Raw genomic sequence first — 54,814 nt, 5'->3', positions numbered from 1 at the left:
GCCCATGGCCAAAATCACCTTGGGCTTGGCCAGTGCCACTTGGCGTGACAAATAGTCGGCACACACGGCCAATTCGGTGGCTTCGGGGTTGCGCCCGGCAGGCGGGCGACATTTGACAGCGCAAGTCAGGTAAGCCTCGGCCGAAGGCGCTTGGCCTTCCACGGACGGCAGACCTTGGCGTCGCACGCCCACGGCTTTGAGCATGTTGTCGAGCAACACCCCTTCTGGGCCGGTGAAAGGCACACCCTGTTGGTCGTCTTCTGGCGAGGGCAAATCGCCCACCACCATCCAGTCGGCCGGAGCTGCAGCAGGGCCCCACACCGGTTTCTGGCGAGCACCGCTCAAAGCACAAGACTGACAAGATTGGACCGCAGCCCGCAAGCTGTCCCAGTCCATCTGTGGCACACCGTCTGGCAAAGGCTTGGATGCCACGCCAGGCGGTGTCGGAGCTGCGGCCATCTGCCCGCGTGGTGTGGCGCTGGCCACAGGCGGCTGGGGCCGGGGTGCTGAGGGCGTCTGAGTCATTGACGGGGTCTGGGCAAGCTCGGCTTGAACCGACTCACTGGCGGTTGGCGGCCACCACACGCGCACGCCCATTTCGGCCAGCATGGCGCGTTGGCGGTCGTCCAGGTCGAATCGGGTGGGGTCGCTCATGTGGGGCTCACAGTTTCAAACTCATCACCACAGCGTGTTCACGCTGCAGTCGGCCTGCGGGATAGTAATCCTTGCGGATGCTGATCTGCTTGAAGCCATAACGCTCATACACCTGCAAAGCACGCAGGTTGCTTTGACGTACCTCCAGCCAAAGCCACTGAGCTCCTTCGTGGCGGGACATGAGGGACAGGGCGTCCAGCATCATGTGTCCCCAGCCCTGCCCTTGGTGCGCAGGCGCCACGGTGATGTTGAGCAAATGCATTTCTTCCACACCGCGCATGGCCAAAAAATACCCCAACAACTCGCCGTCCAGCCACAGGCATTGGGCTTCAAACAGCGGGTTGAGCGAGTCGCGGAAATTGCCCAGTGTCCAAGGGTGGCTGTAAGCGCTTTGCTCGATGGCGATGACCGTGTCCAGATCGCTCTGCGTCATGGGGGCCAAAGTGACGCGGTTGCGCGTTTCTTCGGTCGGCTGATGGCGACTCAAAGCTTTGCCGAGATTCATGCCTGGACTCATGGCTGCGCTGTGGCTGGGCCCTGATGGGATTGCAAGGCCAACGCTTTCATGGCTTCACGCTCGGCGGTGGTGTTGGCAACCTTGTCGCGGATGTACAGCGGCATGGCCTGCTCTGCTGGAACGGCCAGTCCCTGCGCCCACAATGCAGGCGCCAGGCGCAGCAAAGCCGAAGCGGTGGGCAGTGCCTCGCACCGCGGGGCATGGGCCAATGCCAAGGGCAAGCGCTCGCCATAAGCCGCAAAGGCGTTGCCCGCCAAGCACAGCACTGGGTCCATTGGCGGCACTTGAATTTTTTCGGGGGCCGACACTTGCAATGGCGAGGCTTCGCGCCATTGGCCTAGGTGCTGCTCAGGCAGCCGCTGCCAGGTGTAAGCGGCGCTGTACACCTCGTCCATGCGCGCATCCAATAAGGACAACACCGTCAATTCGTTAAATTCGGCCATGTCGGTTGGCGATTGAGGTTCAGTGTCACTGAGGCCTGCCTGGAGCCGCGCCCATCGCGCCTCTTCGGCCACCGCCATCAAGGTATCGACGGGCAAAACCGGCACATTGACGCCAAAAGCCAAACCCTGGGCCACGGCACAGGCGGTGCGAAGACCGGTGAACGAGCCTGGCCCACGGCCAAAAACGATGGCATCCAGCGAGGCCAGCGGCATCTCGGCCTCGGTCAGCATGGCCAAAACCGCGGGGATCAAGTTGCTCGAGGCCTGTGCGCCGCCAGGCAAGGTTTGCGTCCAAACGAGGTCTCCACGGGCCACGCCCAAAGACAACACATCGGTGCTGGTGTCAAAAGCCAGCCATCGGCGCTCGGATGCTGCACTCATGGCTGACCTCCGGCCTTCGGCGCAGGGACAACAGGGGAAAGACGGGTGTCGGATTTTTTGGACTGCTTCACACCAAACAAGATTCCGCCGGTCACCAGCGCCAGCCCGGCCAGCAAATTCCAGTGCATGGGCTCACCCAAAAACCACACCGCCCCCAGCGCCGACAAGCCCGGCACCAGCGCCGTGATCATGGTCGAGCGCACTGGGCCATAGTGGCGGACCATTTGCGTGAAAGTGATGCCCGAAATGACGACCGAGCCTACGCCTTGAAACACCGCCTGAAACAAAATTTCTGACCCAGGCGCTTGGTGCAACTGAGTAGGCAAGATGGACAAACCCACCAGCACGGCAAACAAGGGCACAAAACACACAAATGCAAAAGCGGTGATGGCCATGGTGGCGCGCACCGCGTCAAAACCATGGCGGCGCACCAGCACGCTGTAGCTGGCCCAGCACATGGCAGCCGTCATGAACAACAAGTCGCCCTTCCAGACCTCGCCGCCATCAAAGGCCATGAGCAAACTCGCACCGCCCACCAGCACATCGCCCAGCACGATGAAGCCCAAGCCCAGGGCACGTGTAGCGGCCACTTTTTCACGCAAAAACAGCCAGGCCAACAAGGTGGTCCACAAAGGCAAACTGCCGGGCATGAGCACCGACGCGTGCGAGGCTGGTGCGTAAAAGAAACCGGTGTAGGCCAGGATGGCGTACAAAAAACCGCCCAGAAAACCGGTTTGTACCGTCTGGCGCAAAGGCAGTGGCGACAGGCCCCACAAAGAACCCACCTGTTCACCCGCCCGTCGAGCCGGACGCATCAGCCACCAGGCCCAGGGCAGCAGCACCGCACTGGCCCCCAAGATACGGGCCAGCGCAATGTCCAAAGGCAGCAAACCCCGTGATGCAGACGCGCGCGCAATGACAATGAAACCGGTCCAGATGAGCACCGTGATGACCGCAGAAGCCAGCCCCACGGTTTTTGAAGAAAATCGCATGGTTCGAATCATAGTGCCCCGAGGGCAACACCCCGGTCCACGGATGGGGGCGGGTTAGACTCACCCGATGACCTTGACCCGTCCCCTTCACACTTGGACAACGCTCAAGCCATGGGGCCTTGGGGCTTTGCTGATGGCCGCTTTGGGCTTATCCCAGGCCGCGCCTGCCACACTGGCCGCCACAACCACAGCGTCAGAAGAAAGCGCAGCCCCAACGGGGCGTACACCCCAAGCCGATCTGCCGCCCGGTATTTTGAAAATCTTGCGCCAAGCGCAGGTGCCCCCATCGGCTTTGAGTGTCTTGATCGCCCCTTTGCCTGTCGACGCCAAAGTCTCGCAAGCCGCCGCACCACGTTTGTCGCACCATGCCCAAAGCAGTGTCAATCCGGCATCGGTCATGAAGCTGTTCACCACCTACGCAGGCCTGAGCCTGCTCGGGCCTGCGCACACTTGGCGCAACCGCATCTATGCCGATGGCCCCGTCCGGGACGGTGTGCTGCAAGGCAACCTGATCATCCGAGGCAGCGGCGACCCCAAATTGGTGGTCGAGCGTCTGCAAGATTTGCTCAAGCAAGTGCAAGCGGCAGGTGTGCGGGAGGTGCGAGGCGACATCGTGCTCGACCGCAGCGTGTTTGATGTGCGCGAGCGAAACGAACCCTTTGACGACGAACCCCTGCGCCCCTACAACGTGGGGCCCGATGGCTTGCTGCTCAACTTCAAAGCCGTGATTTACACCTTCACGCCTGACCCAGCGAACGGCCAGGCGCAGGTGCGCTTTGAGCCCCCAATGGCGGGGCTATCGGTCACCAGCAAACTGCCTTTGACCTCGGCCCCTTGCACCGACTGGCGACGCCAGTTGCAGGCCGACTTCAGCCAGCCGCTGCAGGTTCGGTTTGCCGGAGGCTATTCCGCCAACTGTGGCGAGCGAGAATGGCCAGTGGCTTTTCCGGACCCCGCCCAATACGCCCCGCGCGTATTGCAGGCCCTGTGGGCTGGCGCGGGCGGGCAACTGAGCGGACAGGTGCGCTACGGCGCGCGCCCAGCCCAAGCCCGTTTGCTGGTGGATGCACCATCCTTGCCGCTGTCGGAAGTGATCAAGGACATCAACAAGTTTTCAAACAATGTGATGGCCCAGCAGCTGTACCTGTCGCTGTCCAGCGAGTTGGGGGCACCCGGGCGCTTTGAAGCTTCGCGCCTGCGCATGTCGCAGTGGTGGCGGCATGGCTTTCCCACTCAAAGCGAACCGGTTCTGGACAACGGCTCTGGCCTGTCGCGCACCGAACGCAGCACGGCGCAAGCCTTGACCGCCTTGTTGCAGGCAGCCCACGCGGGGCCACATGCCCAAGCGTTCACCGACTCCTTGGCCGTGGCAGGCGTGGACGGCACAGCCGCTCGCCTGAAAGACCGCAGCCCCCAATCGCCTGTGATCGGGAATGCCTGGCTAAAAACCGGCTCGCTGCGCGATGTGGCCTCGGTGGCAGGGTATGTGCAAGGGCAAAGCGGCCAACGCTACACCCTGGTCGCAGTGCTACACCACCCCAACGCCCACCAAGCGCGGGTCGCACTCGACCAGTTGCTGGAATGGACGGTGCGCGACATGGACTCAACCACGGCCAGCCGCCGCACCCGCGCAAGCCTTGACCGAAACACCGCACAACACGGCGCAACGCGCTAAGACCCCAAAGGCAGATCTCTCCGAAGGACTTGGACCATGAATTTGATCGACTGGGTGGGCTCTGTGGCCGCCTTTCTCACCACGGCCAGCTTCATACCGCAAGCCTGGCAAACTTTTCGCACCCGCGACGTGAGCGGGATCTCGCTGGGCATGTACAGCCTGTTCACCTCGGGGGTGGCGCTGTGGCTGGTCTACGGCATCTTGATGGTGGCCTGGCCCATCATCATCGCCAACGTCATCACCACCAGCCTGGCGCTGATGATCTTGGTGATGAAGCTGCGGTACCGCTGAACGACTGCTTAAGCCGCCGCCCGCTGCAGCCGATCGCGCACGCCTTCCCACTCGGGCGTGTCGGGCGGCAGTTGGACCCATATTTGCGTCACACCTCTGGCGTCCAGATCGCGCAGTACGCCAAACAAATCGTGCGCTGCCTGATCGGCGCTGTGCGGCTGGGCACGCCACAGCACACCGGCACCTGCGCTGCCATCCGGTCGTTCGTTTGACCACAAGCCCAAGTTGTTGGCGTGAGGGCCCAAGGCCTGCAGTTTGGCAGCGATGTCTTGCGCCGACATCAGGCGCACCTTGGCTCGGGGCGCGTAATGGGATTCGAGCGTGCCCGATGCGCGCGGCGCGGCTTGGCCGCTGACCTCCTCTGGGTCATCCTTGCCCCGAACAGCGCGACCACAAGCGGCCTCGATCTGCGCCCGCGTGATCTGCCCCGGGCGCAACAAAACGGGCTCGCCCCGCGTGCAATCGATGATGGTGGACTCGATGCCCACATCGCAGTCACCGCCATCCAGGATCAACAAGTCAGGGCCCAGCTCGGACTGAACATGCGCTGCGGTGGTCGGGCTGACGCGGCCAAAGCGGTTGGCGCTAGGTGCCGAAACACCCAGCACACCCAGCGGCAAACAGGCTTGCAGCAAAGCCTGCGCCACTGGATGCGAAGGGCACCGCAGGCCAATGGAGTCTTGCCCCCCAGCCGATGCACTGGCCACACCGGGCTGACGCGGCAAGATCAAAGTGAGCGGACCAGGCCAAAACGCAGCCATGAGCTTTTGTGCAAAGTCGGGCACTTGCGCGGCAAACAGCGGCACCTGCGTCACACTGGCCACATGCACGATCAGCGGGTGGTCGGCGGGGCGGCCCTTGGCCACAAAGATTTTCACCACCGCCGCATCGTCACAAGCATTGGCGGCCAATCCATAAACCGTCTCGGTGGGCAACCCGACAAAATGGCCGTCACGCAAAGCTTGGGCAGCCTGCGCGATGGCAGCATCCGAGACACTCAGGATCATGGCGGTCTTTAAAACGCTTCCATGCCAAGCAAGGCCGCCGCCTGCAAGGCGGTGGCGCGCACGGCCTCGGGTGTGGCCCCGGTGATGTTCAGGTGCCCCATCTTGCGGCCGGGCCGAGCCGACAACTTGCCGTACAGGTGCAAGTGCGTGCCGGGCAGCGCCAGCACTTGGCCCCAGGCGGGGCTGGTCGGGCCTTTACCAGTGGGCGTGACTTCGGGCCACAGATCGCCCAGGAGGTTGAGCATGATGGCGCTCGAATGCTGGCGTGGCTGCGTGAGCGACAAGCCCGCCAGCGTGCGCACCTGCAGTTCAAACTGCGATTGGTCACAGGCGTTCATCGTGTAGTGGCCACTGTTGTGCGGGCGGGGGGCCATTTCGTTGACCACCAGCTGGCCGCCTTGGAGGATGAAAAACTCCACGCAGAGCACGCCCACGTAGTGAAGGCCTTCGGCAATGGCGCGGGTCGCAGCCACGGCTTGCGCAGCCACATCGGCCGGCACAGCACCTTCGTACACGCTGGTCACGGCCAAAATGCCGTCGCGGTGCAAATTCAGTTGCACTGGAAAATTCACCATCTGCCCGTCGGCGCCACGGGCCACGATGACCGAGCACTCGGCCTGCAGCGGGAGCATTTTTTCGAGCACGCAGGGCACGCCCTTCAACTCGGCCCAAGCCGCCGCCAATTCTTCGCGTGTCTTGACGCGGACCTGACCCTTGCCGTCGTAACCCATGCGAGAGGTCTTCAAAATACCAGGCAGCAAATCGTCGCCCACAGCTGCCAACTGCGCGGCCGTCTCGATGATGGCATGCGGCGCGACCGGCACGCCGCAGCGCACAAAATGAGCCTTCTCGGCAGCGCGGTCTTGCGCAATCGCCACCGACTCGGACGCCGGAGCCACCGGGCGGTGTGCGCCCAAGGTCAGCAGGGCCGGTGCAGGCACGTTTTCAAATTCGGTGGTGATGGCCGCGCAACGCTGCATCAGCTGGGCCAGACCCTGCTCGTCCAGATAGTCGGTCTGGATGTGGTGGTGGCTGACCAGTCCGGCAGGACTGGCCGCATCAGGGTCGAGCACCGCGGTGAAGTAGCCCATGGCCTGGGCTGCGTGCACAAACATGCGACCCAACTGGCCGCCTCCCATCACGCCCAAAGTGGCCATCTGGCCATTGACCATGGAGCCCGGCAGAATCGCGCGGCTCATGCGGCACCTTTTGGTGAAACGGGCGGCAGTGTCATGGCGCGGGCCATGGCGGTTTGTTCGGCGCGGAAAGCTTCCAGCTTTTGACGCAAAGCCGCATCGTTGTTGGCCAACATGGCCACCGCAAACAGGGCTGCATTGGCCGCACCGGCAGCGCCAATGGCAAAGGTGGCCACCGGCACGCCCTTGGGCATTTGCACAATGCTGTGCAGCGAATCCACGCCCGACAAAGCTTGGGTCTGCACCGGCACACCCAACACAGGCACCGTGGTTTTGGCAGCGATCATGCCCGGCAGGTGGGCCGCACCGCCTGCGCCCGCGATGATGGCCTGCAGGCCGCGCTCTGCCGCGCTCTGTGCATAAGCAAACATATCGTCCGGCATTCTGTGGGCCGAAACCACGCGGGCGTCGTGAGGGATGCCAAACTGTTGGAGAATCTGGACTGCGTGCTGCATGGTGTCCCAGTCGGAGCTGGAACCCATGACGACGCCGATGAGCGCTTGAGTCATTGGGTGCTTTTCGTGATCAATCTCGAATTTTAAGGTTTCGCTTCATCTGGAGCCGAAACACAACCCGGAACACTGCCTGCCATGATGGACGTCACGATACAAAACTTTGAAGCCGAGGTCATCGAAGCCTCCATGACCACGCCCGTGCTGGTGGACTTTTGGGCGCCTTGGTGCGGCCCTTGCAAATCGCTGGGTCCTGTCCTCGAAAAGGTCGAGGCCGCTTATGAAGGCCGCTTCAAATTGGTCAAAATCGACTCAGACCAAGAGCAGCAACTGGCCCAAGCCTTTGGCATCAAAAGCATCCCGACCTGCGTGTTGCTGAAAAACGGTCAGCCGGTTGATGGTTTCATGGGCGCTTTGCCCGAAGGCCAGGTCAAACAGTTCTTGGACAAACACTTGCCCGCCGCCGAAGAACTGCAGGCACAGGCCGCCGCCCAAGAAGCCCAAGAGCACCTGCAAGCTGGTGACGCAGACAGCGCCCGCGCCGCTTTGGAACAAGCCCTGGCCACCGACCCCGGCAACGACGATGCCCGCTTTGATTTGGTCAAGCTGCTGATTGGTTTGGGCGAATTGGCAGAAGCCTCCGCCTTGCTGGCGCCCGCCATGAGCCGCATCCCGGTACCACTGCGCTTTGAGGCCCAAACCCAGTGGCTCAACGCCCTGGAGTTTGTGACCACCGACCCGCGTGGTCAGTGGGAGCTGGATCAGTTTGACGCCTTGATCGCCCAGAACAAACGCGACTTTGAGGCCCGCTTTGCCAAAAGCCGATTGCTGATCGCCATTGGCCAATGGGAAGCGGCCATGGACGAGTTGCTGGAAATCATCATGCGCGACAAGAAGTGGGACGACGAAGCCCCACGCAAAACTTTTGTCGCCCTGCTGGAGCTGATGACGCCGCCCAAGCCGAAAACACAAGACGCCAGCGGCAAATCAGCGGGCGGCATCGAACTCATGGGTAAGGCTGCCATGCAAGAAGACCCGCACATGGCGATGATCTCGGGCTACCGGCGCAAGCTGAGCATGATGCTCAACTGAGCCCAGCTCAGCCCAAAACCTCAAGCCCGGGCCAGCTGCTGCGATGCATGCTGACCGGGCTTTTTCACGGGTAAGCCGCCAAGCATCTCAGCGCGTGGGTCCTGCTTGGCGCTCGATGTCCATGTGCATGCGCTGCAGCAACCCGGCCCACATGAGCACCTCACCCACCACAAACATCGGCCCCACCAACAAGCCGACGACGTCGTCGACAAAAGCCGGTTTGCGGCCCTCGAAATAGTGGCCGATGAACTGGATGAGCCAGCCAATCAAGAACAAGCCCAAACCCGCCTGCCAAACCGCCAGCCCCAGGGCTTGCGCCAGAGGTGGCACCTCATGGGCAACCGCGATCAGTATGCCATTCACCACCGATGTGGCCAAGCCCAGCAACAGATCACCGCGGCTCAGATACCACAGGCTGGTGAGTGCCCACATGGCCCAGGCCAGCGTCACAGTCTGACCCGCCACAACCCAGGCCGGGCCCAGCAGCAAGACGCCGATGGACAGAAAAATCAGCGGGATGCCCAGCAGATGGGTCACGATGTTGCGGCGATCGCGGTGGTAATGGGCGTACTGCACCATCAAGGTGGTTGCAGGGCGAAAAAGCGTCATTCCATTTCCTCGTTCTGGCGATCAAAACGCCGAATGTAATACTTGCCCTGACACACATTGACCGATTTCAAGATAAGAATCGGGTCAGGGCATTGCTTTTGCGGGTGGTTTCAACTTAAAATTTAAACAACACTTTGGAATTCATTTTGAATCATGTCACGCGCCGAGCCCCTGATCACCCCTGAAGAGTTGCAATGCCTGCTCGGTGGTGCGCCGGCGCGCTCGAACAGAACCTGGCGCAGCCAACTGGCACAACTGACTTCTGTGCATTTTGGCGCTGCCCTCTGGCTGGTCAAGGGTGTTTTCCTGTATGCCGTGTTCATGAGTTCCGGTGCCGCCCAGCTGATGGACAGCGGCGCCTACCTGTGGATGCGCGGCAGTCTGGAACTGGTTTGCCTGGCTGTATTCTGGGGCGCATACCTGCACCCGCGCGGCCGCACGCTCGCCTGCGCCAGCTTGCTGGTGGCCAGCACCACCTTGCTGCTCGACGCCATGACACTGCTGGCGTTCACCCACTGATTTCCAAATCACCCCCAAAAAGGCGCTGCCATGCAGCGCCTTTTTTGCGTCTGAAATGCGGTGAAGTCAGGCCATGAGCCTCTTCATGGCTTCTTCGTACTTGGCCGCTGTGTTCTCGATCACCTCACGCGGGAGGCGCGGTGCGGGTGGGGTCTTGTCCCAAGGCTTGCCATTGACCTGGGCGGTCTCTAACCAGTCACGCAAAAACTGTTTGTCGTAGCTTGGTGGGTTGGCCCCCTCCACATAGCTCTCAGCAGGCCAATAGCGCGATGAATCGGGCGTCAGCACCTCGTCCATCAACACCAGGGTGCCATCGGCATCCAGCCCAAACTCAAACTTGGTGTCGGCAATGATGATGCCTTTGGTGGCAGCGATGTCACGGGCCGCCACATAAAGCTGGATGCTGATGTCGCGAATGCGGGTGGCCAGGTCGGCACCGATCATGGCCACGGTTTGCTCGAAGGTGATGTTTTCGTCGTGCTCACCCACCGCCGCTTTGGCCGCCGGGGTATAGATGGGCTCAGGCAGGCGACTGGCGTTTTTCAGACCCGCGGGCAATTTCACACCGCAAACGGCCTGGCTGTCTTGGTATTCCTTCCAGCCGCTGCCGGCCAGATAGCCGCGCACCACCGCCTCGACCGGGATGGGTTTCAAACGCTTGACCAGCATAGAGCGACCCGTGACCTGCGGTGCCTCGCCAGCGCTCACCACGCTCTCGGGGGCTTCGCCTGTCAGGTGGATCGGGCAGATGTTGAGGCCTTTGGGGCCGAGTTGGTCAAACCAAAACAACGCCATTTGCGTGAGCAACACACCTTTGCCCGGAATCGGCTCGCCCATGATCACGTCGAATGCGCTGATGCGGTCTGACGCCACCATCAAGATGCGGTCATCGCCTACGGCGTAGTTGTCACGCACCTTGCCACGCGCCAGCAGAGGCAAGGAGGTCAGGGCCGAGGTGTGAAGCGCAGAGGTCATGGCAAATCAGTCAGGCAATCGATAAGGAAAAGCCTATCGGCTCAATGGACGACTTGCGCCAATTCACCACGGGCGTACTTGGCAGCAACCACTTGCAAAGTGTCGCCCTTGATCTTGCCAGCCTGGCCTTCGCAGCCGAACTCCAGATAACGCTGCTTGCAAATTTGCTTGGCGGCCTCGCGGGCAGGCTTGAGCCATTCGCGGGCGTCGAACTTGTCGGGGTTTTCAAACAAGAATTTGCGGCAAGCGGCGGTCATCGCCAAACGGATGTCGGTGTCAATGTTGATCTTGCGCACGCCGTGTTGGATGGCCTCTTGAATTTCCTCGACGGGCACGCCGTAGGTTTCCTTCATCTTGCCACCGTACTGGTTGATCATTGCCAGCAAGTCTTGCGGCACGCTGGACGAGCCGTGCATCACCAAATGGGTGTTGGGGATGCGGGCATGGATTTCTTTCACGCGGCCAATGGCCAAGATGTCGCCCGTGGGTTTGCGGCTGAATTTGTAGGCGCCATGGCTGGTGCCAATCGCAATGGCCAGCGCGTCCAAACCGGTAGCTTTGACGAATTGGGCGGCTTCTTCAGGGTCGGTCAGCATCTGGCTGTGGTCGAGCTTGCCGACTGCGCCAATGCCGTCTTCTTCACCCGCTTCACCGGTTTCGAGGTTGCCCAAACAACCCAACTCGCCTTCCACCGAAACACCCAACAGGTGGGCCATCTCGACCACGCGGCGGGTCACATCCACGTTGTAGGCAAAGTCGGCCGGGGTTTTGCCGTCTTCCAGCAAGGAGCCGTCCATCATCACCGACGAAAAACCCAAGTTGATCGCGCCCTGGCAAATCGCCGGGCTTTGCCCGTGATCCTGGTGCATGACCAAGGGAATGTGGGGCCACTGCTCTGTAGCCGCCTGGATCAGGTATTTGATGAAGGGCTCGCCAGCGTATTTGCGGGCACCTGCACTGGCCTGCAAAATGACCGGTGCGCCGACCTCGTCGGCCGCCATCATGACGGCTTGGACTTGCTCGAGGTTGTTGACGTTGAAAGCTGGAATGCCGTAGCCGTTAACGGCTGCATGGTCCAGCAGCTCGCGCATTGAAACGAGTGCCATGGTGATGATATCCCGGGAAGTTTGAAAAATTGAACGCGCCGGCAAAACATCCGGCTCAAGACTGACCCAGATTTTATAGGCTTCGGTCGGATATGGGCCTGAGCCACGCCCTGCAAGGGGACCAATCAGGCCCCTCCAAGCTCAAGCCACTTTGCAAATTTGCAGCATGTTGGTGCCACCGGGAGAACCCATGGGTTCTCCACAGGTGATGGCATACACGTCGCCAGTGCCCACAATGTTGCGGCTTTTCAGGTGGGCTTCGGCTTCGGCCAATGCCGTGTCGCGGTCAGCGCTGGTGTCCATCAACAAGGGGCGCACGTTGCGGTAAAGCGCCATCTTGCGCTGTGAATTGAGTTTGGTGGTCAGCGCGTAAATGGGAATGTGCACCCGATGGCGGCTCATCCAAAGGGCTGTTGAGCCCGACTCGGTCATGGCCACAATGGCTTTGGCCCCCAAGTGGTGGGCGGTGAACAAAGCGCCCATGGCGATCGACTGGTCGATGCGGCTGAAAGTCTGTCCTTTGAAATCGGCATCCAAGGTCGGGTCTTCGGCGTTTTCGGCAGCCTCGCAAATCTTGGCCATCTCTTCCACCGTCTCCAGCGGGTACTTGCCCGCGGCAGTCTCGGCGCTGAGCATCACGGCGTCAGTGCCGTCCAAGACCGCGTTGGCCACATCCGACACTTCAGCGCGGGTGGGCACAGGGTTGGTGATCATGCTTTCCATCATCTGGGTGGCCGTGATCACCACCTTGTCGTGCACCTTGGCCAGCTTGATCATGCGCTTTTGAAGGGCGGGAACGGCGGCATTGCCCACCTCAACGGCCAAATCGCCCCTGGCCACCATGATCCCATCGCTTGCTTTGAGAATGGCCTCAAGGTGAGGAATGGCTTCAGCACGTTCGATCTTGGCAATCAGGCCCGGCTTATGGCCATATTCGGCCCCCGCCACGTTGCACAGTTGGCGGGCCATTTCCATATCGGTGGCGTTTTTAGGAAAGCTCACCGCCACATAGTCGGCCTGGAAACTCATGGCGGTTTTGATGTCCTCCATGTCCTTGGCGGTCAAGGCCGGCGCCGTCAGGCCGCCCCCCTGCTTGTTGATGCCCTTGTTGTTGGACAACTCACCGCCCAGTTTGACGGTGGTGTGTACTTGCTCACCTTTGACGCCCACCACATTCAGCACGATCAAACCATCGTTGAGCAGCAGCACGTCACCCGCCTTCACATCGCGGGGCAGCTCCTTGTAGTCCAAGCCCACCCCGTGGATGTCGCCCAACTCGGTGCGCGAGGCGTCCAATACAAAGGGGGCACCGGGCTCCAACATGACTTTGCCTTCGGCAAACTTGCCCACACGAATCTTGGGACCTTGCAGGTCGGCCATGATGGCCACTTCACGGCCGGCACGCTGCGAGGCTTCGCGCACGAGGCTGGCGCGGTCTACGTGGTCTTGCGCTTTGCCGTGGCTGAAATTAAGGCGAACCACGTTCACCCCGGCGCGGATCATGGCTTCGAGCAGCGCTGGGTCGCTGGAAGCAGGGCCTAAAGTGGCAACAATCTTGGTGGCGCGACGGGGCATTCGGAGATCTCCTTTTAATAGTTTTGAATTCTCACACGAAAAAGTGACGTCTTTGTTTCTTTCGGGGATATGCGCGACAGCGGCCCCTTAACCCCAAGCAAAGCCCTTGAATTGATCTCTGTCAGGCCAATGAAAAGGCTTGCCGACTAAACTCATGCTTGCCCGATTTACATTTGAGCGTCATGACTGCCTTACACACCCCGTCCGTCGATCAACCCATTGCGCTGGACCAACCCCTACCGCACCGCAAAACGCTGCGCGAATGGCTGACCCCGTTATCGCAACGCAGCACCATGCGTGCATTGGTGCTGTTGGCTTTTGACTACGCCTTGTTTTTTGCACTGATTGCAGCCACTGTGGCATTTGACGCCATTTGGGTGAAACTGCTTTGCGGCGCCATGGCTGGCTTTGTGATTGGCCGCTTGTTTGTGATTGGCCACGATGCCTGCCACCAGAGCCTCACGCCCCACCGCGAACTGAACAAAGTGCTGGGCCGCATCGCGTTCTTGCCGTCTCTCACGCCCTACAGCCTTTGGGATACGGGCCACAACGTGGTGCACCACGGCTACACCAACCTCAAAGGCGTGGACTTTGTCTGGACGCCTTTGACGGCCGAGGAATTTGCCGCACTCAACCCTGTGCAGCGTTTGCTGCAACGCGCCTACCGCAGCGGTTGGGCGCCGGGCCTTTATTACATGATCGAGATTTGGTGGAAGCGCGAGTTCTTTCCCAACAAGACCCACATGCCCACTCGCCGTCCGATCTTCTTCAAGGACAGCTTGCTGGTGAGTTTGTTTGGTGCTTTTTGGTTGGGCACTGTTGCCGCTGCCGCGGTCTATACGGGGCAATCGGTCTGGTTGTCTTTGCTGATGGGCGTGTTGATCCCGTTCTTTGGCTGGAACACCATGATCGGTTTCGTGGTCTATGTGCACCACACCCACGTCAAAGTGTCTTGGCATGACAACAAAGCCGCCTGGACGAAGGCCGCGCCATTTGTGTCAACCACCGTGCACCTGACGTTCCCCTTCAACATCGGCGGCATGATGCACCACATCATGGAGCACACAGCCCACCATGTGGACATGAGCATCCCCCTTTATCGATTGAAGCAAGCCCAGTCCAAATTGGAAGAAATGCTGCCTGGCCGGATCATCGTCCAAGCCTTCAGTTGGAAGTGGTACTTCGAAACCGCCAAAAACTGCAAGATGTACGACTTCAGCCGGGAATGCTGGACCGACTTCAAAGGCAATATGACCAGCCCGGTGAGGGGCAATTTACCGCCCGCCGCCCAAGCTTAAAAGCCCGCTTTGATTCACAAAAAACCCCGCGATGCGGGGTTTTTTGTTGCGGTCAATGGTTTGACAGATCGAAGATCAATGGGCTGCGCGTTTGGCCAAAATTTCAAACGCTGGAAGCTGCTTGCCCTCGAGAATTTCGAGAAAAGCACCGCCACCGGTCGAAATGTAACCCACCTGCTTTTCAATGCCGTATTTGGCGATCGCGGCCAACGTGTCACCGCCACCCGCAATGCTGAATGCATTGGACTCTGCAATCGCTTGCGCAATCACCTTGGTGCCATTTTCAAACGCCGCAAACTCGAACACACCCACGGGCCCGTTCCATACGATGGTGCCAGCCTGTTTAAGCTGCGCGGCCAGCTTGGCAGCGGTCTCTGGGCCGATGTCCAAAATCAGGTCATCGTCAGCCACTTCGCTGGCCCGCTTGACCGTGGCCAGAGCGTCTGCCGCAAAGGTTTTGGCCGTGACCACATCGGTGGGGATCGGCACCTCGGCACCGCGCGCTTTCATGGCCTCTATGACCGCTTTGGCTTCGCTCACCAAATCGGCTTCGGCCAGGCTCTTGCCAATCTTCAAACCCGCAGCCAGCATGAACGTGTTGGCGATACCGCCGCCCACAATCAACTGGTCGACGTTCTGCGCGAGGCTCTTCAAAATGGTCAACTTGGTGCTGACCTTGGCGCCGGCCACGATGGCGACCAGCGGGCGTTTGGGCGCCTCTAGCGCCTTGCCAATCGCATCAATTTCAGCAGCCAGCAAAGGCCCCGCACAGGCAATCGGAGCGAACTGGGCAATGCCATAGGTCGTGCCTTCGGCACGGTGCGCAGTGCCAAAGGCATCGTTCACATAGATGTCGCACAGCGCGGCCATTTTGCGAGCCAGCGCTTCGTCATTTTTTTTCTCCCCCTTGTTGACGCGGCAGTTTTCAAGCAACACCACTTGACCGGGTGCCACAGTCACGCCATCCACCCAATGCGCGAGCAAGGAAACACTGCGGCCCAAAAGCTCACTCAAGCGCTGCGCCACTGGGGCCAAGGAATCTTCGGGTTTGAAAGCGCCCTCGGTCGGGCGACCCAAATGCGAGGTCACCATCACAGCCGCCCCAGCGTCCAAAGCCATCTGAATACAAGGCACGCTGGCACGGATGCGGGTGTCTTCGGTAATGCTGCCATCGCCCGCTTGGGGCACGTTCAGGTCGGCGCGAATAAAAACACGTTGCCCAGCCACTTGGCCACTTGCGCACAGATCTGAAAAACGAATGACATTCATGGGGGAACTTGTCCTGTATCTGGGAATTCGGGAGGTATTTTAAAAGCAGCGCCTGACAAGGACTGACAGCATCAAAAGTAAACAGCAACTCACATTGAGGGGAGGGTTGAGCAAGCCTTACCAACCCAGACCCAGGCGCAAAGGCAGGTACACCGCCATGCCCGCAAGGATGGTGATCAGCACATCACGCCGCCAAAAGTAAGCAACCACACCCACTACGGCAGCGTAAAGACGAGCGTCTTCCCAAGTGCTGACCAGCTCACCTTGCACCGTGATGATTTCGGGAATGACCACGGCCGACAGTGCCGCGATGGGGGCGTACTGCAAGCCGCGTTGAGCCCAATTGGGCAACTGCCAAGACTGGCTGGAAATAAAGAAGAAACTGCGCGCCACCACCGTCACCACGGCCAGACCCACGATGACGGTCAAGGTCCACAGGTCGGTCTCGTTCATGCAGCCACCTTGGGTGTTGGCCGAATTTTTTCAACTGTCAGGCACAAGATCACCGCCACCGCAATCGCCACCACGATATTGAGCTTGAGCGGCAAGTGGTATGCCACCACCGCCGCGACGCCAGCCACGGCTGCTGACAAAATGCGCATGCGCGAGCTGGCCAAAGAACACTGGATGCCCAGCAAACACAAAATACCCGCAAAACCCAAACCCCACTCTGGGGGAATCAGGTTGGCCAAGCCGATGCCCAACAGACTGGCCACGATCCAACTGCTCCAATTCAGAAAGTAATTGCCTGCCAAATAGGCCTCTTGCCCGGTGCGCTCGGCATCGGTCTCACCGGGCTTTGTAAAGCGCTGGGTGAACAACACATAGCTGATGTCGGCGGTGAAGTAGCCGTGGCACATGCGCTGCCAGCGCGGCAGATGCATGAGGTAGGGCCGCAGATGCAGGCTGAAGACCACAAAGCGCAGGTTCACACAAAAACCGGTGGCCAAAATCACCCAAGCCGGGGCGCCTGCCACCAACAACGGGATCGCCGCCAGCTGCGAACTGCCTGCAAATACCAGAATGGTCATGGCCACGGCTTCGAAGACGCTCATTCCCGACTTGACCATGGCAACGCCCGTCATCAAGCCCCAAGCCGCCACACCAGGCGCTTGTGGGGCCAAGTCGCGCAAGCCTTGCAAAAACTGGGCATCGCGGTAAATCCTTGGCCGAAAAAACATCAGGCCACCAAGCGCTGACCGGGCTGCAAGGGGCAGCCGCGCAAGAAGTCGGCCGCACTCAGGCGTTTACCGCCGGGGCGCTGCAACTGGGTCAGGCACAGCAGGCCATCGCCACAGGCCACACGCACACCTGAAGCATCGGCGCTGAGCACGGTGCCGGGTGGAGAACCGTGCCCAGAAGTCGAGTCAGCCAATTCGGCAACAGCCCGCCACAGCTTGAGGGTTTCAACACCTGTGGCCGTCGCCAGGGGAACGGTCATGCCCGGGAAAGGGTCAAACGCCCGGATGCGCCGCGCCAGCACCTCGGCGCTCAATGTCCAGTCGAGCACCGCTTCAGATTTATCGATCTTGTGCGCGTAACTCACGCCATCAAAAGGTTGCGGTTGTCGGGGCAAACCGTCTAGATCCGCCAGGGCCTGCACGATGGCCTGCCCGCCCAAAGCGGCCAACCGATCGTGCAGCACAGCAGTGGTGTCATCAGCCGCCAAGGCGCACGGCAACACCAGCAACATGTCACCCGTGTCCAAACCCGCATCCATCTGCATGATGGTGATCCCGGTTTGCGTGTCACCCGCCTCAATGGCGCGGTGAATCGGCGCAGCGCCGCGCCAACGCGGCAGCAAAGAAGCGTGGATGTTCAGACAACCCTTGGGCGGCAGGTCAAGCAGCCACTGCGGCAAGATCAAACCGTACGCAGCAACGATCATGGCATCTGCCTTTGCAGCGTGCAAAGTGTCACGGGCAGCGGCGGCGTCTTCGGGGTATTTGCCGTCCAATCGCAGGCTTCGGGGCTGGGCCACGGACACGCCATGGTCCAGCGCCCATTGCTTAACGGGCGAGGGTTGCAGTTTCATACCGCGCCCAGCAGGCCGGTCGGGCTGGGTCAGCACCAACACGATCTCGTGGCCTGCGGCGTGCAGGGCAACCATGGCCACTTGGGCAAATTCGGGCGTGCCCGCAAAAATCAAACGCATGGGGGAGAATTCAAAAGCGCTTCAGCGCTCGGCTTTTTGGGCTTTGACCAGTTTGGTCTTGATACGGCCTTGCTTGAGGGGGGACAGGTATTCCACGAACACTTTGCCCATCAGGTGGTCCATCTCATGCTGGATGCAGATGGCCAGCATGCCCTCAGCTTCAATGCTGCGGCTTTTACCGTCACGGTCAAGGGCCGTGATCTTGACTTTCGTGGCGCGTTCCACACCATCGTAAATTCCGGGCACAGACAGGCAACCTTCTTCGCCCTTGACGCGCTCATCGCCCATCCAGGTGATTTCGGGGTTGATCAGCACCATGGGCTGATTGCGCTCTTCAGAAGTATCGATCACCACCAAGCGCTCATGTACATCGATCTGCGTGGCAGCCAAGCCAATGCCACCGGCCTCATACATGGTCTCAACCATGTCATCGATCAGCGCATGAATTCGGGCGTCCACCGCTTGCACAGGTTTGGCCACCTTGTGCAGGCGTGTGTCGGGATAACAAAGGATGGGGAGCAGGGCCATGGTTCAAAAGATCAGAAGGAATGCAGGTATTTTCGGTCATTTTGGTCAAAAACAAGAGCCTCTTGAGCAGATGCGCCATGTTGAATGACAAAGTGACTGGTGCTGCAGCTCTGGCAAGTCGCTCTTGGCGGGAACTTGACTTTGCAACACAATGGGCATGTTACAAAAAAGCAAAGACAGCCCCAAGGGCTGCGCAGGGAGACCACATGAATGAAGACACCCACAATTGGGGCGCTTGGTTGCGCCTGAGCCTCACCCCTGGCGTCGGCCACGAAAGCGCCAGGCGCTTGCTGGCGGCATTCGGCGAACCCCAAGCCATCTTTGCGCAAAGCGAAGCCGTTTTGGGCCAAGTGGTCAATGCCAAACAAGCGCAGGCGCTTGTGCAAATGCCAGAGGGGTGCGCCGCCCTCACGCTAGAGACCTTGAAGTGGCTGCAAGACCATGCCTCATTGGGTGGCCGCGTCATCACTTTGGGCGACGCGCACTACCCAGCGCCCTGGCTGGACATTCCTGATCCTCCTTTGATGCTCTACGCGATGGGACAAACCGCGCATTTGGCAACCCTCAAAGCCGAGCAATGCTTGGCCATCGTGGGCAGCCGCAACCCCACACCCCAAGGCGCCGACAATGCCCGTGAATTTGCGCGCAGTTTGGCGGCCAGTGGGCTCACGATCGTCTCCGGTCTGGCGCTGGGTGTGGACGGCGCGGCACACGACGGCGCCTTGCTGGGGCACCACGGGACAGGTCTGGCCACCATCGCCATCGTGGGCACCGGTCTGGACCGGGTGTATCCACGCCAGCATCGCGACTTGGCGCACCGAATTGCCCAAAATGGCGTGATTCTGAGTGAGTACCCGCTGGGCACACCGCCCCTGGCCCCCAACTTCCCCCGGCGCAACCGCCTGATCTCCGGCCTGTCGCAGGCCACGCTGGTGGTTGAAGCGGCCTTGCAATCGGGCTCATTGATCACCGCCAAGCAAGCCCTCGACCAAGGCCGTGATGTGATGGCCATCCCTGGCTCCATCCACGCGACCCAATCCAAAGGCTGCCACGCGCTCATCAAACAAGGGGCCAAATTGGTGGAATCGGCGCAAGACGTGCTTGAAGAGCTGCACATGCCAGCACCCTTGTCGCAACAGCCGCTGGACCTGTCAACCGGTCTGGATGCTTCGGTCCCAAGCCCTGAAAGCCAAGAGGAAAACTCCGATCAGTCTTTGCTGCGCGCACTGGGCCATGACCCTGTGAGCCTCGACGCGCTGCAAGCCCGATGCGGCTGGAGTACGGCACAACTGCAAGGGCAACTTTTGGAATTGGAGCTGAGGGGGCAAGTGGGTCGTTTGCCGGGGGGGCTGTTTCAGCGCGTAGGCTCTGCATAAGCCAAGGTCAAAGCTGCAGCTGACACCCAACTGCTCCCCCCAAACAAAGGGCACCCGAAGGTGCCCTTGTGCAAGGGATAAGTCTGATGATCTGTCAGACCACCGCGCCCGAGTTCTCGTCGTTCGGGTCGTGGTCTTTCTTGACCGGCTTGACCATGTCCTCGCGGCTGATGCCCAGCCACATCGCCACGGCAGCGCCCACAAACACCGACGAGTAAATGCCAAAGCAAATGCCAATCGTCAGCGCCAGCGCAAAGTAGTACAGCGTCTCACCCCCAAACAGCAACATGGACAACACCATGATCTGCGTGGAGCCGTGGGTGATGATGGTTCGGCTGATGGTGGAGGTGATCGCGTTGTCGATGATCTGAACCGTGTTCATCTTGCGGTAACGGCGGAAATTCTCACGGATACGGTCAAAAATCACCACCGACTCGTTGACCGAATAACCCAACACCGCCAACACCGCTGCCAACACAGCCAGCGAGAACTCCCACTGAAAAAAGGCAAAGAAGCCCAGAATGATGATCACATCATGCAAGTTGGCGATGATGGCGGAGACAGCGAACTTCCACTCGAAGCGAATGGCCAAATACAGCATGATGCCGCCCACCACAAAGGCCAGCGCCATCAGTCCGTCTTCCACCAATTCGTTGCCCACCTGTGGGCCGACAAACTCGGTGCGGCGCAACGTCACATCGGGGTTGGCTGCTTTCAGGGCATTGAGCACGGTCTCGCTTTGCTGGGCCGTGGTCACGCCTTTTTGCACTGGCAGGCGGATCAGCACTTCTCGCGCCGAGCCAAAGTTTTGCACCTGCACCTCGGCATAACCCAAGCCCGAGATCACGCCGCGCACCTTGGGCAAGTCGGCCGGTTGGCTGTAACTCACCTCCATCACGGTACCGCCGGTGAATTCCACCGACAAATGCAGTCCCCTGCTGAACAAAAAGAACACTGCCAAGAAGAAGGTGATGAAGGACACCGCGTTCAGCACCAAGGCATGGCGCATGAAAGGGATGTCTTTTCTGATTTTGAACAATTCCATGGTCTTTTCCCCTTAATCGGCTTTCACCGCAGTGCCAGCCTCGGGCCGCCAGACAGTACCGATGGACACTGTCTTGAGTTTTTTCTTGCCGCCGTACCAAAGGTTGACCAAGCCGCGCGAAAAGAGAACAGCGGAAAACATGCTCGTCAAAATGCCGATGCAATGCACCACCGCAAAACCACGCACCGGGCCGGAGCCAAAGGCAAGCAAGGCCACGCCCGCGATCAAGGTGGTGATGTTGGAGTCCAAAATCGTGGACCACGCACGGTCATAACCCGCGTGGATGGCCGCTTGCGGGCTGGCGCCGTTGCGCAGCTCTTCGCGCACACGCTCATTGATCAGCACGTTCGAGTCAATGGCCATGCCCAGCGCCAGCGCCATGGCAGCCATACCGGGCAAGGTGAGCGTGGCTTGCAGCAAGGACAACACCGCCACCAACAACAACAAATTGACGCCCAGTGCGATGCCCGAGAACACGCCAAACATGGCGTAATAAATCGCCATGAAAGCCACGATCACCACAAAGCCCCAGGTCACGCTGTTGAAGCCCTTGGCGATGTTCTCTGCACCCAAGCTCGGGCCAATGGTGCGCTCTTCGATGATCTCCATCGGCGCGGCCAGTGAACCGGCTCGCAACAGCAGCGCGGTGTCATTGGCTTCGGCCGTGGTCATGCGGCCCGAAATCTGCACCCGGCCACCACCAATCTCGGCACGGATCACGGGAGCCGTCACCACTTCGCCCTTGCCTTTTTCAAACAAGATGATGGCCATGCGCTTGCCCACGTTGTCACGCGTCACATCCTTGAAGATGCGGGCACCCTTGCCGTCCAAGGTCAGGTTGACCACAGGCTCTTGGGTCTGGCTGTCAAAACCGGGTTGGGCATCGGTCAGGTTGTCACCCGTCAGCACCACTTGTTTTTTGACAATCAAAGGGCGGCCATCGCGCTCAAGGTAGCGCTCAGCACCAAAAGGCACCATGCCGCCTTGTTCGGCAGCACGGGCTTCGGTGCTTTCGTCCACCATGCGCACCTCCAAGGTGGCGGTGCGGCCCAATATGTCTTTGGCCTTGGCCGTGTCTTGGACGCCAGGCAACTGCACCACGATGCGGTCCAGGCCTTGCTGCTGAATCACAGGTTCGGCCACACCCAACTCGTTGATGCGGTTATGCAAGGTGGTGATGTTTTGCTTCAGGGCCTGCGCCTGCACCAAACGGGCGGCTTCGGGTTTGATGGTGGCCGTCAAACGGAATTCATTGCCATCGGCCACTGAATTGATTTGCAGGTCTGCAAACTGAGCGGCGATCAGGTCTTGCGCTGCCTGCAACTGCTTGGCGTCGCGCAGGCGGATTTCAATGGTTTGGCCGCTTCGGCTCATTCCACCGTGGCGCAAATCTTTTTCGCGGAAGGTGGTGCGCAAATCGCCCACCAAGGCTTCGACACGCTGGGTCAAAGCCGCCTGCATGTCCACTTGCAACATGAAGTGAACGCCGCCACGCAGGTCAAGTCCCAAGTACATGGGTGCAGCACCCATCGAGGTCAACCATGCAGGCGACCGCGTCACCAGATTCAACGCCACCACAAAAGAAGGGTTGCTGGCGTCTGGAATCAAGGCCTTTTCAATCGCGTCTTTGGCCTTGATCTGGTTATCGGTGGTGTCAAAACGGGCTCGGATCGAGGCACCATCCAGGGCCAAAGTCTGAGGATTCAAGCCCGCAGTCTTAAGGGCTTCTTCGACGCGCTGCAAGGTGGTGTTGTCGACCTTGACCGTGGCCTTGCCAGAAGACACCTGCACCGCAGGGGCCTCACCAAAAAAGTTGGGCAGCGTGAACACCGTTCCCAACAACAAGGCAATCACAAGGATCGCGTACTTCCAGATCGGGTAACGGTTCATGGTGGCTCGCGTGCAGGCTTTTATCGGGAAAAATTACTTGATCGTGCCTTTGGGCAAAACCTGAACCACAGCGCTGCGCTGCATTTGGACCTCAACGCCAGTGGCCATCTCGATGCCGATGTAGGCGTCACCGATCTTGCTGACTTTGCCCAGCAAACCACCCGCCGTCACCACCTCATCGCCCTTGGCCAAGGCATCGATCATGGCGCGGTGTTCTTTTTGCTTCTTCATCTGAGGGCGAATCATGACGAAGTAAAGGACCACGAACATCAGCAACAGAGGCAGCATGCTCATCAAAGTGGACTGGAAGTCACCACCCGAGGCAGCGGCAGGAGCAGTTTGGGCAAAAGCTGAAGAGATGAACATGGGGTCTCCAAAAAATCACATTCGGTTTGAAACAGGGAACGCCCGCGTCCTTCGCAGGCGAAGCCGCCATTGTATGCGGCGCTATGATCGACCCCAAAAGCCCCGGCTACACGGGGTCAGACCCCTTGAAGTCACATTCAGGCAGCACTCAAGCGCAACCCAGACAACCAGACAGGAGACCGCCATGCACGCTGAACACGATCACCCCCACGGCCATGATCACTCACATGACCACGAACACAGCACCCTGGGCGAGAACGACCTGCGTGTCCGCGCCTTGGAAACCCTGCTGACGCAAAAGGGCTATCTGGACCCCGCCGCCGTGGACCGCATCATCGAGACCTACGAGGTGCATGTCGGGCCGCACAACGGCGCCAAAGTGGTGGCCCGCGCATGGACAGACCCCACTTTCAGAGACTGGCTGCTGCAAGACGCCACCGCCGCCATCGCCTCGATGGACTACACCGGACGCCAAGGCGAGCACATGGTGGCCGTGCCCAACACCCCCGAGACGCACAACATGGTGGTCTGCACTTTGTGCAGCTGCTACCCCTGGCCGGTGCTGGGCCTGCCCCCGGTTTGGTACAAAAGCGCGGCTTACCGGTCTCGCGCCGTGATCGAACCGCGTGCCGTACTGGCCGATTTTGGCGTCACCCTGCCACCGGGCCAAAACATCCGCGTCTGGGACTCCACCGCCGAAGTGCGCTACTTGGTGCTGCCCGAGCGGCCCGCAGGCACCGAGGGCTGGAGCGTAGAACAACTGGCCCAGCTGGTCACCCGTGACGCCATGATCGGCACCGGCTTGGCCTTGAATCCAAAGTTACACCCCAAGGAACTGGCATGAACGGCTTACACGACATGGGCGGCCTGCAAGGCTATGGCCCGGTTCACATCGAAGCCAACGAGCCGCTTTTTCACGGCGAGTGGGAGCGCCGTGCTTTGGGCGTGACGGTGGCCATGGGCGCCAGCGGCCTGTGGAACATCGACCTGGCACGCTCGGCCCGCGAGTCTTTGCCCCCACTGGACTATGTGCAAGGCCCGTACTACGCCATCTGGACCAAGGCGCTGCAAAAGCTGCTGATCGAGCGCGGCCTGATCACTGAACAAGAACTGGCCCAAGGCCAAGCCATCACGCCACCCATGGCGGGCGTGCGGGTGCTCAAAGCCTTTGAAGTGGACGCTGCGCTGGCCAAAGGCAGCCCAGCCGACCGGCCCAGCACCCAAGCCCCCCGCTTTGCCGTGGGGCAGCGCGTGCGCGCCCTGAACTTGAACCCCCAAGGCCACACCCGGCTGCCGCGCTATGTGCGCGGACATGTGGGCACCGTGGTGCTGCAACACGGCAGCCATGTGTTGCCCGACCAGCATGTGAACAAGATGCTGCCGCCTTTTGACGGCACGGCAGAGCACCTCTACACCGTGGTGTTTGACGGCACCGAGCTGTGGGGCCCGCAGGCCGAAGCCGGACACCAGGTGAGCGTGGACGCCTGGGAGTCTTATTTGGAAGCGATCCCCAGCTGATCAAGGCCCCATGAACTCCGCCATCCAAGACCTGAACGACCTGGCCCGCGCTTGCGGCGACGGCTTTCCCATGCCCGCCACCGCCAACAACGGCGCGGTGTTTGAAGAACCCTGGCAGGCCCACGCCTTCGCCATGACCTTGCAGCTGCACGAAAAAGGCGTCTTCACTTGGCCCGAATGGGCCGCAGCCCTGACCCGCGAGATCCGCACGGGTCAGGCGCGCGGCGAAGCCAACGACGGCAGCCTCTACTACACCCACTGGCTGAACGCGCTGGAGCAGATGGTGATCGAGCACCAGTTGGGCACCCCTGAGCAAATCCACGAGCTGGAACACGCTTGGGCCGATGCCGCCGAGCGCACCCCGCACGGCCAAGCCATTGTGCTGGACGCCGCAGAAAGAGGACACGTTTGAACTTGCGTTTGTGGGCCATGCTGGCCTTGCTGGGCAGTCTGGTGTCTCTGGCTGTGGGCACTTCATTTGCCAAAAGCCTGTTTCCGGCTTTGGGCGCAGAAGGCACCACCGCCTACCGCATCATCTTTGCCACCCTGATGCTGATGGCGGTTTTCCGGCCCTGGCGCAGAAAGTGGGTCTGGGCCGATGCGTTGCCGCTGGGCCTGTATGGCGTGACGCTGGGCGTGATGAACCTGCTGTTTTACAGCGCCATCAAGACCATACCCTTTGGTGTAGCGATCGCCATCGAGTTCACCGGGCCGCTGGCCGTGGCGGTCTGGACTTCCAAAAAAGCCAGCGACTGGCTCTGGGTTGCGCTGGCCATAGCTGGCCTGGCGCTGTTGCTGCCCCTGCCCGGGGGCGATGCCAGCTCGGCGCTCGACCCCATGGGCATGTTTTACGCCTTCTCGGCGGGCATTTGCTGGGCGCTTTACATCGTGTTTGGCCAGCGCGTGGCGCTGCGCTATGGCAGCATGGCGACCCCTATGGGCATGCTGGCCGCCGCCATCGTAGTGGCCCCCATCGGGATTTACCATGCGGGCACAGCCATGCTGGACCCTCAATGGCTGGTCGCTGGTTTGGCTGTGGCCTTGTTGTCCAGTGCCATACCGTATGCGCTTGAAATGTTCTCGCTCAACCACTTGCCCAAAAACACCTTCAGCATTTTGCTCAGCTTGGAGCCTGCTGTGGGCGCACTCGCTGGCTGGTTGGTGTTGGCCGAACACCTGACCTTGTCACAAGGCTTGGCCATTGCACTCGTCATGACCGCCTCGATGGGCACGGCTTGGTCAGCCGGCCGCGCTCAGCCCCCATCCCCCTGAAAGTTCAGATCGAGCAACCCCTCACTTCGCAGGAGCAGGCGTAGCTGTTGGCGAAGGAGCGGCCGGAGATGCTGGGGGCGGTGCTGCGGCCGGAACCGCAGGCGGAGGTGCTGCTGCTGGAGGTGCTCCTGGAGGTGCTGCTGGCGGTGCGGCCAAAGGAGCGGCTGGCGCAGCGCCTGCCGGAGGCGCTGGCTTGGGATCCTCCGCCGGCGCGGGTTGGTTACTGCCCGTCAATTTGTCGACTTGTTTGAGAAACCAATTCCGGTTTTCAATCCGCTCTTTTTCTTTGCGAATTTTGTCCTCCGCAATTTGCGCCTTGAGTGCGTCAATTTTGGCTTGGGTTGCGCGTTGTTCGGCCAATTTGGCCTCTTCTGCCTGCTGTAAAACCAACAAGCGGGCATCCTCAATGGCTTGAATCTTGGCCGCCTCTTCCGCTTGCAAGCGAGCTACACGTTCTTTTTCTTGCTGCACGCGCTTGTTTTTGGCTCCCTCAATTTCACGCACACCCGTTGTCCAAGCTTGCTGGCTCATTTGCCGTTGGATGGCCATTTCTTGGCTGATGACTTGGGTCTTGCCATTGATCTGAGCGCTGAAAAAACCTTCGCAGCGGGTTTTGATGCCACCGGCCAATGTGCAAGCGTGACCGGCCGGACTCTGCGCCCCCCAAGCTTTGGGACGGGCCAAAAACGCATCACATTGGTTGAAGACCTGCTGAATGCGAAGGTCCTCGGCGCTGGGCTGGGGGTCATTGAAGTCAAACCACTCCGGGCGCACCATTTCATGGGCCATGCCCACGCGTAAACAATCGGCTTTGGCAGGCGTCAATTGGGCCAACATGGCTGACCAAACGGCCTTCGTTAAGGCGTTGTCACGGACCACCTTAAAAGCCATGTCACCCTGCGTAGGGCAAGCGTTGATCACCCCATCCGCCGTGCGCCTAGACAGGCCGCGCCATTGCACCAGCACAGACGCCTCGTTGCCGGGTGTTATCGCCACGCGTGCGTCAAAAAAGGGCGCGCGCACCACGCGCTCAAACGGGGCTTGTCCGGGGACGGTGATTTCCAGATTGCACACCTGCTCGCCATTGAGCACGCGCGCTGAAACGGGCACCGTTTGGGTCTGGCCGGCCGCCAGCACGTACTGACCAGCCCATGCCGAAGGCGCGAGCCACAGGCCCAGCAGCACCCCACACCAACGACTTGCACCCATTGCGCACCCATTCCAAGAAAAAAGCATCCACCTACAGTATCGGCAGCAAAGGCTTTGACTTGATAGCCGGTCAGCGCCCCACAAAAACCGGCTTGCGCCGCTGGGCAAATGCCGCGCGCCCCTCGGCAAAGTCTTCGCTTTGGCTGCTGGCTTGTTCGCGCGCGCGCAGCTGAGCCTCATCGGCCTGCCCGGCTTCAATTTCGCGCAAAGACTTTTTGGTCTCCTCCACGGCCAAAGGGGCCAAGGCCAACACATCGTCCAACAGGCTTTGGAGCGTGAGCGACCACGTTTCGGGCGTGACCAGATCCTCAAACAAGCCCATCGCGTCAAGATGCTCTGCCGTAAAGGGCCGCGCCGTCAAAAAGGCCCTTTTGGCACCGGACAAGCCAAACCGACTGACATAACGCCGCAAACCGCTCGGGTAGTAATGCAAACCCAAAGCGGTGGCGGGCATGCGCCACTCGGTGCCTTGCAAGCCTATTCGCAAGTCACACGCCAGCACCACATCGGTGGCTCCGCCATACACACTGCCATTCAAGGCGCAAATGGTCACCGGGCGCATGGCGGCCACCGCATCCGGGATTTCTTCAAAAAAAGTGGCCCCGTGGCCTGGCTCGTCAAAGCCCCCAATGTCATAACCCGCGCAAAAAACCGGCCTGGGCTGGCCCGCCGTGTTGGCGGTCAGCACCAGCACGCGCACCTCGAGGTCACGGTTCACGGTGTGTAAGTGGGCCAACAAAGCCTTGAGGTCGGCGTTTTCCAAGCGGTTGCGCTGGGCCGGGCGGTTCAAGGTGATGGTGGCCACGCCGCCTTCGATGAACAAAATGGGGACTGAAGGCTCTGAAAATGCTGCGTGCATGGTGGAATCCAAAACAAAAAGGGTGTCAAAGACACCCTGATTGTAGAAAGCAGGCGACCAGCGCCAGCTGATTGAGCGAACGCTTAGGCCTTGGCTTTCACCTTGGACATGGCGGCTTTGACCGAAGCTTCGGCTTGAGCTTGCGCGGCTTTGATGCTGGACTCGGCACTTTCAGCCGCTTGCTTGGCCACTTTTTTCAGGGTTTCAGCAGCGGTCTGGCTGGCTTCGAAAGCGGTCTTGATGGCGGCCACAGCGGCATCAGAGCCAGCAGGAGCGTTCTTCAGGCTGCTCTCGACCAGGCTTTTGACAGCCTTCTCGGACTCGGCCATCTTGCCTTCAACGGCCTTGGTGAACACGGCGCTGGTGCTGTTGGCGATGTCAGCGATGTGACGGCCATAAGAGACCGACTTTTCGATGGCAGGCTGGACCAAAGCGGCTTGCACAGCCAACAGGTCTTGAGGGCTCTTGGCGGCCATCAAGGCTTGCATGTTGGCGAAAGACTCGCCCACAGCGGCTTTGCCAGCGGCCATGTTGAGTTCCACCAAGCGCTCGAAACCGGCAAATGCGGTTTGCGACAGATCTGCAGCAGCAGCGATGTTGGCTTTTTGGGTGGCGGCGAATTGGTCGGCGTTGAAGTTCATGGTGTGTTCCTTGAAAGGTTTTGTTGCAATGCAGCAATTTGAACAGCATGAAGCGGACAAAGCAATGGAAAACCCGCACTTTAGAGTCCACTCTCAAATTGGTCGTCTGTGCGCGCCAAGGCGCTGAAAGCCAAGCCTCAGCCCTGAGCCATCACGCGCGCAGGGCCTTTGCCTGTGTGGGTGCATCCACTCACTACACTTGGTACTCAAGCAAATTTGGCCGGAAACTTTTTAAATTTATGGAATTCATCAGTCTGTTGTTCATTTCGGCCATTGGCATTCACTGGCTCAATCTGCAGGGCCAGCGCAAACGCACCGCCTTGTTGGCCGAGCAGCTGCGCCCCTTCCAAATTGAAAAACTCATGTCGCAGCTCACCACCTCCTATATGAGGGCCTTGGGAGAGAGCGACCCCGAGCGCCAACAGCACATCTTTCAACTTCAAGAACAAGCCGAACAACAACTGGCCGCTGACTTTCAGCTCTTGGCCCGCGAATTTGCCCAACTTCCCGCCCCCGTTTCGCGTGGCCTCAAGCTGGCCCTGCCTTTCATTGACCAACTCTCGCCCAAGGTCTGTTTTGACATGCGCCGCCTGCTGGAGGTGCACGCAAAAGGCATAGAGCGCGCCGTAGACAACCGTGAAGGTCTGCCCAACAAAGCGCGGTCATTTCGCATGATGGGCGAGATGTTTTTGATGCAGCACAGCTGCCACTGGTTCTGCCGCTCCAAAACCATCGCCTCGGCCCGCATGCTGGCCCAGCACCAGACCCGCTACGAGCAAGCGCTCGATGCGGTCAGCCCCGAAACACGCCAGGCTTACCTGGCGGTTGTGCAGGCAACAAGCTGACAGGGTTAGCTTTTGCAGGCTTCTCGATGGTCTCTTTTGCCAGCATGGCCATGGTGTTGACGGCCGTTGTGCCCTAACGCATCAGACCACTCAGCATTGAAAACGATTTGTTGTGCCGTGTTGAGCTGAGGCAACAGGGTTTGTGTGACCTGTTTCATTTTGGCCAATTGCGCTTGATGGACCTGCATCATTTGGTCCATCGCCTCCATGCGCTCGGTCGCGCCCATGGTCTTATCGTCCTTGGCTTTTTTCATGGCATCGTGCATGGCGCTGCGTTGCTTCGCACGGGCCTCGGACAATTCCTTCATGTCATTGGCAAAGGCGTTCCAGGCGGGGCGCTGTGCGTCCTCTAGTTTCAAAGCCCCTTCCAGCTTGGCCAGTCGGGCTTCTACACCTTGGCCAACTGAGCGTTTGCCAAGGCTGCGGTGCTCATGGTGTTTGTCCATGCCGTGGTTAGAGGCCATGGCCGTCATGCTGGCGCCGCCGAGCAGAGCAGCCGACAAAATCCAGATCAATTGCTTTTTCATTTCAAACTCCTTGAAGGTGTGAATCCGCTCTTGGCGGTCTCTGACGAACGTCAGATCGGTGTATTGAAAGGCGTGCGGACACAAAAGAAGTGTCTCTGGCACGGCATTTTGCAAGCACATGTGTCTGCGCGGTCTCCAGACATCTTTTGATACAAAAAACCTTCAGGGCGCCCGTATCATGACAACATGACGCCCACCCCAGACCATGTTTTGCTGGTTGATGACGACCCCGAAATCCGGCAATTGACAGCGAAATACCTGGAGCAAAACAGCATCCAGTGCAGCACCGCGGCCAACAGCCATGAGATGCGCCGCATGCTGCAGATGCAGCGTGTGGATCTGTTGGTGCTCGATGTGATGATGCCTGGCGAAGACGGCCTGACAATTTGCCGCAACTTGCGCGCCGACGGCAGCGCATATGCACAGCTGCCCATTCTCATGCTCACAGCCCGCACCGACGACGCAGACCGCATTTTGGGTCTAGAGATGGGCGCAGACGATTACTTGGGCAAGCCATTTGTCCCGCGCGAATTGTTGGCGCGCATTCGTGCCATCTTGCGTCGCTCGCGCGCCTTACCCGCAAATTTACAAACCACAAACAGCCCCAACCGGTGGCGTTTTTCGGGCTACACACTCGATGCCTTGACTCGCCAGGTGCGCAACCCCGATGGGATTTTGTTGGTGCTGACCTCGGGCGAATACCGTGTGTTGCACGTCTTGCTCAACCATGCCAACAAGGTGCTGTCTCGAGAGCAGCTGCTTGAACTGACCCAAGGGCGATCGGGCGATGCGTTTGACCGCTCCATCGACCTGCTCATCAGCCGCCTACGCTTGCGCTTAGGCGAACCCGCACGCAGATTGGGATTGATCAAAACGGTACGCAGCGAAGGGTATGTGCTGGCCACCGAGGTACAAGCCGAATGATGGCGGTGCTGAAAAAAATCTGGCCGCAAAGTCTGTTTGCGCGCTTGTTGTGGGTGTGGCTGATGGGTTTGACTCTGGTGCTGGCTGCGGCAGCTTGGCTCGCGCTGGACGAGCGCACGGTGCGTGGACAAGTCGTGTTGCATGCGAAGCTCACGCAAGAGCTGGCAGCATCGGCCGATTGGCTCGACACCCTGAGCCCTGCCCAACGCGAGCAGTGGCTAGAAGACAAGGGGCAGGGCAAGCGCCGCGAGCGTTGGCGTCTTGTACCACCCAAGGCGTGGTCACCAAACGCCACCCCACTGCCGCCCCATGTTCGACCTTTGGCGATTTATTTGGCCAGCGAATTGGCGCCGCGCCAGCCACTTGTGCAGCACTTCACGCCACTGCACGATAGACAAAGACATGGCGATGCTGATGGCCACCACCCAGAACGTTCGCGCGGACAAACCTGGGTATCGCTGCTGTTGATCGATGGCGCACAGGTTTATGTCCGATTGCCCGCAACTTACCCCCCACATGGGGCCATGGGCAGGCCAGGCTTTGGCAGCGACACGCACTGGGGCTTGGTGGCGCTGACCGTGCTTGTGGGCCTGGCGCTGCTGACTTGGCTGGCGGTGGTGTACGCCACGCGCCCGCTCAAGCGCATGACACAAGCCGCCAAGGACTTGGCCGATCACCCCAACCAAGCCCCATTGCCCGAAGAAGGACCCTTGGAGGTGCGCCAAGCCGCGCAGGCCTTCAACCACATGCAAGCCCAGTTGCAGCGGCACATGGCTCAGCAAACCCAGGTGCTCGCGGCTATCGCCCACGACTTGCAAACACCGCTGACGCGCTTGCGCCTGAAAACCGAATGGGTCAGCGATGAGGCGCTGCGCCAGCGCATGCAAGCCGATCTGAGCGAAATGCAAGATTTGGTGCAAGACGGCTTGGCGCTGGCCCGCAGCTGGCATGCCCAGCCGCAGCGCCAACCGGTGCATTTGAACCAGCTGTTGCAAACCCAGCTCAACGAATGGGAAGACCTGGGCTGGGCGGTGCAAGCGCAGGGCGCGGACAGCGATTGTTTGGTCAACACCGATGTGGCCGCGCTGCGCCGGGTGTTGGGCAATGTGGTGCACAACGCCATCACCTACGGCCACCGAGCCACGGTCACCTTGTTGTGCCAAGACCCCAGCCAGCCCGATCACTGGTGCATCGTGGCGGAGGACGAGGGGCCAGGCCTGCCCGAGTCCGACTTGCAAACGGTGTTGCAACCGTTTGTGCGCCAAGAAAGCTCGCGCAACCGACAAACCGGCGGCACGGGCTTGGGTTTGTCGATCGCGCTGAACCTGATGACCGCCTTGGGCGGGCGCTTGGTCTTGGCCAACCGAGCGCAAGGTGGCTTGCGCGTCACCCTCAGCGCGCCGCGTTAAGCCTTCACTTCAGCGCCCGCTGCGCCGCCTGCGCGATACTGTCCGCGTCCACTGCAAAGAAGCGGCGCAACGCAGCGCGGGTGTCGCTGCGGCCAAAGCCGTCGGTGCCCAGCGTGCGGTAGCGGCGGCCTTCGGGCACGAAGGCGCGAACGCTCTCGGGCACGGCGCGCACATAGTCGGTGGCGGCAATCACCGGGCCTTGCGTGCTGGCCAGCAGTTGCGCCAAATGACCGGTGTTTTCGGCTTGCGCCATGCCGTCGCGCGCCAGTTCGCTCCAGCTGGTGATGCTCAACACTTCCACACCCACGCCTCGCGCGGCCAGTTGTTGCGCGGCCTTGACCACTTCGGTCAAGATCGCGCCGGAGCCGAGCAAGGTCACGCGCTGGGCGGCATCGCTCGGCCCGTACACGCCAAATCGGTAGCCGCCGCGCAGCACATCGGCCTCCACGCCCGCAGGCAAATCGGGCTGTGCGTAGTTCTCGTTCATCAGGGTCACGTAATAAAACACGTCGACTTGCTGCTCGACCATCTCGCGCATGCCCGCGTCCAGAATCACCGCCAGCTCGCCCGCGAAGGCCGGGTCGTAGGCCTTGCAGTTGGGGATGGTGGCCGCCACCAAATGGCTGCTGCCGTCCTGGTGTTGCAGACCCTCGCCGCCCAAGGTGGTGCGCCCCGATGTGGCGCCCAGCAAAAAGCCCCGCGCCCGCTGGTCGGCTGCGGCCCAGATGGCGTCGCCCACGCGCTGAAAACCAAACATCGAGTAATAAATATAGAAGGGCAGCATGGCCAAGCCGTGCACGCTGTAGCTGGTGGCCGCCGCCGTCCAGCTGGCGATCGCGCCCGCTTCGCTGATGCCTTCTTCCAGAATTTGGCCGTCGGTGGCTTCGCGGTAGCTCAGCACCGAGCCGATGTCTTCGGGCGCATAGCGCTGGCCCACGCTGCTGTAAATGCCCACCTGCTTGAACAAGTTGGCCATGCCAAAAGTGCGCGCCTCGTCGGCCACGATGGGCACGATGCGCGGACCGAGCTGTGGGTCTTTGAGCAGGTTACCCAGCATGCGCACAAAGGCCATGGTGGTGCTCATTTCCTTGCCGTCGGCCTGCAGCGCAAACTGCCCGTAGTTGGCCAGGGCCGGCACGGGCAAGCGGTCGCAAGTCGTCTCGCGTTTGGGCAAGCTGCCGCCCAGGCGGGCGCGGTGTTCGCGCAGGTAGCGCATCTCGGCGCTGTCGTCGGCCGGTTTGTAAAAGGCCAAGCCCGTGGCCTGCTCGTCGCTCAACGGCAGGTCAAAGCGGTTGCGGTACGCGATCAGGTCTTGCTCGTCGAACTTCTTTTGGCTGTGCGTGGTCATCTTGCCCTGGCCCGCGCTGCCCATGCCAAAGCCTTTTTTGGTGTGCGCCAAGATCACCGTCGGTTGGCCACGGTGTTGGGCCGCAGCCGCATAAGCCGCATGGATCTTCACGATGTCGTGGCCACCGCGCTTGAGCCGGTCAATCTGCTCGTCGGTCATGCCTTGCGCCAGCCTTGCCAGTTCTTCGTTTTGGCCAAAGAAGTTGTCGCGGTTGTAGCGACCGTCCTTGGCGGCAAAAGTCTGCATCTGGCCATCGACCGTGTTGGCAAAAGCCCGCAGCAGTGCACCTGAGGTGTCGCGCGCCAACAGGCCGTCCCAATCGCTGCCCCACACCAACTTGATCACGTTCCAGCCGGCACCGGCAAACAGTTTTTCCAGCTCGTCGATGATGCGGCCGTTGCCGCGCACCGGGCCATCGAGGCGCTGCAAATTGCAGTTGACCACCCACACCAGGTTGTCGAGTTTTTCTCGCGCCGCCAAGGTCAGGGCACTCATGCTCTCGGGCTCGTCCATCTCACCGTCGCCAAACACGCCCCACACCTTGCGGCCGCTGCAATCTTGCAACTGGCGGTGCGTCAGGTAGCGCATGAAGCGGGCGTGGTAGATCGAGCTGATCGGCCCCAAGCCCATGGAGCCGGTGGGGAACTGCCAAAAATCAGGCATCAGCCAAGGGTGTGGGTAGCTCGACAAACCGCGTGCGCCGCTGTCGGGCGCGGTGATCTCTTGGCGGTAGTGCATCAGGTCCGCCTCGCTCAGGCGCCCTTCCAGAAAAGCGCGGGCGTACACGCCGGGGGCGCTGTGCGGCTGAAAGAACACCAAGTCGCCCTTGTGCTGCTCGGTGCGGGCGTGGAAGAAATGGTGAAAGCCGGTCTCGAACAAATCGGCCACGCTGGCGTAACTGGCGATGTGGCCGCCCAACTCGCCATAGGCCTGGTTGGCGCGCACCACCATGGCCAGTGCGTTCCAACGCATGATGGCCACCAGCCGCTCCTCGGTGGCCAAGTCGCCAGGGAAATCCGGCTGATCCTCCACCGCGATGGTGTTCATGTAGGGCGTATTCAAATCCGGCTGCCAGCCCGTGCGTTGCTGCCGGGCCACGATGGCCAGTTCGTCCAAGATCTGGCGCGCACGCGCTGGGCCTTGGGTGCCAATGAGCGCCAACAAGGCCTCGCGCCACTCGGCGGTTTCTTGGGGGTCAATGTCGAGGGCTTGCAACATCGCATTCACATGGGGTTCGTAAGGTGCGTTCATGAACACAACTTTACACAGACCAGCGGCGCATGTGCTGCGTATTTGGATTAACAGAAGCCTCATTTGAAGCACAATATTCTGAAATAACTGGAGATTCAGCACATGATTCTGGATAACATGGACTTGAAGATACTGGACGAACTGCAGCGCGACGGCTCACTGTCGAATGTGACGCTGGCCAAACGCATTGGCCTGTCGCCCTCGCCGTGCCTGGCCCGGGTCAAAGCGTTGGAGTCGGGCGGCGTGATCCAGCGCTACGTGGCGCTGGCCAGTGCGGCAGCGCTGGGCTTGGGCCTGACGGTGTTCATCTCGATCAGCCTCAAGACCCAAAGCAAAGAAACCTTGGCCGACTTTGAAGCGCACATCGCGCAGCACGACGAGGTGATGGAGTGCTATTTGATGACCGGCGACAGCGACTACCTGCTGCGCGTGGCCGTGCGCGACATGGCGGCGCTGGAGCGCTTCATCTTGGAGCAGCTTTCACCGATTCCGGGCGTCGAAAAAATCCGCTCCAGCTTTGCGCTCAAGCAGGTGCGCTACAAGACGGCACTGCCGCTGGGTTTGGGGTGATGGTCCGCAGGGCTCACGCCCGTATCGAAAATCCACCGTCCACCGCCAAGCATTGACCGGTGATGTATTGGGCTTCATCCGACGCCAAAAAGGCGGCCGCCTTGGCAATGTCCCAACCTGTGCCCATGCGACCGGTGGGGCACATCGCATGGCGCTTTTCCACCATCTCTTCGTGCGAGGCGTACTGACCCGCAATGGCTTTGTAAATGTGAGGTGTGTCCATCATGCCGGGCATGATGGCGTTGACCCGGATGCCCTTGCGCGCATATTCAAGTGCCATCGACGCGGTCAAATGGTTGACCGCCGCCTTGCTGGCGTAATAAGCCGGGTACGGGTAGCCGGTGTAACGGATCGCGGCCAACGATGAGATGTTGACAATCGCACCCTTGCCCTGCCGCACCATGACAGGCAACACCGCCTGGCAGGTGAGGAAGACGCTCTTGAGGTTCACATCCATCGCGTGGTCCCACTCCCCTTCATTGAGCGTTTCCATGGTGCCCATGGCAGGCAAGCCCACGTTGTTGTGCAGCACATCTATGCGCCCGAAATGCGCCACGATCTCATTCATGACCACATTCACTTCGTCGCGCTGGGTCACATCGCAACGCCAGGCCACTGCTGTGCCGCCTTCTGCGCGGATCAGGTCCACGGTGGCCTGCGCAGCGTCCAACTCGATGTCGATGGCCGCAATCATGGCGCCGTCACGCGCGTATTGCACCGCCGCCGCTTTGCCATTGCCCCAACCGGGACCCACAGAACCCGCACCGCAGACCACGGCCACACGGCCATCAAATCGCAAAGCCATGTCTTGAACTCCTAGGAAAAACGGCCAGAAAAGCTTTTTTTAACGCCCACCGATCACGGACGGCAACCACAAAGAAACCGCAGGCACAAAGGTGATCAACAACACGACGCAGATGGCTGCGGCCAGGAATGGCAACACTTCCCGATTGACCTCGTCCGAACGCGCCCCTGCAATCAGCGCACCAATGGACAAGCTGATGGCCACCGGCGGGGTGATCAGCCCAATGAGCAAATTGATGCCGACGATCATCGAAAAATGGTAAGGGTCAATGCCGAATTTGGCCGCCACCGGGTAAAGCACCGGGCACAGCAAGACCAAAGACGGGCCGTTTTCCATGAAGGTGCCCACCACCAACAACAGCACATTGACCAGCAACAAAAACAGGATGGGGCTGCCGATCGAGCCGAGCATCCATTCGGCAATGCGCTGCGGTGCTTGTTCGTACGCCAAGAACCAAGACACCACCTGGGCCCCACCCAAAATGACCATGATCACCGCGGTACCGCGTGCAGACCCCACCAGCGCCAGCCACAGCTTGCGCAAATTCAATTGGCGGTGAATGAAAAAACCCACCAACAACGCATACACCACCGCCACAGCGGAAGATTCAGTCACATTGAAAATGCCTGAACGGATGCCCACGATCAAAAAGACCGGCATCGCCAATGCCCAAAAGGCCAGCTTGAACTCACGCCAGATACCGGGCAAATTGACCACCTGCGCCGCCGGATAGCCGCGACGCCTGCTGATCACCACCGCCACGAGCATGATGGCACTGGCGTAAAGAATGCCTGGAATGACCGCTGCGACAAACAGTTTGAGCGGTGACAAATTGGTCAACACACTGATCATCAAAAACGTGATCGATGGCGGAATGATTGGCCCCACCACGTTGGCAGCAGCCGTCAGTGCGGCAGAAAATCCTCGTCCATAACCGGCCTTGATCATGGATGGAATCAGCACCTTGCCCAGCGCAGAGGTGTCGGCAATGGCCGAGCCCGAAATGCCCGACATCAAGGTGGCCGAAGCCACGTTGGTCATGGCCAAGCCACCCCGAAAGCGACCAAACACGGCATTGCAAAAACCCAGCAACCTGTCGGTCATGCCCCCCTGCGCCATGAGTTCGCCGGCCAGCAAAAACAAGGGGATGGCCAGCAGCAAAAAGCTGTCCAGCCCCTGATAAATCTGCTGAGGAACGATCATCAGATCAATGCCACCGACAAAAATCACCGCGATCGTTGCCGACAGCACCAACGCAAACGCGACGGGCACCGCCAAGAGCAACAGCACTGTCAAGGACAGCAACAGCACACCAAGGATCGTCATCTGAATCTCACTCCACGGGCATGATCGAATCGACGGCCGGCGTCTGACCGCCCAGTCGCGCCAGCGTCAGCACCAGCGCCAGCAGCACGGCACCAACGGCCATCGCTGAATAAGGGATCGTCATCGGGATTTCCAACGCTGTAGAGTCTTGGCCCGCGTTGAGCATCGCAAACCTCACGCCTGCCCAAGCCATCACACCGGCAGTTGCCATCACAGCCACATCACGCAAAGCGAGCAGCACCCAGCGCACGCGCAGCGGCACCGCATTGACCAGCGCACCTACCGCCACATGGCCACCTTCACGCAAACATGCGCCAGTGCCGAGCATGGCCATCCAAGCGACCAACATCCGGGCCACCTCCTCCGTCCAAGCGGGTGCCCGGCCAATCACGTAGCGCCCAAATACTTGGTAGAAAAGCGCCAGCGTGACCGCCATCAGCATCACGCCCAGGATCACATCGAGCGAGCGCTCTATGCGCATCGCCCAAGCGATCGCAGCATTGGGTGGCCGCAATTGAGCGGCCTCACCAACTGCTTGGATCACTTGACAGCCGCGAACTTGGCTGCCCAAGGCGCCAGGTCAGGGAACTCTTTGGCGATGCCACCGAGTCGGCTGCGAATGGACTCTCGGTCAATGTCGCTGAACTGCATGCCCGACTTGGACAGCTTGTCGCGCAAACTGCTCTCCAGCTTGGCCATCTTGTCGCTGGCCTCCAGCATCACCTTGTCGCCCTCTTCTTTGAGCAAGGTCTGCACATCGGCGGGCAAACGCTTGAAGCGCGCATCCGAGTAGATCCAGGTCATCGCGCCAATGATGTGGCGGGTGTCGATCGCGAATTTCTGAACTTCGTTGAACTTGAAGTTGTCGATGAACTCCAAGGGGTTCTCTTGGCCGTCAACCACGCCCTGTTGCAGTGAAGTGAACAGTTCGGCTGCACCCATCGGCACAGGGCTCGCACCGAGCAGATCCCAAGTCATCCGGTACATCTTGAGTGGCGGCACGCGCAGCTTCAGGCCCTTGATGTCGTTGACCGTCCTGACTGGCTTGTTGGAAGTCAGCCAACGCGCACCGCGGTAGCCCGCACCGATGATCCGGAATGAGCTCTTCTTGGCCACCTCTTCAATGAACTCGGCGCCCACTGGGCCGAAATACACCTTTTTGAAGTGATCCAGGTCGCGGATCAAGTAGGGATAAGCTTCCAAACCGGGCAAGGGGTTGTACCGGTCCAGCGTACCAATCGACTGCAACACGATGTCGTTGGTGCCGATTTTCAGGCCCTCAATCGAGGCAGGCCAATCGCCAGTCGAGCCACTGGCCGCGATCTGGATTTTCACCCTGCCGCCCGAGCGCGTTTCGACCGCTTTGGCGTAAGCCTCAGCGGTTTCAAACCAAATGTTGCCAGGGTTGTAAACGTGTGCCATTTTGAGGACGATGGGCGCCTGCGCCCATGCTGGCGCTGCTGGAAGGCTGGCCACCACGGCTGTCGCGCCAATGGCCTTGAGCAATGCACGTTTGTTCGACTTCAACATTTTGTAGGTCTCCTGAATGGGTTAATTATTTAGTAACAAATTTTGTGTTTTTGCCACTTTAATCAGTATGTCACCCGATACCCACATGCCAAAAAGGGAAAACCCTGTAGATAGTCCCCAACAAGACGCCCAGAGTTACTTGCGTGACACGCCCGCACCTCAAAACACAGCGGATTGAAGCGCAATGGCGATGGGCCAAGTTGACTCAAGTCAATGACATGAGCGCCTCAGTTTTGCACTTCGGCCTCCGGCCACAAACTCGGAAAGTAAAAGCGCAACGCGTGCTGCGGCACACCCAAACGCAGCTTGCCGTGGGGCGAATCGCTTTCCAACAAGCCCCTTTTGAGCAAAGCCGACACCTGCGCCGTGGCCAAGCGTTCGCCCAAACCCAGCATGGCTTTGAAGTCGGCCCGGTCCAGCTCGGCCTGCGACGCAAACAGGTAATGCAGTGCTCGCAAAGCCTCGGCGCGCACGCCTTGCTTGACCACGTTTTCTTCGTAGGCCAAACACGCCGCCATGCGGTCCTTCATGCCATCAAGCGACAGCAAGCCCGACATGAAGTCGACTTGGTCGATGCACACGCCCAGCACGTAATCGATCCAGCGAATCAAACCCGACTCGGTCAGATTGCCCCGGCCATCCAGATCGCCCGCCCGGGGTTCATCGGCTGCTGCCAAGTTGGCGTAATACGCCTCGTGCGTGCGGGCAAAGCCCCTCAAAGGAGACCACAAACCGTTGGTCAAGCCCATATGGCCCAACACCAAATGGCTGTGCAGCCGCACCACACGCCCGTTGCCGTCTGCAAAGGGGTGAATCCAGGCCAGCCGCTGGTGCGCCGCCGCCATGGCCACCAGCTGAAGTTCGCCGCGGCGCAGCCCCGAATACACAGCCGACCACCGCGCTAAAAATGTTGGCAAAGCCGCCGCAGCGGGCGCGGCATGCCGCCCTACACTCACCTCACGTTCACGCAAGGCACCGGGCTGCAAGGTTTGCGGGCCAGAGGGTGATTCAAGCTGGCGATCGGCTTCGGGTAAGCGGGCGAACAAATCCTGGTGGATGTCGCAGACGGTCTGCAGCGACCAGACTTGGGCACTGTCCCACGCAGGCCACAGCGCCTCTAATTGCGACTCGGTGGCCATGTGGGCCAGCGCCATGCGTTGGCGGCGGGCCTTGTCGGCGTCCTGGGCGTAATCGTTGCGCAGGGCTTGCTCGATCTCCAGCGGCAAGGTGTGCTGACCCTCGATCTTGTTGGAGTAATACGAGTTCATGGCCCGCAACGATGAACGCAGCCCCGGCAGCGCCCCGCTCGGGCACCAGCCCGACAAACGGTCTGCCTTGCGGATCAGGTCATGCGAACGCTCCAGCAGGGGGCCCATGCGGTGCTCAGCGGGCAGCAAGGGCTCCATCTGGGCAGGTTGGTCATAAAGCTGAAATTTTTGCGACTTTGACATAAGACGCAAGTCTATGTCATGTAAAGATATTTACCAAATCATGCGGAAAATTTTGCGACTTTGAATGCGACTTCGAATTCGACTTGAAATGCGCTTTTATTCAACCCTGCGCCCGCGCCTTCAAATACGGCCCCACCATGTGGCGGCTGGTGCGTTGCAGGCCCATCAGCAAAGCATGGTCGGGCTGCTGGCAGCCGTAGCGGGTTTTCAGGTCGTGCTGCATCTGCGCCAGCAAATGCGCGGCCATCTCGGCATCGGCCAGGGCCCGGTGCGCACGGCCTGACGCAGGCAAATGGTGCAGCGCGGCCAGCGTGCCCAGCTTGTGGTTGGGCGCTTGCGGGTACAGGCGGCGCGACAGCAGCACGGTGCACGCAAAAGGGTGCGATGCGTCCTGTCCGCAACGGGCCAGCTCGGCCTGCCAGAATTTTTTGTCAAAGGCCGCGTTGTGCGCCACCATCGGCCGCCCGCCCACAAAGCGCGCCGCCTCGCGCATCACCTGCTCGGCCGGGGCAGCGGCCTGCACCATCTCGTTGGTGATGCCCGTGAGCTGGGTGATGAAAGGGTTCACCCGCACCCCTGCGTTCATCAGGCTTTGGTAGCGGTCCACCACCTGCCCGCCCTCGAGCACGACGATGGCCACCTCGGTGGCGCGGTCTCCCATATTGGGCGAGATCCCCGTGGTTTCGAAGTCGATGATGGCGATGGGGGTCATGTTCGCGGCACAGTCAATTGAGTGATGCTTTGCATTTCTGGTCTATTGGAGAAGCACCCACGAACTTTATCCTTGAGATAAGCGGCCATGGCCCGTCCGTCAACGACCATGCCACTTTGAGCAAGATTTTTTTGCGCAAGCAACGCATGTTGAATGGGAGTTTTTCGGTCTGTTGTATTCATCTTGATGAAACTATAGCGAGCCTGCTTCACTCAACTCTGTCACAGCAGATCAGATGGGCACATGAAAGAACAATCTCCCGAAATGCGCATGCATAGTGCATTAACCCCAAAAATCCAACGTCTGATGTTTGAATTTCGGGGTTATTCTTTCCAAACAATGCAACACCGACACCCCGGCCCCCTCCTCTTTTGCGGCGACCCGCATGGCCAATGGCAGCACATCATCGATGCTGCATTGGAAAGCCATGCCCGTGCCGTGATCTTGCTGGGTGACTTGGAGCCGGCACGGCCGCTGCACATTGAGCTGGAAGCGATTTGGGAGCGCGTCTGGTTCATCCACGGCAACCACGACACCGACCACGCGGGCAACTTTGACAACGTGTGGCACCCCGAGGTAAGCGAGCGGCAGCTGCACGGCCGCGTCGTCACTCTGCCCTGCGGCACGCGCATCGCCGGGCTGGGCGGTGTGTTTCGCGGTGCGGTGTGGTACCCCAAAGACCAGCAAGCGCCCAAGTTTCGCAACCGCGAAGACCACGCCCGCGTCACCCCGCACCAAGACCGCTGGCAAGGCAGCGTGCACCTCAAGCACTGGTCCAGCATCTACCCCGACGAAGTGGAACAACTGGCCACGCTGCAGGCCGACATCCTCATCACCCACGAAGCGCCCGGCTACCACGAACACGGCTTCAAAGCGCTGGACACCCTGGCCCGCCGCATGGGCGTGCGCATGACGGTGCACGGCCACCAACACGACAACATCGACAGCAGCGCAAAATGGGACGCGCAAGGTTTTCAGAGCTTTGGGGTGGGGCTGAGGGGTGTGATGGCGGTGGATGGATTCGATGATTTTTTGGGCAGCGTCGAACGCAGCTCACACGGCCATACGCCAACGCATGAGCGAGACCCTTTCGAAGGCATGCCCGGTTCATTTGAGCTTTCTGTCCTTAAATCAGAAAATTGATATCAATGACCGAATTTTGATATCATTCTCGCCTTGCTTCAGGAGACCCAGCCATGTCGTCCATCACCATCCGCAATTTGCCCGAAGAAACCCACAGAGCTCTGCGACAGCGTGCCGCATTGGCGGGCCGCAGCACCGAGGCCGAAGTGCGCGCCATTCTGGAGCAAGCCGCACGCCCTCAAGGGCGCATCCAACTGGGATCGCTGCTGGCCGAAATTGGCCAACAAGCTGGCGGCTTTGACTTGAATATGGAGCGCGACAAAACACCCGCAAAACCCATGGTGTTTGAATGATCTTGCTCGACACCAACGTCATCTCGGAGCCACTGAAGCTGTCGGCGGACGCGGGCGTTTTGTCGTGGATCGATGCGCAATCCATCGACACCCTTTACCTGTCCGCCATCAGCCTGGCCGAATTGCGCTTTGGCATCGCTGCCCTGCCAGTGGGCAAACGCAAAGAGACCCTGCACCTGGGCCTAGAGCAACGCATCCTTCCTTTGTTTGCTGACCGAATCCTGCCGTTTGACGCCAGCGCATCGCAGGCCTATGCAGACATCCTTTCGACAGCCCGCGCCGAGGGCCGCGCCATATCGACCGCGGACGGCTACATCGCCGCCACCGCGAAGCGACATGGCTTCATGGTGGCCACGCGAGACGCCAGTCCCTTTGAGGCTGCGGGGCTGGTCGTGATCAATCCTTGGACAGTTAAACACTGAGCGCCCCCAAGCTGCGCTAACACGGCTTTAAAGCGCTGACTGCAATGCCCTGCAGGTGATCGCGCAAACCTTGCTTGTATTCAAAAGTCTTGAAACGCCCAGCGTCGATATCGGCGATACCCTCCTGGGCTGCTTTTCGCAAAGCCGCAAGTCGATAAGCGTCCTCGGCGCCTCGCTGCTCCACCATGCGCAGCCCCTCACGCAGAACTTCGCTGGCATTTTGATAGCGACCACTTTGGACCAGCTGCTCGACCAGCGCAGCTTGGTGATCAGTCAGCACGACATTTCGGGTGGGCATGGGAGGGCTCCTTCTTGAAACAGGAATGGCATGGTATGCCAATCAGGTCACACAGGTCGTGGTTGTAGCCATCCACCACCGAGCGCACTTTATAACCCACCGCACCCAGGCAAAGCCCTGGTACACAAAGTTGCACCCATTTCTTAAGCTGATTGCCTCACTCACATGGAGGCAACATGCACCCCGCAACCAACCCAAGCACCACGCCTGTTTATGGCGTTCGCCCCAGCAAGTCCGGCTTGTATCTGGGCTTGTTTCATGGCCGTGACACGTCCAACCAAGCCATGCACGGTTGGGGCTTCGATGGCCCGGCCATTGGGCCGCTCAGGTACTTTCACACCACATACGCCTGCTCGGTGAATGTGGAATTCGTCAGCCCCACAGATGCCCAACTGTTCACAGGCACCCACGACACGCTCATGGACTTGGCCATCAACGGCGACCTGCTGTGCTTTGACGGCAAGCTCTATGGTGACTGGACGGTGTATTGGGTCTCGCCAGAAGAATGCTTCAGGCCACCCGACACCTTCAGGCAAAACCTCAGAACGAACGATTTGCGCAAGCAAGCCAAACTCAAGGAACCCTTTAGCGGCGATTGCAGTCCATGAGCTCGCTCAGATAGCGTGAATACCAAGAGAGGTCAAATAACCAAAAATAGGGTCGTAAAAAGTCGGGGCTCTGGTGGGGTCCTCGGGATCGCCGGGCGGGATCACGATCACCATGCCTTGGCGAGCTCTGGTGAGCAAGACACGATAGGCGTTTTTTAAATACATCTGGCGATGTGCCAGGTGTATTTTTTGCCATTTGTTGCCCACAAACGAACGGTATTCCCAGTCGGCTTCGCCAAAGCGCAGGTCGGCATCCCAGACCACACAAGCCCAGTCGAGTTCTAGTCCTTGAACGTGAAACTCAGTGGCCACATCTTCCAAATAAAAAGACGACCGAACGTCATCGCGGTCGTCCAAAAACCAATGGATGGGGTCCATGGGGGACCGAACATCAATGGCGTGGGGGCGCAGGCGCACGGCTTGCGAAGAAACCACCATACCGAAACGCTCGCTGCCCCGGGCTTTGTCGCGCAGCCAGCGCTTGGCCTTGTCCAAATCGCGGGTCACCACGATCGGGTAGCGCGCCTGAACGTCTTGGAACATGGCTTGGGCCAAATCGGTACGACGGTCCAACAAGTGCTTCACGAAGGTAGACACATGCTCTGCGCGGAAGGAGCGCATGGACACCGACAAATGCAGATCGTCGTTGTGGTGAACGTTGTCCCGCGACTTCATCTGCATCAGCGCTTCGTTTGCACCGTACTCTGAGTCTTGAAGGTGCGGCGAGATGTGCACCGCCCAATCGGGGTAGTGCTCATGGATGGCCTTGAGCCACTCGCGAATGCCAGCCTCTCCCGTGTTGATCTCTTGGCCACCTCCCACCAAACAAACGACCACCGCCCAGTCGGGGTGACGGTCAAGGCAGGAAATCAAGAAGTCGGGCTCGGATCTATTGAAGTCTGGGTAGCCCTTTTTGCGCGCCATGAACTGGGTGGTTTGTTCCAGCGTCCAAGCGCGCTGCGCTTCGTCAAAAATCACCACGTGATCCACAGGTGGCCGCTCGTCCGACAAATACGCATCGCGGAAATGGTGGACGTTTTGAATGAAGGCTTCAACGGCTTTTCTGGCCTCACCCTTGCGCAACTTTTGGCCCACGGCTTTCTTTCGCGCCACTTCATCGCGCACCAAGGCTTCACGCAGGATAGCCACCAAAGGGCCATTGCCCGACAGGTACACGCTGTGCAAATCACTCTTGGCGTCCATGTGTTTGGTGGCGATGTCCAAGCCCACCAAGGTTTTTCCCGCGCCGGGAACACCCGTCACAAAACAGATGGCCTTTTGCTTCCGTTGCTTTGAATCTTGGATCAACTGCGCAATGGCAACCGAGGTTTGCGCCAAATTCTTTTCACCCGCATCGTTGCGTGAGAGTTCGGCCACCGAGTGGTTGCCGTAAAGCGCGGATGCGGCTTCGATGATGGTGGGAGTGGGGCGGTAACGCCCGTTGGCCCAAGCGGCAGCGTCCAGTTGGGCACCCGACGAAAAAGCCAACACATCTTCGATGGTGGTGGCCAAGAAGGCGGGGGATGTGTTGATGGGAAAAAGCACACCGTCGTTGTGGTGGCTGGTGACGATCTGACCGCTGATGCCTTCTGTTTGGGTGGCGATCAAGATGGGTGCGATTACACAGTGGTGGCTGGTCTCGTGGAAGTTTTTGAGATCGAGCGCGTAGTCCCAAACCTGATCTACCGCCGAACGGTTAAACAGCGATTCCCCCACCTTGAACTCGATGACAAAAATGGCGTGGTCGATCAAGGCCAGCACGTCGATGCGTTTGCCCAAACGCGGCACGATGAACTCAAAGAAAACGGTGCCGCGGCCAGTGAACGGTTTCAGTTCTTTCTGAAGAATTTGTATCTGTGAACGCCATGCATCGCGCTGGGTTGTCTCGATGGAAAAACCACTGTTCTCAGTCAAGACACCCAGCACCAAGTTGTGATCTGATGTCACAAATTGCTTGATGTGTGCCGAATAGAAGGAACGATTGGAATATTGCACGCGTTACCTAAAGTACGTATTTTTTAAATTGAGATGATCTTAAACGGATTGATGATGATTCAGGGATACCAGCTTGATGCTCAACCACCTGATGAAGCAACGCAATGCTCTCTGTCGGCCATGTGGTGCTGGCCCAGAAAAAGGCGCACATCCTGCTGGTTACGCTCAACAAACAAGGCCGGGCTGACGAGCACAAGTACATGGACCACTGGATCGATGACACGCACTTTCACTGGCAAAGCCAGAACGCCACCGACCCGACCAGCAAACGCGGCGACGACATCATCCGCCACGCCGCTTTAGGCATCGACATCCACCTCTTTGTGCGCGACAACCCGCTGGCTGTCGGCAAGGCCGCACCGTTCACGTACCACGGCCGGGTGCGCTACCAGTCGCACCAGGGCAGCAGGCCTATGAGCATTGTGTTTGGGCTTGATGCGGTGGTGGGGTAATTTGCAGGGCTAGATTTGTAACCGCTGCTCAATGCCCAGGGCGAACGCCTGTGGCTGGTAAAAACCCATATATTTCGTGTTTATGGTAAATTCTTTCTACAGAAACCAAGGAGAGTACCATGTTGACCCATGCCGTCACTGCCCCAGACAAATTCATGGTGCTGGGCAAAGCCACCATGCGCGCGGCCCAAGAGTTGCATCTGTCGAGTGCGGCTTTGGCCCGCGTGATCGGGTTCAGTGAGCCGACCATCAGCCGCATTGCCAATGGCAGCCGGGGCATCGACCCTGCGTCTAAAGAGGGACAACTGGCGCTGCTGTTGGTGCGTTTGTTCCGCTCTTTGGACCCTCTTGTGGGCGGCGATGCGCAAAAGCGCCAGGATTGGCTGCGCAGCCACAACAAAGCGCTGAACGGCATCCCGGCCACGCTGATTGAAACCCCCCAGGGTCTTGTGACTGCCCTGTCTTATTTGGATGGCATGCGGGGTGCGGCTTGATGTCATCGGCTTCATGGAACCCGGATTGGGTTCATGAGTTCAGTGCCGACTTGCACATGCCTGCGTTCCGAATGGTCGAGACGCAGTACGTTGCGGCCACCATGCGCTTGGTGGACTCCGCAGACGAGCAGCTGATGCTGGAAGAGATGCTGGAGGCGAGCAAGCCGCCGCTCCCACCGCAGGCAAGCGGTTTGCACTATCTATTGGCGGCGCCTTTTCGCTATGTGCCCCAAACAGGGTCGCGCTTTCGTGCTGTCAACTCACCGGGCATTTGGTACGGCGCAGATGACGCTTATTGCGCCTGCGCAGAAATCGCTTACTGGCGTCAGCGTTTTTTGCTAGACAGCGCAGGACTCATGAGACAAACGCTGGTCACAGACCTCTCGATGTACGAGGCCTCTGTGCAAGGGCGTGCTTTGGATTTGTTGTCACACCCATGGGTTTTGGCACAAGCGCTCTGGATGCATCCGAGTGACTACGCCGAAACACAAAAACTGGCCACTCTGGTCAGGGATTCGCTGTCTGGGGTGACATGGATTCGCTATGCGTCGGTGCGTGCCAGCGACCATGTGTGCGCGGCAGTTTTTGACCCGCGCAGTTTGACCATGGTGACGCCAGAGGGCCGTTATGAAACGTGGCATTGCCACACAACGGCCGACAAGGTGACGCTGTCGAATGGCCGCGTGAGGTTTGATTTCTAGGGCGTAGTTTCGGTTGATTCAGTCCAAGCGGTATTGCGCCGCCAACTTCAAAAAGCCCTGCACATCGGGGTCGAGTCCGGTTTCGGACTGCAAGATATCGCCCACGGCAGGCGCTGTTTGCGCGGCCAGTCGGGCATCTAAAAACAGCAATCGGGATCGGCGGGCCAACACGTCTTCCACGCTCAGTGCGTATTCGTAACGTGCCGCAAAGCGCACCATGGCTTCGCTCAGGCTCGGAGTCAGCCAGTGGTTGGCGCCGGGCAGTTGGGCCAGCCATGTTTGTTCGTTGCCATAGCTGTGCGCACCTTCGGCCTCGCCCAAAGACACCGCGGGGCCAGCCCCCGCCCCCGCATCCACCGCCCCTACCAGTGGCAGGTGCGCGGTTTGTGCCGGGCCGCGTGGCAGCAGGCGTGCGTGGTCCACACACTTTTGCAGCACGTCTTCGGCCATGGCGCGGTAGGTTGTCCATTTGCCGCCAGTCACCGTGACCAGGCCCGAACGGCTGACAACCACGGTGTGTTCGCGGCTCAGGGCTTTGGTGTTGTCGCCATCGCTTTGCGGCGGTTTGACCAAGGGACGCAAACCGACCCAAATGCTTTTGACATCTGGGCGCCCCGGTGCGCGCTTCAAATAGCGCGCAGACTCTTGCAAGATGAAGTCGATTTCGGCTTCAAAAGCGAGCGGCTCGCGCGCCAAATCGTCACGCGGTGTGTCGGTGGTGCCCAAGATCACTTGGCCCAACCAAGGCACGGCAAACAGCACGCGGCCATCGGCGGTTTTGGGCACCATCAGGGCCTCTGGGTTGGGCCAAAAACTTTTGTCCACCACCAGGTGCACGCCCTGACTGGGGGCCACCATGGCTTGCGTGCTGCCGTCTTGCTCGCGCAGCGCATCCACCCACACCCCCGTGGCATTGACCACGCAACGCGCCTGAATCTCGTGCGTTTGGCTGGTGAGGGTGTCGGTGCATTGCAAGCCAGTCACTTGGCCTTCGATGTAGAGCAGGCGTTCGGCCCGCATGCGGTTGAGCAGCAAGGCCCCTTGGCTCACTGCGCTGCGCGCCAGCGCCAGCGCCAGCTTGGCATCGTTGAACTGCCCGTCCCAATACTTCACGCCGCCACGCAATCCCGCAGCTTGCACCGTTGGCAAGCAAGCCAGCGTGTCTTGGCGCGACAAAAACTCGGTGTGCCCCAAACCGGATGCGCCTGCCAAGGCGTCGTACACCTTCAGGCCGATGCCGTAAAACGGCTTTTCCCACCACGTATAGGTGGGCATGACAAAGGGCAGCGCTTGGGCCAGGTGCGGGGCGTTGCGCAGCAAGGTGCTGCGCTCATGCAGGGCTTCGCGCACCAGATCAAGCTTGCCTTGGGCCAGATACCGCACGCCGCCGTGCACCAACTTGGTCGACCGCGACGAGGTGCCTTTGGCAAAGTCATCGGATTCCACCAAGACCACGCGGTAACCGCGCGAGGCCGCGTCCAAGGCCAAACCCAAGCCCGTGGCGCCACCGCCCACAACGGCCAGGTCATAGGTGGTGTGGGCCTGCAACTGCGCCACGAGGTCAGCTCGGCGGGTGGGCAGGGGTGGTGCAAGTGGGGGTGGAGTCTGCATGGATTAAAGTGTATTGATCCCACAGATTATGGTTCGATATGCCCATGACTTACCTTCTCGCCCTCGACCAAGGCACTTCCAGTTCGCGCAGCATCGTGTTCAACGCACAAGGCCAGATCATGGCCATGGCGCAGCAAGAGATCACGCAGATCTACCCCCAGCCCGGCTGGGTGGAGCACGACCCGATGCAGATTTGGCAAACCCAGCTGGCCACGGCCATTGAGGCACTGGCCAAGAGCGGCATCAGCGCAGCCCAAGTGTCGGCGCTGGGCATCACCAACCAACGCGAAACCACGGTGGTGTGGCACAAAGGCACGGGCCAGCCGATTCACAACGCGATCGTGTGGCAAGACCGTCGCACCGAGCCGGCTTGCGCAGCCCTGCGCGAACAAGGGCTGGCCGACACCATTCAGGCCAAAACCGGCTTGCTGGTGGACGCGTATTTTTCAGGCACCAAACTGCAATGGATTTTGGACAACGTGCCCAACGCACGCGCCCAAGCAGAGCGCGGCGAATTGCTCTTTGGCACGGTCGACAGCTGGCTGATGTGGCAGCTGAGCGGTGGCGCGGTGCACGCCACCGATGTGAGCAACGCCTCGCGCACGATGCTCTTCAACATCCACACCCACACCTGGGATACCGAGTTGCTGGCGGCCTTGCGCATCCCGCCCGCCATGATGCCCACGGTGCAAGCCTCTAGCGCGGTGTATGGCCAAGTGCGCCCGCAGCTGCTGGGCCACGCCATCACGATCGGCGGGGTGGCGGGCGACCAACAAAGCGCCTTGTTTGGCCAAGCGTGCTTTGGCGCGGGCATGGCCAAAAACACCTATGGCACCGGCTGCTTCATGCTCATGCACACGGGCCACACGGCCATGCATTCGCAAAATGGTTTGATCACCACCAGCGCGGCGCAAGTGGCGGTACAACCCAAGAGCGCGCCGCAGTTTGCTTTGGAGGGCAGCGTGTTTGTGGGCGGTGCCGTGGTGCAGTGGCTGCGCGATGGCCTGGGCGCCATTCGCCACAGCAGCGAGGTGCAAGCCTTGGCCGAAAGCGTGCCCGACTCGGGCGGCGTGATGGTGGTGCCCGCCTTCACGGGGCTGGGTGCACCGTATTGGAGACCGGATGCACGCGGCTCCATCACCGGCCTGACGCGTGGCAGCACTGTGGCGCACATTGCGCGTGCGGCACTGGAGAGCATCGCCTTTCAAAGCGCGGCTTTGCTGCAAGCCATGGGCCGCGATCTGGCGCAGGCGGGGGTGGCCCCGGTGCAAGAGCTGCGCGTAGACGGTGGCGCTTGCGTCAACAACCTGCTCATGCAGTTTCAGGCCGACTTGCTGGGCCTGGATGTGGTGCGCCCTGAAGTGACCGAGACCACCGCATTGGGCGCGGCGTATTTGGCGGGCTTATCGACCGGCGTGTATGCCAGCACAGACGAGTTGAGCGCGCAGTGGCGCGTGGAGCGGCGCTTCAGCCCGCAGCGCCTGCCCGACTTTGCGGCCGAACAAATGGCGCTGTGGGAACACGCGGTGCGCAAGACGGTGTTTTGAAACTCAAATATCGATGTTCCCTGCCCGCAGCGCGTTGCTCTCGATGAAGTGGCGGCGTGGCTCGACTTCGTCGCCCATGAGCATGCTTGCACTTCAAACCGGTTTGTTTGAAATCAGCGCTTGAGCTCCTTGGTTTTGCAGCATCCACGTGGCGGTGATGGGGCAACGGACAGCGATCAGATCATGAATTTTCTGAAAATCAGCCGCCAGGTTGCGTTGGAAAATTGGTTCATGGTGCGCAATCCTGTTGCGTAACTTCCTGATTTGTTCAAGCTCTGCATAGACCATGGCACGAATTTGTGCGGTGGTCTTATTGTCGTCTGCATGAGGCAGCACTTTGCGAAGGTGATATGCCCATAACCTGGCATCGAAGCGACTGGTGACCATGGTTTGCCAGAACACAAACTTCAAGTCAGCAATGACCTGACCTGTTGTGGTTTTGTTCATCCTGGTGGACAACAGGTCAGAGCGAGCGTTGTACCCGACCACTGGGTTCGGCAGGCTACGAACGAAGCCGGCGCTCCATGGCCATTGCGGTCCATGGGCAGCAGCAATCGCCTCAGAAATTGCATTGCGGATGCTAACTTCGCAAATGTGCAAAGGTGCCAGCAAAGCTGCAGATACTTGAGCATTCCATGCATATAAAGCCAGCGCACTTGACAGCGTTGGATCACCCGGAGTGGCTGCCTCATAGGTTTCGATCCTTGGCGTGGATAGAGTAGCCTTGATGGCTTGTGCAGCATCGTTATCAGGTTCGGCGATTGACTTCATGGCGTCTGGCAGCTTAGAATTGCTAAACTAGCCTTGGGACACGTTGGCGAAAGCTCCCCCCGAGGACAGATGAAGTCTGAAAAGCCCGCCTCGTGCGGGCTTTTTCTTTTGGATATGCCCACACTGGGGCCATTCAATAAACACATGGTCTCTAGCCTCCCTGACCTAACACTGAACCCGCCCGGCTCTGTGGCCGTTGCTGGCGTGACTTCAGCCGCTCACCGACTCAAATATCGATGTTCCCCGCACGCAGCGCGTTGCTCTCGATGAAGTGGCGGCGTGGCTCGACTTCGTCGCCCATGAGCATGGTGAACACGCGGTCGGCTTCGATGGCGTCGTCGATCTGCACGCGCAGCAGGCGGCGCACAGTGGGGTCCATGGTGGTTTCCCACAGTTGGGCGGGGTTCATCTCGCCCAAGCCTTTGTAGCGCTGGCGGCTGGTGGTGCGTTCGGCTTCGCTGATGAGCCAATGCATGGCCTGGCGGAAGTCGCCCACTTTTTCTTCTTTCTGGCGCTCGCCTTCACCGCGCTGGGCTTTAGCACCTTCGCTGAGCAAACCGCGGAAGGTCTCGGCCGCTTCGGCCAATGCGCCGTAGTCGGCACCGTGCACAAAGTCTTGCGTGATGATGCTGCTCTTGATGTTGCCGTGGTGGCGACGGCTGATGCGCAGAATCGGTTTGTCGGTGCGCACATCAAACTCGGCGCTCACTTCGGCGGGAATGCCGGTGGTGTTGAGTTCGCGCAGCTTGGCTTGCAGCGCTGGGGCGCAGGCGGCGGCTTGCTCCATGTTGTCGAGATTGAGCGACACGCCATCGGCCATGGCACGCAGGGCTTCGGCATCCATGAAGTTGGACAAGCGGGCAATGACGTGTTCAGCCACTTGGTGCTTGCGGGCCAGGGCTTCGAGCGTTTCGCCGGTGAGCACTTGGGGCGCAGCGCCGCCGGTGCTGATGCTGGCGTCTTTGAGCGCGATGCGCAGCAAGAAGCCGTCGAGCGCCGGGCCGTCTTTGAGGTACAGCTCTTCTTTGCCGGCCTTGACTTTGTAGAGCGGTGGCTGGGCAATGTAGATGTGGCCGCGCTCCACCAGATCGGGCATTTGGCGGTAGAAGAAGGTCAGCAGCAAGGTGCGGATGTGGGCGCCGTCCACGTCGGCGTCGGTCATGATGATGATGCGGTGGTAGCGCAGTTTGTCGACGTTGAAGTCGTCGGTGCCGCTCTTGCCGGATTCGGCACTGGCCTTGCCAATGCCGGTGCCCAAGGCGGTAATCAGCGTGACGATTTCGTTGCTGGTGAGCAGCTTTTCGTAGCGGGCTTTTTCGACGTTCAGGATCTTGCCGCGCAGGGGCAAGATGGCCTGGAATTTACGGTCGCGGCCTTGCTTGGCCGAGCCGCCGGCGGAGTCACCCTCGACGATGTAGATTTCGCACAGGGCCGGGTCTTTTTCTTGACAGTCGGCCAGTTTGCCGGGCAAGCCCATGCCGTCGAGCACGCCTTTGCGGCGTGTCATTTCGCGGGCTTTGCGGGCGGCTTCGCGGGCGCGGGCGGCTTCGACAATCTTGCCGCAGATGATCTTGGCGTCGTTGGGGCGCTCTTCCAAAAAGTCGGTCAAGGCCTTGGCCACGATGTCTTCCACCGGAGCGCGCACTTCACTCGACACCAGCTTGTCTTTGGTCTGGCTGGAGAATTTAGGCTCGGGCACTTTGACGCTCAACACGCAGCACAGGCCTTCGCGCATGTCGTCGCCGCTGACTTCGACTTTTTGCTTTTTGGCGATCTCGTTTTTCTCGATGTACTTCGCAATCACGCGGGTCATCGCGGCACGCAGGCCCGTGAGGTGGGTGCCACCGTCACGCTGCGGGATGTTGTTGGTGAAGCACAGCACGTTCTCGTTGTAGCCGTCGTTCCACTGCATGGCCACTTCAACACCGATGCTTGTGCCGGGGATGCCGCCATAGCTGTCGGCTGGGCGCTCGCCCATGGCGTGGAAGGCGTTGGGGTGCAGCACCTTTTTGTTGGCGTTGATGAAGTCGACAAAGCCTTTGACGCCACCGGCACCTGAGAAGTCGTCTTCTTTGCCGCTGCGTTCGTCTTTCAGGCGAATGCGAACGCCGTTGTTGAGGAAAGACAACTCGCGCAAACGCTTGGCCAAAATTTCGTAATGGAAATCGGTGTTCTGCGTGAAGATTTCGACATCGGGCAAGAAGTGCACTTCGGTGCCGCGCTTGTCGGTGGCACCGGTGACGCGCATGGGCGAGACTTCGATGCCATCCACAGTTTCGAGCAAACGGTTTTGCACAAAGCCTTTGGCAAAGTCAATCTGGTGCACTTTGCCTTCGCGACGCACGGTCAGGCGAAGCCATTTGCTCAATGCGTTCACGCACGAGACGCCCACGCCGTGCAAGCCACCCGAAACCTTGTAGCTGTTCTGGTTGAACTTGCCGCCCGCGTGGAGTTCGGTCAAAGCGATTTCGGAAGCACTGCGTTTGGGCTCGTGCTTGTCGTCCATCTTGACGCCGGTGGGGATGCCGCGGCCGTTGTCGGTCACGGAAATCGAGTTGTCACTGTGGATCGTGACGACGATGTCGTCGCAGTGGCCCGCCAGCGCTTCGTCGATCGAGTTGTCAACGACCTCAAACACGAGGTGGTGCAGGCCCGTGCCATCAGAGGTATCGCCGATGTACATGCCGGGGCGTTTACGCACCGCCTCCAGGCCTTCCAGGATCTGGATGGAGCCTTCGCCGTAGCCTTCGGATGCGCCCGCCTGGTTGGCGTCGATCTTGGGTTGCGCGGTGGTGAAAGCGTCTTCGCTGGGGTTGATTTCGTCGGTCATGTTCAATTTTCTCTGTCGCTTGAATGGCCGAAACCCGCGAG

57 protein-coding genes (1 of these 57 cut by a window edge) are annotated in these 54,814 nt (G+C 59.9%); 22 read left to right on the top strand and 35 right to left on the bottom strand.

Annotated features, from left to right (window positions below; genetic code table 11):
- The 4 genes in view from Q1M54_RS09395 to Q1M54_RS09380 are tightly spaced (at most 8 nt apart) and all read right to left on the bottom strand, a layout consistent with a single transcriptional unit that may run on beyond the window.
- Positions 1 to 654, bottom strand: partial view of a uracil-DNA glycosylase family protein gene (locus tag Q1M54_RS09395; protein WP_300556574.1) — the 5' portion only. Its footprint begins 186 nt before the window's first position; only the first 654 of its 840 coding nucleotides appear in the window; it begins with the start codon at positions 652 to 654; its stop codon lies beyond the left edge, outside the window.
- Between the two features lie 7 nt (positions 655 to 661).
- Positions 662 to 1,159: a ribosomal protein S18-alanine N-acetyltransferase gene (gene rimI / locus Q1M54_RS09390; protein WP_300556572.1), complete on the bottom strand. Its 498-nt coding sequence runs from the start codon at positions 1,157 to 1,159 to the stop codon at positions 662 to 664.
- Between the two features lie 8 nt (positions 1,160 to 1,167).
- The gene (tsaB, locus tag Q1M54_RS09385; protein WP_300556570.1) at positions 1,168 to 1,995 is read right to left on the bottom strand and encodes a tRNA (adenosine(37)-N6)-threonylcarbamoyltransferase complex dimerization subunit type 1 TsaB; all 828 of its coding nucleotides are present in this window, start codon (positions 1,993 to 1,995) and stop codon (positions 1,168 to 1,170) included.
- Positions 1,992 to 2,987 (bottom strand): DMT family transporter, encoded by a 996-nt coding sequence (locus Q1M54_RS09380; RefSeq protein WP_300556568.1) that lies wholly within the window; start codon positions 2,985 to 2,987, stop codon positions 1,992 to 1,994. Before Q1M54_RS09380 ends, tsaB begins: the two co-directional genes overlap by 4 nt.
- 67 nt (positions 2,988 to 3,054) lie before the next feature.
- Between Q1M54_RS09380 and dacB the strand changes: the two genes are divergently transcribed.
- Both dacB and Q1M54_RS09370 read left to right on the top strand, forming a co-directional pair.
- Positions 3,055 to 4,662, top strand: coding sequence for a D-alanyl-D-alanine carboxypeptidase/D-alanyl-D-alanine-endopeptidase (dacB, locus tag Q1M54_RS09375; protein ID WP_300556566.1), 1,608 nt, complete (start codon positions 3,055 to 3,057; stop codon positions 4,660 to 4,662).
- Between the two features lie 36 nt (positions 4,663 to 4,698).
- Positions 4,699 to 4,953, top strand: a complete 255-nt coding sequence (locus Q1M54_RS09370; RefSeq protein ID WP_019426757.1) for a SemiSWEET transporter — start codon at positions 4,699 to 4,701, stop codon at positions 4,951 to 4,953.
- 8 nt (positions 4,954 to 4,961) lie between these two features.
- Here Q1M54_RS09370 and Q1M54_RS09365 read toward each other — a convergent pair whose 3' ends face one another.
- From Q1M54_RS09365 to purE, 3 genes are read right to left on the bottom strand one after another with little or no spacing between them, the layout of a single operon-like run.
- Entirely contained in the window at positions 4,962 to 5,960 is a 999-nt protein-coding gene (locus Q1M54_RS09365; protein ID WP_300556563.1) for an L-threonylcarbamoyladenylate synthase, read from the bottom strand.
- A gap of 8 nt (positions 5,961 to 5,968) precedes the next feature.
- Complete coding sequence (locus tag Q1M54_RS09360) at positions 5,969 to 7,159, bottom strand: 5-(carboxyamino)imidazole ribonucleotide synthase (protein WP_300556561.1); 1,191 nt, start codon at positions 7,157 to 7,159, stop codon at positions 5,969 to 5,971.
- Positions 7,156 to 7,665: a 5-(carboxyamino)imidazole ribonucleotide mutase gene (gene purE / locus Q1M54_RS09355; RefSeq protein WP_300556559.1), complete on the bottom strand. Its 510-nt coding sequence runs from the start codon at positions 7,663 to 7,665 to the stop codon at positions 7,156 to 7,158. The genes Q1M54_RS09360 and purE overlap by 4 nt, the downstream gene beginning before the upstream one ends.
- 81 nt (positions 7,666 to 7,746) lie before the next feature.
- Between purE and trxA the strand changes: the two genes are divergently transcribed.
- Positions 7,747 to 8,700: a thioredoxin gene (gene trxA / locus Q1M54_RS09350; RefSeq protein WP_300556557.1), complete on the top strand. Its 954-nt coding sequence runs from the start codon at positions 7,747 to 7,749 to the stop codon at positions 8,698 to 8,700.
- A gap of 87 nt (positions 8,701 to 8,787) precedes the next feature.
- On the opposite strand, the gene Q1M54_RS09345 is transcribed toward trxA, so the two are convergent.
- Complete coding sequence (locus Q1M54_RS09345) at positions 8,788 to 9,309, bottom strand: Mpo1-like protein (RefSeq protein ID WP_300556555.1); 522 nt, start codon at positions 9,307 to 9,309, stop codon at positions 8,788 to 8,790.
- A gap of 153 nt (positions 9,310 to 9,462) precedes the next feature.
- On the opposite strand from Q1M54_RS09345, the gene Q1M54_RS09340 reads away from it, so the two are divergent.
- Positions 9,463 to 9,828, top strand: coding sequence for a hypothetical protein (locus Q1M54_RS09340; protein WP_300556553.1), 366 nt, complete (start codon positions 9,463 to 9,465; stop codon positions 9,826 to 9,828).
- A gap of 66 nt (positions 9,829 to 9,894) precedes the next feature.
- On the opposite strand, the gene Q1M54_RS09335 is transcribed toward Q1M54_RS09340, so the two are convergent.
- The 3 genes from Q1M54_RS09335 to pyk form a co-directional block, all read right to left on the bottom strand.
- Positions 9,895 to 10,803, bottom strand: coding sequence for a phosphoribosylaminoimidazolesuccinocarboxamide synthase (locus Q1M54_RS09335; protein ID WP_300556551.1), 909 nt, complete (start codon positions 10,801 to 10,803; stop codon positions 9,895 to 9,897).
- 41 nt (positions 10,804 to 10,844) lie between these two features.
- A complete protein-coding gene (gene fba / locus Q1M54_RS09330) occupies positions 10,845 to 11,909 on the bottom strand; it encodes a class II fructose-bisphosphate aldolase (protein ID WP_300556549.1) in 1,065 nt (354 codons plus the stop codon).
- Positions 11,910 to 12,050: 141 nt separating this feature from the next.
- Positions 12,051 to 13,484, bottom strand: coding sequence for a pyruvate kinase (gene pyk, locus Q1M54_RS09325; protein ID WP_300556547.1), 1,434 nt, complete (start codon positions 13,482 to 13,484; stop codon positions 12,051 to 12,053).
- A gap of 182 nt (positions 13,485 to 13,666) precedes the next feature.
- On the opposite strand from pyk, the gene Q1M54_RS09320 reads away from it, so the two are divergent.
- A complete protein-coding gene (locus Q1M54_RS09320) occupies positions 13,667 to 14,782 on the top strand; it encodes a fatty acid desaturase (protein ID WP_300556545.1) in 1,116 nt (371 codons plus the stop codon).
- A gap of 75 nt (positions 14,783 to 14,857) precedes the next feature.
- On the opposite strand, the gene Q1M54_RS09315 is transcribed toward Q1M54_RS09320, so the two are convergent.
- The 5 genes from Q1M54_RS09315 to def all read right to left on the bottom strand — a co-directional run bounded on the left by Q1M54_RS09315 (position 14,858) and on the right by def (position 18,734).
- Entirely contained in the window at positions 14,858 to 16,051 is a 1,194-nt protein-coding gene (locus Q1M54_RS09315; protein ID WP_300556543.1) for a phosphoglycerate kinase, read from the bottom strand.
- Positions 16,052 to 16,168: 117 nt separating this feature from the next.
- Positions 16,169 to 16,504: an AzlD domain-containing protein gene (locus tag Q1M54_RS09310; RefSeq protein ID WP_300556541.1), complete on the bottom strand. Its 336-nt coding sequence runs from the start codon at positions 16,502 to 16,504 to the stop codon at positions 16,169 to 16,171.
- Positions 16,501 to 17,232 carry an AzlC family ABC transporter permease gene (locus Q1M54_RS09305; protein ID WP_300556539.1) on the bottom strand — a complete coding sequence of 244 codons (732 nt, stop codon included), beginning with the start codon at positions 17,230 to 17,232 and terminating at the stop codon, positions 16,501 to 16,503. Before Q1M54_RS09305 ends, Q1M54_RS09310 begins: the two co-directional genes overlap by 4 nt.
- Positions 17,232 to 18,206, bottom strand: a complete 975-nt coding sequence (gene fmt, locus Q1M54_RS09300) for a methionyl-tRNA formyltransferase (RefSeq protein WP_300556537.1) — start codon at positions 18,204 to 18,206, stop codon at positions 17,232 to 17,234. The genes Q1M54_RS09305 and fmt overlap by 1 nt, the downstream gene beginning before the upstream one ends.
- 21 nt (positions 18,207 to 18,227) lie before the next feature.
- Positions 18,228 to 18,734, bottom strand: a complete 507-nt coding sequence (gene def, locus Q1M54_RS09295) for a peptide deformylase (protein WP_300556535.1) — start codon at positions 18,732 to 18,734, stop codon at positions 18,228 to 18,230.
- A 206-nt stretch (positions 18,735 to 18,940) separates the two neighbouring features.
- Between def and dprA the strand changes: the two genes are divergently transcribed.
- Positions 18,941 to 20,110, top strand: a complete 1,170-nt coding sequence (dprA, locus tag Q1M54_RS09290) for a DNA-processing protein DprA (protein ID WP_300556533.1) — start codon at positions 18,941 to 18,943, stop codon at positions 20,108 to 20,110.
- Positions 20,111 to 20,204: 94 nt separating this feature from the next.
- Here dprA and secF read toward each other — a convergent pair whose 3' ends face one another.
- The 3 genes from secF to yajC are packed head-to-tail and all read right to left on the bottom strand — an operon-like array spanning position 20,205 to position 23,411.
- Positions 20,205 to 21,155, bottom strand: a complete 951-nt coding sequence (gene secF, locus Q1M54_RS09285; RefSeq protein WP_019426775.1) for a protein translocase subunit SecF — start codon at positions 21,153 to 21,155, stop codon at positions 20,205 to 20,207.
- 12 nt (positions 21,156 to 21,167) lie between these two features.
- Positions 21,168 to 23,045, bottom strand: a complete 1,878-nt coding sequence (secD, locus tag Q1M54_RS09280) for a protein translocase subunit SecD (RefSeq protein WP_300556530.1) — start codon at positions 23,043 to 23,045, stop codon at positions 21,168 to 21,170.
- A gap of 33 nt (positions 23,046 to 23,078) precedes the next feature.
- Positions 23,079 to 23,411, bottom strand: coding sequence for a preprotein translocase subunit YajC (gene yajC / locus Q1M54_RS09275; protein WP_019426777.1), 333 nt, complete (start codon positions 23,409 to 23,411; stop codon positions 23,079 to 23,081).
- Positions 23,412 to 23,595: 184 nt separating this feature from the next.
- Between yajC and nthA the strand changes: the two genes are divergently transcribed.
- The 4 genes from nthA to Q1M54_RS09255 are packed head-to-tail and all read left to right on the top strand — an operon-like array spanning position 23,596 to position 26,201.
- Entirely contained in the window at positions 23,596 to 24,255 is a 660-nt protein-coding gene (gene nthA / locus Q1M54_RS09270; protein ID WP_300556527.1) for a nitrile hydratase subunit alpha, read from the top strand.
- Positions 24,252 to 24,929, top strand: a complete 678-nt coding sequence (gene nthB / locus Q1M54_RS09265) for a nitrile hydratase subunit beta (protein ID WP_300556525.1) — start codon at positions 24,252 to 24,254, stop codon at positions 24,927 to 24,929. The genes nthA and nthB overlap by 4 nt, the downstream gene beginning before the upstream one ends.
- Before the next feature lie 10 nt (positions 24,930 to 24,939).
- A complete protein-coding gene (locus Q1M54_RS09260) occupies positions 24,940 to 25,341 on the top strand; it encodes a nitrile hydratase accessory protein (RefSeq protein ID WP_300556523.1) in 402 nt (133 codons plus the stop codon).
- Between the two features lie 17 nt (positions 25,342 to 25,358).
- Positions 25,359 to 26,201, top strand: a complete 843-nt coding sequence (locus Q1M54_RS09255) for a DMT family transporter (protein ID WP_300556657.1) — start codon at positions 25,359 to 25,361, stop codon at positions 26,199 to 26,201.
- A 21-nt stretch (positions 26,202 to 26,222) separates the two neighbouring features.
- On the opposite strand, the gene Q1M54_RS09250 is transcribed toward Q1M54_RS09255, so the two are convergent.
- The 3 genes from Q1M54_RS09250 to Q1M54_RS09240 form a co-directional block, all read right to left on the bottom strand.
- Entirely contained in the window at positions 26,223 to 27,410 is a 1,188-nt protein-coding gene (locus Q1M54_RS09250; RefSeq protein ID WP_300556521.1) for a hypothetical protein, read from the bottom strand.
- Between the two features lie 70 nt (positions 27,411 to 27,480).
- Entirely contained in the window at positions 27,481 to 28,269 is a 789-nt protein-coding gene (locus tag Q1M54_RS09245; protein ID WP_300556519.1) for an enoyl-CoA hydratase/isomerase family protein, read from the bottom strand.
- Positions 28,270 to 28,352: 83 nt separating this feature from the next.
- Positions 28,353 to 28,910: a phasin family protein gene (locus tag Q1M54_RS09240; protein WP_300556517.1), complete on the bottom strand. Its 558-nt coding sequence runs from the start codon at positions 28,908 to 28,910 to the stop codon at positions 28,353 to 28,355.
- Between the two features lie 239 nt (positions 28,911 to 29,149).
- Between Q1M54_RS09240 and Q1M54_RS09235 the strand changes: the two genes are divergently transcribed.
- Positions 29,150 to 29,755 carry a hypothetical protein gene (locus Q1M54_RS09235; RefSeq protein ID WP_300556515.1) on the top strand — a complete coding sequence of 202 codons (606 nt, stop codon included), beginning with the start codon at positions 29,150 to 29,152 and terminating at the stop codon, positions 29,753 to 29,755.
- Positions 29,756 to 29,760: 5 nt separating this feature from the next.
- On the opposite strand, the gene Q1M54_RS09230 is transcribed toward Q1M54_RS09235, so the two are convergent.
- Positions 29,761 to 30,282 (bottom strand): Spy/CpxP family protein refolding chaperone, encoded by a 522-nt coding sequence (locus Q1M54_RS09230; RefSeq protein WP_300556513.1) that lies wholly within the window; start codon positions 30,280 to 30,282, stop codon positions 29,761 to 29,763.
- Positions 30,283 to 30,468: 186 nt separating this feature from the next.
- On the opposite strand from Q1M54_RS09230, the gene Q1M54_RS09225 reads away from it, so the two are divergent.
- Together Q1M54_RS09225 and Q1M54_RS09220 are read left to right on the top strand one after the other, a co-directional pair.
- A complete protein-coding gene (locus Q1M54_RS09225) occupies positions 30,469 to 31,206 on the top strand; it encodes a response regulator (protein WP_300556511.1) in 738 nt (245 codons plus the stop codon).
- Positions 31,206 to 32,615: an ATP-binding protein gene (locus tag Q1M54_RS09220; RefSeq protein ID WP_300556510.1), complete on the top strand. Its 1,410-nt coding sequence runs from the start codon at positions 31,206 to 31,208 to the stop codon at positions 32,613 to 32,615. Before Q1M54_RS09225 ends, Q1M54_RS09220 begins: the two co-directional genes overlap by 1 nt.
- A gap of 4 nt (positions 32,616 to 32,619) precedes the next feature.
- On the opposite strand, the gene mdeB is transcribed toward Q1M54_RS09220, so the two are convergent.
- Positions 32,620 to 35,214, bottom strand: coding sequence for an alpha-ketoglutarate dehydrogenase (gene mdeB / locus Q1M54_RS09215; RefSeq protein ID WP_300556508.1), 2,595 nt, complete (start codon positions 35,212 to 35,214; stop codon positions 32,620 to 32,622).
- Positions 35,215 to 35,316: 102 nt separating this feature from the next.
- Here mdeB and Q1M54_RS09210 point away from each other — a divergent pair, with 102 nt between their 5' ends.
- Positions 35,317 to 35,784, top strand: coding sequence for an Lrp/AsnC family transcriptional regulator (locus Q1M54_RS09210; protein ID WP_300556506.1), 468 nt, complete (start codon positions 35,317 to 35,319; stop codon positions 35,782 to 35,784).
- 13 nt (positions 35,785 to 35,797) lie between these two features.
- On the opposite strand, the gene Q1M54_RS09205 is transcribed toward Q1M54_RS09210, so the two are convergent.
- The 6 genes from Q1M54_RS09205 to Q1M54_RS09180 form a co-directional block, all read right to left on the bottom strand.
- Positions 35,798 to 36,589, bottom strand: a complete 792-nt coding sequence (locus Q1M54_RS09205) for an SDR family NAD(P)-dependent oxidoreductase (RefSeq protein ID WP_300556504.1) — start codon at positions 36,587 to 36,589, stop codon at positions 35,798 to 35,800.
- Between the two features lie 39 nt (positions 36,590 to 36,628).
- Positions 36,629 to 37,915 (bottom strand): TRAP transporter large permease, encoded by a 1,287-nt coding sequence (locus tag Q1M54_RS09200; protein ID WP_300556502.1) that lies wholly within the window; start codon positions 37,913 to 37,915, stop codon positions 36,629 to 36,631.
- A gap of 7 nt (positions 37,916 to 37,922) precedes the next feature.
- Complete coding sequence (locus Q1M54_RS09195) at positions 37,923 to 38,459, bottom strand: TRAP transporter small permease (protein ID WP_300556500.1); 537 nt, start codon at positions 38,457 to 38,459, stop codon at positions 37,923 to 37,925.
- Positions 38,456 to 39,445 carry a TRAP transporter substrate-binding protein gene (locus Q1M54_RS09190; RefSeq protein WP_300556498.1) on the bottom strand — a complete coding sequence of 330 codons (990 nt, stop codon included), beginning with the start codon at positions 39,443 to 39,445 and terminating at the stop codon, positions 38,456 to 38,458. The genes Q1M54_RS09195 and Q1M54_RS09190 overlap by 4 nt, the downstream gene beginning before the upstream one ends.
- A 227-nt stretch (positions 39,446 to 39,672) precedes the next feature.
- Positions 39,673 to 40,896: a Fic family protein gene (locus Q1M54_RS09185; RefSeq protein ID WP_300556496.1), complete on the bottom strand. Its 1,224-nt coding sequence runs from the start codon at positions 40,894 to 40,896 to the stop codon at positions 39,673 to 39,675.
- A 100-nt stretch (positions 40,897 to 40,996) separates the two neighbouring features.
- The gene (locus Q1M54_RS09180) at positions 40,997 to 41,608 is read right to left on the bottom strand and encodes a 3'-5' exonuclease (protein ID WP_300556494.1); all 612 of its coding nucleotides are present in this window, start codon (positions 41,606 to 41,608) and stop codon (positions 40,997 to 40,999) included.
- A 339-nt stretch (positions 41,609 to 41,947) separates the two neighbouring features.
- On the opposite strand from Q1M54_RS09180, the gene Q1M54_RS09175 reads away from it, so the two are divergent.
- The 3 genes from Q1M54_RS09175 to Q1M54_RS09165 are packed head-to-tail and all read left to right on the top strand — an operon-like array spanning position 41,948 to position 43,466.
- A complete protein-coding gene (locus tag Q1M54_RS09175; RefSeq protein WP_300556492.1) occupies positions 41,948 to 42,751 on the top strand; it encodes a metallophosphoesterase in 804 nt (267 codons plus the stop codon).
- A 53-nt stretch (positions 42,752 to 42,804) separates the two neighbouring features.
- Positions 42,805 to 43,044 (top strand): plasmid stability protein, encoded by a 240-nt coding sequence (locus Q1M54_RS09170; protein ID WP_300556490.1) that lies wholly within the window; start codon positions 42,805 to 42,807, stop codon positions 43,042 to 43,044.
- Entirely contained in the window at positions 43,041 to 43,466 is a 426-nt protein-coding gene (locus Q1M54_RS09165; RefSeq protein ID WP_300556488.1) for a type II toxin-antitoxin system VapC family toxin, read from the top strand. Before Q1M54_RS09170 ends, Q1M54_RS09165 begins: the two co-directional genes overlap by 4 nt.
- Before the next feature lie 16 nt (positions 43,467 to 43,482).
- Here the strand turns inward: Q1M54_RS09165 and Q1M54_RS09160 are convergent, their stop codons facing one another.
- A complete protein-coding gene (locus tag Q1M54_RS09160) occupies positions 43,483 to 43,764 on the bottom strand; it encodes a type II toxin-antitoxin system ParD family antitoxin (RefSeq protein WP_300556486.1) in 282 nt (93 codons plus the stop codon).
- Positions 43,765 to 43,940: 176 nt separating this feature from the next.
- On the opposite strand from Q1M54_RS09160, the gene Q1M54_RS09155 reads away from it, so the two are divergent.
- The gene (locus Q1M54_RS09155; protein WP_300556484.1) at positions 43,941 to 44,372 is read left to right on the top strand and encodes a hypothetical protein; all 432 of its coding nucleotides are present in this window, start codon (positions 43,941 to 43,943) and stop codon (positions 44,370 to 44,372) included.
- A gap of 6 nt (positions 44,373 to 44,378) precedes the next feature.
- On the opposite strand, the gene Q1M54_RS09150 is transcribed toward Q1M54_RS09155, so the two are convergent.
- Positions 44,379 to 46,319, bottom strand: a complete 1,941-nt coding sequence (locus tag Q1M54_RS09150; RefSeq protein ID WP_300556482.1) for a DUF2075 domain-containing protein — start codon at positions 46,317 to 46,319, stop codon at positions 44,379 to 44,381.
- Positions 46,320 to 46,471: 152 nt separating this feature from the next.
- Between Q1M54_RS09150 and Q1M54_RS09145 the strand changes: the two genes are divergently transcribed.
- The 3 genes from Q1M54_RS09145 (at position 46,472) to Q1M54_RS09135 (ending at position 48,014) form a co-directional block, all read left to right on the top strand.
- Complete coding sequence (locus tag Q1M54_RS09145) at positions 46,472 to 46,819, top strand: DUF3427 domain-containing protein (RefSeq protein ID WP_300556480.1); 348 nt, start codon at positions 46,472 to 46,474, stop codon at positions 46,817 to 46,819.
- A gap of 119 nt (positions 46,820 to 46,938) precedes the next feature.
- Positions 46,939 to 47,313, top strand: a complete 375-nt coding sequence (locus Q1M54_RS09140) for an antitoxin Xre/MbcA/ParS toxin-binding domain-containing protein (protein ID WP_300556478.1) — start codon at positions 46,939 to 46,941, stop codon at positions 47,311 to 47,313.
- Positions 47,313 to 48,014 (top strand): RES family NAD+ phosphorylase, encoded by a 702-nt coding sequence (locus Q1M54_RS09135; RefSeq protein WP_300556476.1) that lies wholly within the window; start codon positions 47,313 to 47,315, stop codon positions 48,012 to 48,014. Before Q1M54_RS09140 ends, Q1M54_RS09135 begins: the two co-directional genes overlap by 1 nt.
- Positions 48,015 to 48,032: 18 nt before the next feature.
- Here Q1M54_RS09135 and Q1M54_RS09130 read toward each other — a convergent pair whose 3' ends face one another.
- A complete protein-coding gene (locus tag Q1M54_RS09130) occupies positions 48,033 to 49,625 on the bottom strand; it encodes a glycerol-3-phosphate dehydrogenase/oxidase (protein WP_300556474.1) in 1,593 nt (530 codons plus the stop codon).
- A 44-nt stretch (positions 49,626 to 49,669) separates the two neighbouring features.
- On the opposite strand from Q1M54_RS09130, the gene glpK reads away from it, so the two are divergent.
- Entirely contained in the window at positions 49,670 to 51,172 is a 1,503-nt protein-coding gene (glpK, locus tag Q1M54_RS09125) for a glycerol kinase GlpK (protein WP_300556472.1), read from the top strand.
- Positions 51,173 to 51,265: 93 nt separating this feature from the next.
- Here glpK and Q1M54_RS09120 read toward each other — a convergent pair whose 3' ends face one another.
- The gene (locus tag Q1M54_RS09120; protein ID WP_300556470.1) at positions 51,266 to 51,943 is read right to left on the bottom strand and encodes an Abi family protein; all 678 of its coding nucleotides are present in this window, start codon (positions 51,941 to 51,943) and stop codon (positions 51,266 to 51,268) included.
- Between the two features lie 226 nt (positions 51,944 to 52,169).
- Positions 52,170 to 54,773 carry a DNA topoisomerase (ATP-hydrolyzing) subunit B gene (gene gyrB, locus Q1M54_RS09115; protein ID WP_300556468.1) on the bottom strand — a complete coding sequence of 868 codons (2,604 nt, stop codon included), beginning with the start codon at positions 54,771 to 54,773 and terminating at the stop codon, positions 52,170 to 52,172.
- Positions 54,774 to 54,814: the final 41 nt, after the last annotated feature.

The sequence above is a fragment of the Limnohabitans sp. Rim8 genome (assembly GCF_943326455.1).
In the GTDB taxonomy this organism is placed as follows: domain Bacteria; phylum Pseudomonadota; class Gammaproteobacteria; order Burkholderiales; family Burkholderiaceae_C; genus Limnohabitans_A.
Note: the sequence above shows the minus strand (reverse complement) of the source record. Positions and strands in the feature narration are given on the sequence as shown.

Coding starts and splice junctions, on each gene's coding strand:
- dacB (WP_300556566.1), top strand. CDS start 3,055: ATGACCTTGACCCGTCCCCTTCACACTTGGACAACGCTCAAGCCATGG.
- fmt (WP_300556537.1), bottom strand. CDS start 18,206: ATGCGTTTGATTTTTGCGGGCACGCCCGAATTTGCCCAAGTGGCCATG.
- Q1M54_RS09240 (WP_300556517.1), bottom strand. CDS start 28,910: ATGAACTTCAACGCCGACCAATTCGCCGCCACCCAAAAAGCCAACATC.
- yajC (WP_019426777.1), bottom strand. CDS start 23,411: ATGTTCATCTCTTCAGCTTTTGCCCAAACTGCTCCTGCCGCTGCCTCG.
- nthA (WP_300556527.1), top strand. CDS start 23,596: ATGCACGCTGAACACGATCACCCCCACGGCCATGATCACTCACATGAC.
- glpK (WP_300556472.1), top strand. CDS start 49,670: ATGACTTACCTTCTCGCCCTCGACCAAGGCACTTCCAGTTCGCGCAGC.
- Q1M54_RS09320 (WP_300556545.1), top strand. CDS start 13,667: ATGACTGCCTTACACACCCCGTCCGTCGATCAACCCATTGCGCTGGAC.
- Q1M54_RS09370 (WP_019426757.1), top strand. CDS start 4,699: ATGAATTTGATCGACTGGGTGGGCTCTGTGGCCGCCTTTCTCACCACG.
- Q1M54_RS09200 (WP_300556502.1), bottom strand. CDS start 37,915: ATGACGATCCTTGGTGTGCTGTTGCTGTCCTTGACAGTGCTGTTGCTC.
- Q1M54_RS09340 (WP_300556553.1), top strand. CDS start 9,463: ATGTCACGCGCCGAGCCCCTGATCACCCCTGAAGAGTTGCAATGCCTG.
- Q1M54_RS09185 (WP_300556496.1), bottom strand. CDS start 40,896: ATGTCAAAGTCGCAAAAATTTCAGCTTTATGACCAACCTGCCCAGATG.
- Q1M54_RS09305 (WP_300556539.1), bottom strand. CDS start 17,232: ATGTTTTTTCGGCCAAGGATTTACCGCGATGCCCAGTTTTTGCAAGGC.
- Q1M54_RS09310 (WP_300556541.1), bottom strand. CDS start 16,504: ATGAACGAGACCGACCTGTGGACCTTGACCGTCATCGTGGGTCTGGCC.
- rimI (WP_300556572.1), bottom strand. CDS start 1,159: ATGAATCTCGGCAAAGCTTTGAGTCGCCATCAGCCGACCGAAGAAACG.
- Q1M54_RS09315 (WP_300556543.1), bottom strand. CDS start 16,051: ATGAATGTCATTCGTTTTTCAGATCTGTGCGCAAGTGGCCAAGTGGCT.
- Q1M54_RS09135 (WP_300556476.1), top strand. CDS start 47,313: ATGTCATCGGCTTCATGGAACCCGGATTGGGTTCATGAGTTCAGTGCC.
- Q1M54_RS09225 (WP_300556511.1), top strand. CDS start 30,469: ATGACGCCCACCCCAGACCATGTTTTGCTGGTTGATGACGACCCCGAA.
- Q1M54_RS09250 (WP_300556521.1), bottom strand. CDS start 27,410: ATGGGTGCAAGTCGTTGGTGTGGGGTGCTGCTGGGCCTGTGGCTCGCG.
- Q1M54_RS09175 (WP_300556492.1), top strand. CDS start 41,948: ATGCAACACCGACACCCCGGCCCCCTCCTCTTTTGCGGCGACCCGCAT.
- secF (WP_019426775.1), bottom strand. CDS start 21,155: ATGGAATTGTTCAAAATCAGAAAAGACATCCCTTTCATGCGCCATGCC.
- Q1M54_RS09180 (WP_300556494.1), bottom strand. CDS start 41,608: ATGACCCCCATCGCCATCATCGACTTCGAAACCACGGGGATCTCGCCC.
- Q1M54_RS09260 (WP_300556523.1), top strand. CDS start 24,940: ATGAACTCCGCCATCCAAGACCTGAACGACCTGGCCCGCGCTTGCGGC.
- Q1M54_RS09160 (WP_300556486.1), bottom strand. CDS start 43,764: ATGCCCACCCGAAATGTCGTGCTGACTGATCACCAAGCTGCGCTGGTC.
- Q1M54_RS09140 (WP_300556478.1), top strand. CDS start 46,939: ATGTTGACCCATGCCGTCACTGCCCCAGACAAATTCATGGTGCTGGGC.
- secD (WP_300556530.1), bottom strand. CDS start 23,045: ATGAACCGTTACCCGATCTGGAAGTACGCGATCCTTGTGATTGCCTTG.
- Q1M54_RS09170 (WP_300556490.1), top strand. CDS start 42,805: ATGTCGTCCATCACCATCCGCAATTTGCCCGAAGAAACCCACAGAGCT.
- Q1M54_RS09145 (WP_300556480.1), top strand. CDS start 46,472: ATGCTCTCTGTCGGCCATGTGGTGCTGGCCCAGAAAAAGGCGCACATC.
- fba (WP_300556549.1), bottom strand. CDS start 11,909: ATGGCACTCGTTTCAATGCGCGAGCTGCTGGACCATGCAGCCGTTAAC.
- purE (WP_300556559.1), bottom strand. CDS start 7,665: ATGACTCAAGCGCTCATCGGCGTCGTCATGGGTTCCAGCTCCGACTGG.
- Q1M54_RS09335 (WP_300556551.1), bottom strand. CDS start 10,803: ATGACCTCTGCGCTTCACACCTCGGCCCTGACCTCCTTGCCTCTGCTG.
- Q1M54_RS09360 (WP_300556561.1), bottom strand. CDS start 7,159: ATGAGCCGCGCGATTCTGCCGGGCTCCATGGTCAATGGCCAGATGGCC.
- Q1M54_RS09220 (WP_300556510.1), top strand. CDS start 31,206: ATGGCGGTGCTGAAAAAAATCTGGCCGCAAAGTCTGTTTGCGCGCTTG.
- Q1M54_RS09210 (WP_300556506.1), top strand. CDS start 35,317: ATGATTCTGGATAACATGGACTTGAAGATACTGGACGAACTGCAGCGC.
- Q1M54_RS09155 (WP_300556484.1), top strand. CDS start 43,941: ATGCACCCCGCAACCAACCCAAGCACCACGCCTGTTTATGGCGTTCGC.
- nthB (WP_300556525.1), top strand. CDS start 24,252: ATGAACGGCTTACACGACATGGGCGGCCTGCAAGGCTATGGCCCGGTT.
- Q1M54_RS09255 (WP_300556657.1), top strand. CDS start 25,359: ATGCTGGCCTTGCTGGGCAGTCTGGTGTCTCTGGCTGTGGGCACTTCA.
- Q1M54_RS09345 (WP_300556555.1), bottom strand. CDS start 9,309: ATGACGCTTTTTCGCCCTGCAACCACCTTGATGGTGCAGTACGCCCAT.
- Q1M54_RS09245 (WP_300556519.1), bottom strand. CDS start 28,269: ATGCACGCAGCATTTTCAGAGCCTTCAGTCCCCATTTTGTTCATCGAA.
- Q1M54_RS09130 (WP_300556474.1), bottom strand. CDS start 49,625: ATGCAGACTCCACCCCCACTTGCACCACCCCTGCCCACCCGCCGAGCT.
- Q1M54_RS09230 (WP_300556513.1), bottom strand. CDS start 30,282: ATGAAAAAGCAATTGATCTGGATTTTGTCGGCTGCTCTGCTCGGCGGC.
- mdeB (WP_300556508.1), bottom strand. CDS start 35,214: ATGAACGCACCTTACGAACCCCATGTGAATGCGATGTTGCAAGCCCTC.
- Q1M54_RS09165 (WP_300556488.1), top strand. CDS start 43,041: ATGATCTTGCTCGACACCAACGTCATCTCGGAGCCACTGAAGCTGTCG.
- pyk (WP_300556547.1), bottom strand. CDS start 13,484: ATGCCCCGTCGCGCCACCAAGATTGTTGCCACTTTAGGCCCTGCTTCC.
- Q1M54_RS09120 (WP_300556470.1), bottom strand. CDS start 51,943: ATGAAGTCAATCGCCGAACCTGATAACGATGCTGCACAAGCCATCAAG.
- gyrB (WP_300556468.1), bottom strand. CDS start 54,773: ATGACCGACGAAATCAACCCCAGCGAAGACGCTTTCACCACCGCGCAA.
- Q1M54_RS09190 (WP_300556498.1), bottom strand. CDS start 39,445: ATGTTGAAGTCGAACAAACGTGCATTGCTCAAGGCCATTGGCGCGACA.
- dprA (WP_300556533.1), top strand. CDS start 18,941: ATGAATGAAGACACCCACAATTGGGGCGCTTGGTTGCGCCTGAGCCTC.
- Q1M54_RS09380 (WP_300556568.1), bottom strand. CDS start 2,987: ATGCGATTTTCTTCAAAAACCGTGGGGCTGGCTTCTGCGGTCATCACG.
- Q1M54_RS09205 (WP_300556504.1), bottom strand. CDS start 36,589: ATGGCTTTGCGATTTGATGGCCGTGTGGCCGTGGTCTGCGGTGCGGGT.
- trxA (WP_300556557.1), top strand. CDS start 7,747: ATGATGGACGTCACGATACAAAACTTTGAAGCCGAGGTCATCGAAGCC.
- Q1M54_RS09365 (WP_300556563.1), bottom strand. CDS start 5,960: ATGATCCTGAGTGTCTCGGATGCTGCCATCGCGCAGGCTGCCCAAGCT.
- def (WP_300556535.1), bottom strand. CDS start 18,734: ATGGCCCTGCTCCCCATCCTTTGTTATCCCGACACACGCCTGCACAAG.
- tsaB (WP_300556570.1), bottom strand. CDS start 1,995: ATGAGTGCAGCATCCGAGCGCCGATGGCTGGCTTTTGACACCAGCACC.
- Q1M54_RS09235 (WP_300556515.1), top strand. CDS start 29,150: ATGGAATTCATCAGTCTGTTGTTCATTTCGGCCATTGGCATTCACTGG.